General features: G+C 62.3%; 60 protein-coding genes, 1 tRNA gene and 1 pseudogene (1 of these 62 running past the window's edge). 35 read left to right on the top strand and 27 right to left on the bottom strand.

The window, feature by feature from the left end:
- Positions 1–948, bottom strand: partial view of an alpha,alpha-trehalase TreF gene (treF, locus tag OB916_RS13230; protein ID WP_315909768.1) — the 5' portion only. Its footprint begins 597 nt before the window's first position; only the first 948 of its 1,545 coding nucleotides appear in the window; the start codon lies at positions 946–948; its stop codon lies off the left edge, out of view.
- A gap of 268 nt (positions 949–1,216) precedes the next feature.
- Here treF and OB916_RS13225 point away from each other — a divergent pair, with 268 nt between their 5' ends.
- Positions 1,217–1,969 carry a 4-phosphopantoate--beta-alanine ligase gene (locus tag OB916_RS13225; RefSeq protein ID WP_315909767.1) on the top strand — a complete coding sequence of 251 codons (753 nt, stop codon included), beginning with the start codon at positions 1,217–1,219 and terminating at the stop codon, positions 1,967–1,969.
- Between the two features lie 74 nt (positions 1,970–2,043).
- Here OB916_RS13225 and OB916_RS13220 read toward each other — a convergent pair whose 3' ends face one another.
- Positions 2,044–2,376 (bottom strand): hypothetical protein, encoded by a 333-nt coding sequence (locus tag OB916_RS13220; protein WP_315909766.1) that lies wholly within the window; start codon positions 2,374–2,376, stop codon positions 2,044–2,046.
- Between the two features lie 164 nt (positions 2,377–2,540).
- Between OB916_RS13220 and OB916_RS13215 the strand changes: the two genes are divergently transcribed.
- The 3 genes from OB916_RS13215 to OB916_RS13205 all read left to right on the top strand — a co-directional run bounded on the left by OB916_RS13215 (position 2,541) and on the right by OB916_RS13205 (position 6,730).
- Positions 2,541–3,929 (top strand): hemolysin family protein, encoded by a 1,389-nt coding sequence (locus tag OB916_RS13215; protein WP_315909765.1) that lies wholly within the window; start codon positions 2,541–2,543, stop codon positions 3,927–3,929.
- A gap of 119 nt (positions 3,930–4,048) precedes the next feature.
- Positions 4,049–6,538 carry a heavy metal translocating P-type ATPase gene (locus OB916_RS13210; protein WP_315909764.1) on the top strand — a complete coding sequence of 830 codons (2,490 nt, stop codon included), beginning with the start codon at positions 4,049–4,051 and terminating at the stop codon, positions 6,536–6,538.
- Between the two features lie 118 nt (positions 6,539–6,656).
- Positions 6,657–6,730, top strand: a tRNA-Lys gene (locus OB916_RS13205).
- 157 nt (positions 6,731–6,887) lie between these two features.
- Here the strand turns inward: OB916_RS13205 and OB916_RS13200 are convergent.
- The 4 genes from OB916_RS13200 to OB916_RS13185 all read right to left on the bottom strand — a co-directional run bounded on the left by OB916_RS13200 (position 6,888) and on the right by OB916_RS13185 (position 12,414).
- Positions 6,888–8,177, bottom strand: a complete 1,290-nt coding sequence (locus tag OB916_RS13200; RefSeq protein WP_315909763.1) for a DUF5305 family protein — start codon at positions 8,175–8,177, stop codon at positions 6,888–6,890.
- 71 nt (positions 8,178–8,248) lie between these two features.
- Positions 8,249–9,394: a signal peptidase I gene (locus OB916_RS13195; protein ID WP_315909762.1), complete on the bottom strand. Its 1,146-nt coding sequence runs from the start codon at positions 9,392–9,394 to the stop codon at positions 8,249–8,251.
- A 104-nt stretch (positions 9,395–9,498) separates the two neighbouring features.
- A complete protein-coding gene (locus tag OB916_RS13190) occupies positions 9,499–10,392 on the bottom strand; it encodes a hypothetical protein (protein WP_315909761.1) in 894 nt (297 codons plus the stop codon).
- 99 nt (positions 10,393–10,491) lie between these two features.
- Positions 10,492–12,414 (bottom strand): PKD domain-containing protein, encoded by a 1,923-nt coding sequence (locus OB916_RS13185; protein WP_315909760.1) that lies wholly within the window; start codon positions 12,412–12,414, stop codon positions 10,492–10,494.
- 237 nt (positions 12,415–12,651) lie between these two features.
- Here OB916_RS13185 and OB916_RS13180 point away from each other — a divergent pair, with 237 nt between their 5' ends.
- A complete protein-coding gene (locus OB916_RS13180; protein ID WP_315909759.1) occupies positions 12,652–12,801 on the top strand; it encodes a hypothetical protein in 150 nt (49 codons plus the stop codon).
- A 136-nt stretch (positions 12,802–12,937) separates the two neighbouring features.
- Here OB916_RS13180 and OB916_RS13175 read toward each other — a convergent pair whose 3' ends face one another.
- From OB916_RS13175 to OB916_RS13165, 3 genes are all read right to left on the bottom strand, one after another.
- Positions 12,938–14,113 carry a LamG domain-containing protein gene (locus OB916_RS13175; protein ID WP_315909758.1) on the bottom strand — a complete coding sequence of 392 codons (1,176 nt, stop codon included), beginning with the start codon at positions 14,111–14,113 and terminating at the stop codon, positions 12,938–12,940.
- A gap of 167 nt (positions 14,114–14,280) precedes the next feature.
- Entirely contained in the window at positions 14,281–14,661 is a 381-nt protein-coding gene (locus OB916_RS13170) for a hypothetical protein (protein ID WP_315909757.1), read from the bottom strand.
- A 213-nt stretch (positions 14,662–14,874) separates the two neighbouring features.
- Positions 14,875–15,567, bottom strand: coding sequence for a hypothetical protein (locus OB916_RS13165; RefSeq protein ID WP_315909756.1), 693 nt, complete (start codon positions 15,565–15,567; stop codon positions 14,875–14,877).
- Between the two features lie 441 nt (positions 15,568–16,008).
- Here OB916_RS13165 and OB916_RS13160 point away from each other — a divergent pair, with 441 nt between their 5' ends.
- Together OB916_RS13160 and OB916_RS13155 are read left to right on the top strand one after the other, a co-directional pair.
- Positions 16,009–16,632, top strand: a complete 624-nt coding sequence (locus OB916_RS13160; RefSeq protein WP_315909755.1) for a DUF7344 domain-containing protein — start codon at positions 16,009–16,011, stop codon at positions 16,630–16,632.
- A gap of 1 nt (position 16,633) precedes the next feature.
- Positions 16,634–17,278 (top strand): hypothetical protein, encoded by a 645-nt coding sequence (locus OB916_RS13155; RefSeq protein WP_315909754.1) that lies wholly within the window; start codon positions 16,634–16,636, stop codon positions 17,276–17,278.
- On the opposite strand, the gene OB916_RS13150 is transcribed toward OB916_RS13155, so the two are convergent.
- Positions 17,279–17,614 carry a 2Fe-2S iron-sulfur cluster-binding protein gene (locus OB916_RS13150; RefSeq protein ID WP_315909753.1) on the bottom strand — a complete coding sequence of 112 codons (336 nt, stop codon included), beginning with the start codon at positions 17,612–17,614 and terminating at the stop codon, positions 17,279–17,281.
- A 135-nt stretch (positions 17,615–17,749) separates the two neighbouring features.
- Between OB916_RS13150 and OB916_RS13145 the strand changes: the two genes are divergently transcribed.
- Positions 17,750–19,120, top strand: coding sequence for a geranylgeranyl reductase family protein (locus tag OB916_RS13145; protein ID WP_315909752.1), 1,371 nt, complete (start codon positions 17,750–17,752; stop codon positions 19,118–19,120).
- A 21-nt stretch (positions 19,121–19,141) separates the two neighbouring features.
- Here OB916_RS13145 and OB916_RS13140 read toward each other — a convergent pair whose 3' ends face one another.
- Positions 19,142–19,780: an IS6 family transposase gene (locus tag OB916_RS13140; RefSeq protein WP_315909751.1), complete on the bottom strand. Its 639-nt coding sequence runs from the start codon at positions 19,778–19,780 to the stop codon at positions 19,142–19,144.
- Positions 19,781–19,975: 195 nt separating this feature from the next.
- Between OB916_RS13140 and OB916_RS13135 the strand changes: the two genes are divergently transcribed.
- A complete protein-coding gene (locus OB916_RS13135; RefSeq protein ID WP_315909750.1) occupies positions 19,976–20,443 on the top strand; it encodes a type IV pilin N-terminal domain-containing protein in 468 nt (155 codons plus the stop codon).
- Between the two features lie 38 nt (positions 20,444–20,481).
- On the opposite strand, the gene hemG is transcribed toward OB916_RS13135, so the two are convergent.
- The 5 genes from hemG to OB916_RS13110 form a co-directional block, all read right to left on the bottom strand.
- A complete protein-coding gene (gene hemG / locus OB916_RS13130) occupies positions 20,482–21,747 on the bottom strand; it encodes a protoporphyrinogen oxidase (RefSeq protein WP_315909749.1) in 1,266 nt (421 codons plus the stop codon).
- A gap of 76 nt (positions 21,748–21,823) precedes the next feature.
- Positions 21,824–22,024: a hypothetical protein gene (locus OB916_RS13125; protein WP_315909748.1), complete on the bottom strand. Its 201-nt coding sequence runs from the start codon at positions 22,022–22,024 to the stop codon at positions 21,824–21,826.
- A gap of 41 nt (positions 22,025–22,065) precedes the next feature.
- The gene (locus tag OB916_RS13120; protein ID WP_315909747.1) at positions 22,066–22,803 is read right to left on the bottom strand and encodes a uroporphyrinogen-III synthase; all 738 of its coding nucleotides are present in this window, start codon (positions 22,801–22,803) and stop codon (positions 22,066–22,068) included.
- Complete coding sequence (gene hemC, locus OB916_RS13115; protein WP_315909746.1) at positions 22,800–23,903, bottom strand: hydroxymethylbilane synthase; 1,104 nt, start codon at positions 23,901–23,903, stop codon at positions 22,800–22,802. Before hemC ends, OB916_RS13120 begins: the two co-directional genes overlap by 4 nt.
- 111 nt (positions 23,904–24,014) lie before the next feature.
- Complete coding sequence (locus tag OB916_RS13110) at positions 24,015–24,560, bottom strand: CDP-2,3-bis-(O-geranylgeranyl)-sn-glycerol synthase (protein WP_315909745.1); 546 nt, start codon at positions 24,558–24,560, stop codon at positions 24,015–24,017.
- 147 nt (positions 24,561–24,707) lie between these two features.
- On the opposite strand from OB916_RS13110, the gene OB916_RS13105 reads away from it, so the two are divergent.
- The gene (locus OB916_RS13105; RefSeq protein ID WP_315909744.1) at positions 24,708–25,388 is read left to right on the top strand and encodes a hypothetical protein; all 681 of its coding nucleotides are present in this window, start codon (positions 24,708–24,710) and stop codon (positions 25,386–25,388) included.
- Positions 25,388–25,801: a hypothetical protein gene (locus OB916_RS13100; protein ID WP_315909743.1), complete on the top strand. Its 414-nt coding sequence runs from the start codon at positions 25,388–25,390 to the stop codon at positions 25,799–25,801. Before OB916_RS13105 ends, OB916_RS13100 begins: the two co-directional genes overlap by 1 nt.
- 24 nt (positions 25,802–25,825) lie before the next feature.
- Here OB916_RS13100 and OB916_RS13095 read toward each other — a convergent pair whose 3' ends face one another.
- Complete coding sequence (locus OB916_RS13095) at positions 25,826–26,035, bottom strand: ribbon-helix-helix domain-containing protein (protein ID WP_315909742.1); 210 nt, start codon at positions 26,033–26,035, stop codon at positions 25,826–25,828.
- Between the two features lie 109 nt (positions 26,036–26,144).
- Complete coding sequence (locus OB916_RS13090; protein WP_315909741.1) at positions 26,145–27,029, bottom strand: alpha/beta fold hydrolase; 885 nt, start codon at positions 27,027–27,029, stop codon at positions 26,145–26,147.
- 60 nt (positions 27,030–27,089) lie between these two features.
- Between OB916_RS13090 and OB916_RS13085 the strand changes: the two are divergent.
- The 4 genes and pseudogenes from OB916_RS13085 to OB916_RS13070 all read left to right on the top strand — a co-directional run.
- Positions 27,090–27,215, top strand: a pseudogene (locus OB916_RS13085) (4-demethylwyosine synthase TYW1); the annotation flags it as partial.
- Positions 27,216–27,266: 51 nt separating this feature from the next.
- The gene (locus OB916_RS13080) at positions 27,267–28,562 is read left to right on the top strand and encodes a site-specific integrase (RefSeq protein ID WP_315909740.1); all 1,296 of its coding nucleotides are present in this window, start codon (positions 27,267–27,269) and stop codon (positions 28,560–28,562) included.
- A gap of 257 nt (positions 28,563–28,819) precedes the next feature.
- A complete protein-coding gene (locus OB916_RS13075; RefSeq protein WP_315909739.1) occupies positions 28,820–29,419 on the top strand; it encodes a site-specific integrase in 600 nt (199 codons plus the stop codon).
- 51 nt (positions 29,420–29,470) lie between these two features.
- Entirely contained in the window at positions 29,471–32,884 is a 3,414-nt protein-coding gene (locus OB916_RS13070) for a hypothetical protein (protein WP_315909738.1), read from the top strand.
- Positions 32,885–33,692: 808 nt separating this feature from the next.
- Here the strand turns inward: OB916_RS13070 and OB916_RS13065 are convergent.
- From OB916_RS13065 to OB916_RS13055, 3 genes are all read right to left on the bottom strand, one after another.
- The gene (locus OB916_RS13065) at positions 33,693–34,076 is read right to left on the bottom strand and encodes a hypothetical protein (protein ID WP_315909737.1); all 384 of its coding nucleotides are present in this window, start codon (positions 34,074–34,076) and stop codon (positions 33,693–33,695) included.
- Positions 34,077–34,126: 50 nt separating this feature from the next.
- Complete coding sequence (locus OB916_RS13060) at positions 34,127–34,357, bottom strand: hypothetical protein (protein WP_315909736.1); 231 nt, start codon at positions 34,355–34,357, stop codon at positions 34,127–34,129.
- 435 nt (positions 34,358–34,792) lie between these two features.
- On the bottom strand, positions 34,793–35,317 hold the full coding sequence (locus OB916_RS13055) for a hypothetical protein (RefSeq protein WP_315909735.1): 525 nt from the start codon (positions 35,315–35,317) through the stop codon (positions 34,793–34,795).
- A gap of 215 nt (positions 35,318–35,532) precedes the next feature.
- Here OB916_RS13055 and OB916_RS13050 point away from each other — a divergent pair, with 215 nt between their 5' ends.
- From OB916_RS13050 to ribB, 9 genes are all read left to right on the top strand, one after another.
- Positions 35,533–35,733 carry a hypothetical protein gene (locus tag OB916_RS13050; RefSeq protein WP_315909734.1) on the top strand — a complete coding sequence of 67 codons (201 nt, stop codon included), beginning with the start codon at positions 35,533–35,535 and terminating at the stop codon, positions 35,731–35,733.
- Positions 35,733–35,969, top strand: coding sequence for a hypothetical protein (locus OB916_RS13045; RefSeq protein ID WP_315909733.1), 237 nt, complete (start codon positions 35,733–35,735; stop codon positions 35,967–35,969). The genes OB916_RS13050 and OB916_RS13045 overlap by 1 nt, the downstream gene beginning before the upstream one ends.
- On the top strand, positions 35,959–36,174 hold the full coding sequence (locus tag OB916_RS17045) for a hypothetical protein (RefSeq protein ID WP_390884086.1): 216 nt from the start codon (positions 35,959–35,961) through the stop codon (positions 36,172–36,174). Before OB916_RS13045 ends, OB916_RS17045 begins: the two co-directional genes overlap by 11 nt.
- A 305-nt stretch (positions 36,175–36,479) precedes the next feature.
- Positions 36,480–37,475 (top strand): hypothetical protein, encoded by a 996-nt coding sequence (locus OB916_RS13040; RefSeq protein ID WP_315909732.1) that lies wholly within the window; start codon positions 36,480–36,482, stop codon positions 37,473–37,475.
- A complete protein-coding gene (locus OB916_RS13035; RefSeq protein ID WP_315909731.1) occupies positions 37,472–39,121 on the top strand; it encodes an ATP-dependent helicase in 1,650 nt (549 codons plus the stop codon). Before OB916_RS13040 ends, OB916_RS13035 begins: the two co-directional genes overlap by 4 nt.
- Positions 39,118–40,200, top strand: coding sequence for a hypothetical protein (locus OB916_RS13030; protein ID WP_315909730.1), 1,083 nt, complete (start codon positions 39,118–39,120; stop codon positions 40,198–40,200). The genes OB916_RS13035 and OB916_RS13030 overlap by 4 nt, the downstream gene beginning before the upstream one ends.
- 161 nt (positions 40,201–40,361) lie before the next feature.
- Positions 40,362–41,345: a 4-demethylwyosine synthase TYW1 gene (twy1, locus tag OB916_RS13025; RefSeq protein ID WP_315909729.1), complete on the top strand. Its 984-nt coding sequence runs from the start codon at positions 40,362–40,364 to the stop codon at positions 41,343–41,345.
- Positions 41,346–41,481: 136 nt separating this feature from the next.
- Positions 41,482–42,177 carry a DUF120 domain-containing protein gene (locus tag OB916_RS13020; protein WP_315909728.1) on the top strand — a complete coding sequence of 232 codons (696 nt, stop codon included), beginning with the start codon at positions 41,482–41,484 and terminating at the stop codon, positions 42,175–42,177.
- Entirely contained in the window at positions 42,164–42,838 is a 675-nt protein-coding gene (gene ribB, locus OB916_RS13015; RefSeq protein ID WP_315909727.1) for a 3,4-dihydroxy-2-butanone-4-phosphate synthase, read from the top strand. Before OB916_RS13020 ends, ribB begins: the two co-directional genes overlap by 14 nt.
- A gap of 40 nt (positions 42,839–42,878) precedes the next feature.
- Here ribB and OB916_RS13010 read toward each other — a convergent pair whose 3' ends face one another.
- Positions 42,879–43,049: a DUF7837 family putative zinc-binding protein gene (locus OB916_RS13010; protein WP_315909726.1), complete on the bottom strand. Its 171-nt coding sequence runs from the start codon at positions 43,047–43,049 to the stop codon at positions 42,879–42,881.
- A 170-nt stretch (positions 43,050–43,219) separates the two neighbouring features.
- Here OB916_RS13010 and OB916_RS13005 point away from each other — a divergent pair, with 170 nt between their 5' ends.
- A complete protein-coding gene (locus OB916_RS13005) occupies positions 43,220–44,107 on the top strand; it encodes an NAD-dependent epimerase/dehydratase family protein (RefSeq protein ID WP_315909725.1) in 888 nt (295 codons plus the stop codon).
- Positions 44,108–44,228: 121 nt separating this feature from the next.
- The gene (locus OB916_RS13000; protein ID WP_315909724.1) at positions 44,229–45,161 is read left to right on the top strand and encodes a branched-chain amino acid transaminase; all 933 of its coding nucleotides are present in this window, start codon (positions 44,229–44,231) and stop codon (positions 45,159–45,161) included.
- Between the two features lie 80 nt (positions 45,162–45,241).
- Here OB916_RS13000 and OB916_RS12995 read toward each other — a convergent pair whose 3' ends face one another.
- Positions 45,242–45,853, bottom strand: coding sequence for a DUF502 domain-containing protein (locus OB916_RS12995; RefSeq protein WP_315909723.1), 612 nt, complete (start codon positions 45,851–45,853; stop codon positions 45,242–45,244).
- Positions 45,854–46,006: 153 nt separating this feature from the next.
- Between OB916_RS12995 and OB916_RS12990 the strand changes: the two genes are divergently transcribed.
- The 6 genes from OB916_RS12990 to OB916_RS12965 all read left to right on the top strand — a co-directional run bounded on the left by OB916_RS12990 (position 46,007) and on the right by OB916_RS12965 (position 49,576).
- Entirely contained in the window at positions 46,007–46,555 is a 549-nt protein-coding gene (locus tag OB916_RS12990; RefSeq protein WP_315909722.1) for a mechanosensitive ion channel family protein, read from the top strand.
- A 70-nt stretch (positions 46,556–46,625) separates the two neighbouring features.
- Complete coding sequence (locus tag OB916_RS12985) at positions 46,626–47,858, top strand: translation initiation factor IF-2 subunit gamma (RefSeq protein WP_315909721.1); 1,233 nt, start codon at positions 46,626–46,628, stop codon at positions 47,856–47,858.
- Entirely contained in the window at positions 47,855–48,232 is a 378-nt protein-coding gene (locus tag OB916_RS12980; RefSeq protein WP_315909720.1) for a PIN domain-containing protein, read from the top strand. Before OB916_RS12985 ends, OB916_RS12980 begins: the two co-directional genes overlap by 4 nt.
- Before the next feature lie 3 nt (positions 48,233–48,235).
- The gene (locus tag OB916_RS12975) at positions 48,236–48,808 is read left to right on the top strand and encodes a DNA-directed RNA polymerase (protein ID WP_315909719.1); all 573 of its coding nucleotides are present in this window, start codon (positions 48,236–48,238) and stop codon (positions 48,806–48,808) included.
- Positions 48,805–49,011, top strand: a complete 207-nt coding sequence (gene spt4, locus OB916_RS12970) for a transcription elongation factor subunit Spt4 (protein ID WP_390884087.1) — start codon at positions 48,805–48,807, stop codon at positions 49,009–49,011. The genes OB916_RS12975 and spt4 overlap by 4 nt, the downstream gene beginning before the upstream one ends.
- A 1-nt stretch (position 49,012) precedes the next feature.
- Complete coding sequence (locus OB916_RS12965) at positions 49,013–49,576, top strand: GTP-dependent dephospho-CoA kinase family protein (RefSeq protein WP_315909717.1); 564 nt, start codon at positions 49,013–49,015, stop codon at positions 49,574–49,576.
- Positions 49,577–49,592: 16 nt separating this feature from the next.
- On the opposite strand, the gene OB916_RS12960 is transcribed toward OB916_RS12965, so the two are convergent.
- Positions 49,593–50,627 carry a methyltransferase domain-containing protein gene (locus tag OB916_RS12960; protein ID WP_315909716.1) on the bottom strand — a complete coding sequence of 345 codons (1,035 nt, stop codon included), beginning with the start codon at positions 50,625–50,627 and terminating at the stop codon, positions 49,593–49,595.
- Between the two features lie 135 nt (positions 50,628–50,762).
- On the opposite strand from OB916_RS12960, the gene OB916_RS12955 reads away from it, so the two are divergent.
- The 3 genes from OB916_RS12955 to OB916_RS12945 all read left to right on the top strand — a co-directional run bounded on the left by OB916_RS12955 (position 50,763) and on the right by OB916_RS12945 (position 52,802).
- Positions 50,763–51,323, top strand: coding sequence for a TATA-box-binding protein (locus tag OB916_RS12955; protein WP_315909715.1), 561 nt, complete (start codon positions 50,763–50,765; stop codon positions 51,321–51,323).
- A 24-nt stretch (positions 51,324–51,347) separates the two neighbouring features.
- Positions 51,348–51,785: a DUF7473 family protein gene (locus OB916_RS12950; protein WP_315909714.1), complete on the top strand. Its 438-nt coding sequence runs from the start codon at positions 51,348–51,350 to the stop codon at positions 51,783–51,785.
- A gap of 84 nt (positions 51,786–51,869) precedes the next feature.
- Positions 51,870–52,802 (top strand): sulfide-dependent adenosine diphosphate thiazole synthase, encoded by a 933-nt coding sequence (locus tag OB916_RS12945; protein ID WP_315909713.1) that lies wholly within the window; start codon positions 51,870–51,872, stop codon positions 52,800–52,802.
- Positions 52,803–52,847: 45 nt separating this feature from the next.
- On the opposite strand, the gene OB916_RS12940 is transcribed toward OB916_RS12945, so the two are convergent.
- From OB916_RS12940 to dcd, 3 genes are all read right to left on the bottom strand, one after another.
- Entirely contained in the window at positions 52,848–53,510 is a 663-nt protein-coding gene (locus OB916_RS12940; protein ID WP_315909712.1) for a class I SAM-dependent methyltransferase, read from the bottom strand.
- Position 53,511: 1 nt separating this feature from the next.
- Positions 53,512–54,408: a thiamine-phosphate synthase family protein gene (locus tag OB916_RS12935; RefSeq protein WP_315909711.1), complete on the bottom strand. Its 897-nt coding sequence runs from the start codon at positions 54,406–54,408 to the stop codon at positions 53,512–53,514.
- Positions 54,409–54,517: 109 nt separating this feature from the next.
- A complete protein-coding gene (gene dcd / locus OB916_RS12930) occupies positions 54,518–55,105 on the bottom strand; it encodes a dCTP deaminase (RefSeq protein ID WP_315909710.1) in 588 nt (195 codons plus the stop codon).
- Positions 55,106–55,358: the final 253 nt, after the last annotated feature.

The raw sequence follows: 55,358 nt of genomic DNA, 5'->3' as shown, positions 1-55,358 counted from the left end.
CCCGTAGAGAAACGCGTTGAGATCGACGGGCAGGAGCTCGGTCGTCCGAACCGTCTCCAGCCGGTCCGGATCGCGCAACCACCGACTGCTGAAGTCCCACCCTGACTCACAGGCCGCACGGAGGTTTCGATAGACCGCGTTCTCGTCGTCCGTCGGTGCCTTCTCGGCGAGGGTTACGTCTTCGTGATACGCTTCCGGCCGAGGGATCGCATGCTCGTCCCAGTACCGGTTGAGTACCTGCCCGTCACCGACCTGCACGACGCGTCGGGACGACGGAGTGTCCGACGAGAGGTCGTCCTCGCCGCGCATCCAGAAATCGTGCTCGGTATCGAGAGCGGGAATGTACGCGAGTACCGATTCGATGCCCGATTCGCGCGCGATGAGTTGAACGAGCAGAGAGAAGACCGGTGGCTGCGACCGGCCCAGGAAGTAGAGACGGTTTCCGTTGGGAACGTATCCGTATCGATCGACCAGTTCGGTGAAGTTGTTCGCCATATTCACGACGGTGTCGAACCGACCGGTCCTGGCGAGTCCGATGGAGGTGAAATAGGTATCCCAGTAGTAGATCTCCCGGAACCGTCCGCCCGGTTGTACGTACGGATAGGGGAGCGAGAGCAGCGTCGACCGCGGATGGATCGAATCGCTCGGGTCGATCGTCAGGTGATCCCACAGCGCCTGGAGGTGCTCGGCCATGGTTCGATCCGCCGGGAGATCGACGTCCGATCCAGGTTCGTCGGGCAACTCGAAGTGCTCCGTGACGAACTCCCGATGATCGAAATCCGGCTCGTCCCGGACATTCCGAAACCGGTCCAGAATCGTCTCCGGATCGGCTCGTGGGATGCAATCCACGAACGTCTTCGAATCAGCAAACACCCGGTTCAACTGCACCGCCTCGAAGAGCTCCCCCTGTACCTGGATGTACTCCCCGAGTTCCGCGGTGGTTTTCATATGCTAGATCGTTCGCACCGTTGTCACTTAGTAGGTCCGGCACTGCCGGTTCGATCCCTGTCGCCGCAGTCGGGCGATTCCCAACTGTCTGAGGGTCAGAGTCTCTCCGTTCCCGGTCACTGCTGCTGTTGCTGCGGCACGAGAACACGGCGGGACGTTTGCAACTGCGGAGAAACACGTCCGGAAAGCGGACGTCCAGTCGGCACTCGGTGTTGCGGAATACGAGCGGTAACGAAAGCGGTTTTTCGATGCTCCTCCGAGTACGCGTATGGCCGAGGAACTCGACGTCCCCGAGAGCCACCCCCGCTACGAGTCGCTTTTCACGCGCCACCGGATTGAGGAGGGGGTCGAGAAGGGAATCACGAGCAAACAGGGACTGATCGCCGAAGGACGCGGCGAGGCCTTCGACTACCTGCTGGGCGAGCGGACCATCGAGAGCGCCGACGAGGCCGAACGCGTCGCCGCCGCACACCTGCTGTTGGCCGACAATCCCGTGCTCTCGGTCAACGGCAACGTCGCCGCACTCGTCCCCGGGGAGATCGTCGAACTCGCTGCCGCGACCGGTGCCGACATCGAGGTGAACCTCTTCAACCGGACAGACGAGCGGATGGAAGCGATCGACGACCACCTTCGCGAGCACGGCGCACGGAACGTCAAAGGGCTGGCTGGCGACGGGCGAATCCCCGGACTGGACCACGAACGCGCGAAAGTCGACGCCGACGGAATCGGGAGTGCCGACGTCGTACTCGTCCCGCTCGAAGACGGCGACCGGGCCGAGGCGCTCGGCGAGATGGGCAAGACCGAGATCGTGATCGACCTGAACCCGCTGTCGCGATCCGCGCAGGTCGCGGCCGTGCCGATCGTCGACAACGTCCTGCGTGCCGTCCCGAACATCACTGTTCACGCCCGCGAACTGGCCGACGAGTCGGACGCGACGCTCGAAGCGATCGTCGACGGGTTCGACCCCGATGCGGCGCTACAGGCGGCAGAACAGGCGATCCGTAGCGGCAGTCCCCAGTAACAGGACGACAATTGTACGCTCGCTCGGCGAAAAGCAGGGGGCAGCGCTGTCGGTGCGATCGGGGCGCGAAGACCCTAGCCGGACGCTTCGACGCGCTCGGCGACGGTTACCAGATCGTCCATCGTGAGCGCCGTCGGCTCGTCGCTTTCGGACGCGCCCGGCTCGAACGCCAGTTCGTACTCGTGCCAGTCGCCGATCCGCGCCGTCCCGTCGAGGATCTCTTCCTCGCTGAAGCCCGCGTCCGCCTCGGAGACGACCAGCTTGCTCGGCGACGTCGCCGTCTCGCGGCGCGGCTCCAGCTCCAGATCGTAGATGTGCCAGTCGCCGAACCGCGCAGTCACGTCCAGTACCTCTCCCTCCGGGAAACCCGCTACTGATTCGGTCAGTCGATATGCCTCTCGTCCCATGCAGATGAACATATTAACTCGAAACTGAAAAAACTTTTGAGACGCGTACGGCCGGTACCGAAGCACCACCCTGGTGCCAGACCGAACGATCTTTTTGTGGGCTCGCTGAGAGACGCCAGTATGGACACATACGAGCCCTGCGGGCGCTGGCCCGGTGAGCGTCGATGGTAGACATCATTGTGTCGTCGCTACAGCTGGTGCTCGCGCTCGTGCTGGTGGTGTTGAACGGCTTCTTCGTCGCCTCGGAGTTCGCCTTCGTCAGGGTGCGCGCGACGTCGGTCGAGCAACTCGCCGCGGAAGGACGGACCGGCTCGGCGACGCTGCAGGACGTGATGGCGAACCTCGACGACTATCTGGCAGCGACACAGCTCGGCATCACGATCGCCTCACTCGGTCTGGGGTGGGTCGGCGAACCGGCGGTCGCAGCACTCGTCGAACCGCTCATCGGCGAGTTCCTCCCGTCCGGGCTCGTCCATCTCGTCGCGTTCGCGATCGGGTTCAGCATTATCACGTTCCTGCACGTCGTCTTCGGGGAGCTCGCGCCGAAGACGATCGCCATCTCGCAGGCCGAGCGCCTCGCGCTCTTTCTTGCACCCCCGATGAAGATCGCCTACTACCTGTTTTCTCCCGGAATTGTCGTGTTCAACGGCACTGCGAACGCGTTCACGACGCTGCTCGGTGTTCCGCCGGCCTCCGAAAGCGACGAGACGCTCGAAGAACGTGAGATCCGCCGCGTTTTGGCCCGCTCCGGCGAAGCCGGCCACGTCGAACAGGCCGAGGTCGAGATGATCGAGAGCGTCTTCGATCTGGACGATACCATCGTCAGAGAAGTGATGGTCCCGCGTCCGGACGTAGTGAGCGTCGCTGCCGACCAGCGGCTCTCCGACATCCGAGAAATCGTCCTCGAGGTCGGACACACCCGGTATCCCGTCGTCGCGGCCGACGAACCGGATCAGGTGATCGGTTATCTCGACGTGAAAGACGTGCTCGGTGCTGCCCACGCCGGTGACGAAGATGCGACTGCGGCGGAGCTTGCCCGCGAGATCGTCGTCGTCCCGGAAACGACCACGCTACGGGAGTTGCTGTTGCAGTTCCGCGACGAGCAACGGCAGATGGCTGTCGTCGTCGATGAGTGGGGCGCACTCGAGGGGATCGCAACGATCGAAGACGCCGTCGAGGCCGTCGTCGGCGACCTCCGCGACGAGTTCGACGCCGAGAGCCGCGATCCCGCGATCCGTCAGGACGGACGGAACGCCTACGACGCCGACGGTGCCGTCCCGATCTCGACCGTCAACGACGCACTCGGCACCGACTTCGAGGCCGCAGGCTACGAAACGATCGCCGGACTCGTGCTGGACGAACTCGGACGCGCTCCCGAGGTCGGCGACAGCGTCGAGATCGGTGCGTTCACCGTCGAGGTGACGGCCATCGACGGGCCGCGAATCGAATCGGTCCGACTGACTCGCGACGAGACGGACACCGAGGGCCACGAAACGAACTCCGACGAAGACACCGGGAGCCACGAGACAGACACCGACGAACCGTCCGAGTGATCGGTGGCTGTTCGTCGCACGAGTTACTAGAATAATGCCGAAATATTGTTAATGATGGCCATAAATGACCGGATAAGCAACAGCCAGGTTAATATAATGACGTGGGCTAGTTCGAGGCGATGACCGATCGAGAGCATGGAGGGCGGGACGCCACGTCGTTCGAGGTCCCGGAGATGGACTGTCCCTCGTGTGCTGGCAAGATCGAGACCAGCGTCGAGCAGCTCGATGGGATCGACGCCGTCGATCCCCAGGTAGCGAGCGGTCGGGTCACGGTCACGTTCGAGGGGGACGTCACGACGCCCGAAGAGATCGCCCGGCAGGTCGAGACCGCCGGTTACACCGTCGAAAACAGCGACGAGACGACGACCTTCGACGTGCCGGAGATGGACTGTCCCTCGTGTGCTGGCAAGGTCGGGAGTGCACTCGAGGGCGTCGACGGCGTCACTGACTGCGAGACGCGTCCGACTGCCGGCACGGTCGTCGTCACGTACGACCCGGGCGCGGCCGATCCGGCGACGATCGCCGACGCTATCGAGGCTGCCGGATACGAGGTCGTCGGCCACGCGTCCGACGAGGCCGAATCCGATCGGGAGAGCATCTGGACCAGCTCACGGGCCGTCAAAACCTGGATCAGCGGCGTCTTCGTCGCACTCGGGTTGGCTCTCGAGTTCCCGCTCGCTGGCCAGAACGCTACTGTCGGGACGGTCCTCGACAACGCGTTTTCCCTCGCAGACGTCGCTTTCCTGCTCGCGGTCGCGGTCGGCGGACAGGCGATCCTCCGGAACGGTTACTACTCGGCTCGCAACCGGAACCTCGATATCGACTTCCTGATGTCCATCGCCATCCTCGGCGCGCTGCTGGCGAGTCTCGGGTTCGGCGAGCCGCTGTATCTGGAGGCCGCGACGCTGGCGTTCCTGTTCAGCGTCGCCGAACTCCTCGAACGCTACTCGATGGACCGGGCCCGCGATTCGCTGCGCGAACTGATGGACCTCTCGCCGACGGAGGCGATCGTCCGTCGGGACGGCGAGACCCGGACCGTGCCCGTCGAGGCGGTCGAACCAGGGGACGTCGTAATCGTCAAGCCGGGTGAGAAGATCCCGGTCGACGGCGAGGTGATCGAGGGCACCAGCGCGGTCAATCAGGCGCCGATCACCGGCGAGAGCGTCCCCGTCGACAAGACCGTCGGCGAGGGGGTGTTCGCCGGTACGATCAACGAAGAGGGATATCTGGAGATCCGGGCGACAGCGGCCGCCGGCGACGACACTCTCTCGCGAATCATCGAACTCGTCGAGGACGCACAGTCGAACAAGACCGAACGCGAGCAGTTCGTCGAGCGGTTCGCGTCGTACTACACGCCCGTCGTCGTCGCGTTCGCGATCACGGTCACGCTCGCGAGCCCGTTCGTGCTCGGCCGGAGCTGGTCGACGGCGGTCGTCTACGGACTCACGCTGCTCGTGCTGGCCTGTCCGTGTGCGTTCGTCATCTCGACGCCGGTCTCTGTCGTCTCGGGGATCACCAGTGCCGCGAAGAACGGCGTCCTGATCAAGGGCGGGAACCACCTCGAGGCGATGGGCGCGGTCGAGGCAGTCGCGTTCGACAAGACCGGCACGCTCACGAAGGGCGAACTCACTGTCACCGACGTCATCCCGCTCAACGGTAACACCGAGGAAGACGTCCTGCGGTGCGCTCGCGGGCTCGAATCTCGAAGCGAACATCCGATCGGCGAGGCGATCGTCGAGGAGGCCAGCGGTGCCGGCATCGAGGGCCGCACCGTCGAGGATTTCGAGACGTTGACCGGTAGGGGCGTGCGTGCAGAACTCGACGGGACGCCACACTACGCGGGCAAGCCCGGCCTGTTCGAGGACCTCGGCTTCGACCTGTCGCACGTCCACGCGACGACCGATGGCGGGGTGGTCACGCGCACGGCCCAGCAGCTCTGCGATCGGCACAACTGTCTGGATCTGCTCGAGGAGACCGTTCCGGCCCTGCAGTCGGAGGGCAAGACGGTCGTGCTGGTCGGCACCACGGACGAGATCGAGGGCGTGGTCGCGGTCGCCGACGAGATCCGGCCCGACGCCGCCCGGACCGTCGAGCGCCTGCGGGAACTGGGCGTCGAGCGGACGGTCATGTTGACAGGCGACAACGAGCGCACCGCCCGGGCGATCGCACGGGAGGTCGGCGTCGACGACTTCGAGGCCGAGCTACTGCCCGAGCAGAAGGTCGAGGCGATCGAAGATCTCGTCGCGGAGTTCGACAGCGGCGTCGCGATGGTCGGCGACGGCATCAACGACGCCCCGGCGCTGGCGACCGCGACAGTCGGCGTCGCGATGGGTGCTGCCGGCACGGACACGGCCCTGGAGACGGCGGATATCGCGCTGTTGAGCGACGACCTCTCGAAACTGCCGTACCTGTACGACCTCGCGAACGACGCCAACGGCGTCATCAGGCAGAACATCTGGTCGAGTCTGGCGGTCAAGGCCGGTCTCGCGCTTGCGGTCCCGTTCGGGTACGTCCCGATCTGGTTGGCTGTCCTGGCCGGCGACGCCGGCATGACGACCGCCGTCACCGGCAACGCCATGCGACTCTCGCGGGTCTCTCCCGAGGAGTGATCGGATCGCGGAGCCCGTCGAACCACGGAGCTGTCGATCTCTCGGATCGCGTCGCCGTCCCTCGTACAGTCGCGAAAGGAAACCTATTTTACTGCCCTGCCGTTACCCTGCAGTGCAAGGGCCGGTAGCTCAGTCCGGCAGAGCGTCTGACTCTTAATCAGACGGTCGCGTGTTCAAATCGCGCCCGGCCCGTACTTTTACCGCGAGCAAACTCGCGAGCGGTTGCTGTACGTTGCCGAAGCGATTTGAATGAGAGAAGTCGCGCGCAGCGAAGCGAGCACGTCTGGACGTGGTTCAAATCGCGCCCGGTCCGCACTTTTACCGCGAGCAAACTCGCGAGCGGCTGCTTTCACTTCTTGGTATCCTGTGTTCCGTCATCGTCGGTCTCTTGCGTTCCGTCATCGGCGTCTGACTCCATCCCCTGCCCGTTCGTCTCCGACGCTCCGGGACCCACATCCGAGCTGTCATGTTCGTCGTCGGCACTATCGCCGAGTCGCCCGAGCAAGCCCGACTGATCGACATGCCCGTCCCCGATAGGGCCATCTGTTTCCTCGAGGGGGTCGCCACCGTCCCGCGGTAGCTGTGGTGGTTCGTACCTGTAGACGACATCGTTCTCGAAGACCAGGTACCGCTCGTCGGGCGTTTCGAGCACCCGCCGGTCGGTGTCGATGGCCAGGTCGACGAGTCCGGCCAGCGACGCCGTTTCGATCCGGGCGTCGGCGTCGGCGAGTCGGTCAGCCGGTCGTTTGACTTCCGTGATCCACTCGTCGAACTCGCGGCGGTCCGAACGGTAGGCGAGGTACTCCCGTTCCCGCTCGCCGACGTCGAACCAGTCCTGTCGGCGACCGACTGCGAGCCCGACCAGGCCACCGAGACCGAGAACGGCCACCAGTGGGCCCCCGTACGAACGGACCGGGCCGACTGTTATCGGCACCGTCCGTTCCTCGCGGATCGTCCGCTCGCCCTCGTTCACGACGGGGCCGGTGTCGTTGACGCGGTAGAGACCGTCCTCGATAGTAAACGGGAGCCGATAGGAGCGAGTCGTCTCGACGGGTTCGCCGTTCCGGGTCCCGTCGAGCCGCAACCGCGCCTCGAAGACCGTCTCCGCGGTGCCGGCGGTCGTGCCGAGCTCCGACCGGATCTCCTGGAGCTCGGTTTCGACCGCGGTGACGTTCTGCTCGAACGACAGCCGGAGCGGATCGCCGGGCGCGAGCGTCCGGTTCGTCCGGTCGAGCGTCTCCGAGACCCGCCACTGTTCGGTTCCGTCCTCGGTGACCGAGCGCATGACCAGTGTCATCGACGCGTTCGCCGTGATCGATCCGTTCGAGGCCGCGTAGTCGTAGACGAACGCCCCTTCGAGCGTCGGAGCGATCCGCTGGAAGTACTGGGTGCGGTTCGCGAGCGTCTCACCCGCGTCGAAGACCCTGGTGTCCTCGACGACCGTCGCCTCGTGGCTGAACTGTCCGGTCGAGTTCCAGGTCGTTACCCTCTCGGTCGTCGTCTCGGCTCGCTCGTCCGGTCCGGCGTGTGCGCCGTACGCGACTCCCCCACCGACGACGACCAGCAACGCGAGCACCAGCGCGACGACGCCGAAGTACCGTTCGATGACGGCTCGGACGCGGAGTCCCCGTGGTCCCATCACCTTGGGCATTCAACGGTCGGATAATAATACTGTCGCCGGTCGACCTCGCAGTCGGCCCGCTGACGTCGCTACCGCAACCTGGCGAGCACGCGATCGATCGTCGACGACCCCTTTCTGTCTCGCCGTCGGACCCGTCCTGTGCCGACGAGTACGATCCCGACCACGTAGAAGGGGACGCCGATGAGGGCGTCGATGACGACGATCGGCAGCCAGGGATGTACCTCGTAGAGCGATCGGACGTGCGATTCCGGGAGCAAGGCGAGATATCGGTGCTCGGTGAGGAACAGTCGATAGGCACCAGTCTCGGGCGGGGCCGTGAGCGTTAGCGTTCCGTTCTGGACGTCGTTTCCCCCCAGTCGGAACGATTCCGGTTGTATGTCGACGTTCTGGCTTCCTTCCTGGAAGAAGACGTATACGGGTACCTGGCCTCCATTGCCGACGGTGTACTGGAGAGTCTGGTTCGTCCCCTGCTGGATCACGTCCGAGCGCTCGGATTCGAACTCGGAGCTCACGATTTCGAACGACTGGGGTCCTGCGGGCCCGACCATCGCCGCTGTCGCGGCCAACACCAGCGACGCTGCCATCACCCCGATGAGCAGATGAGCGCTGAGGCCGCTGTCCCGCTGCCTGCTTCGGTCACGACGGCGATCGTCACTGAGCCAGACGTCAACCGCGTACAGGACGACCGTCAGTCCGAAGATGAGATACGCGAGTCCCTGCGTGCCCAGCAACGAGCGCGTCCCCAGCAGGCCGGCGAGACGGAACTGAAGTGCTTCGACGAACCCCTGGACGCTCTCGGCGACCGTGCCCAGGTGTGGAATCACGACCGGCTCACCTCCGACCTGCCAGGCCACGGCGACGATCTGCTCGCGTCTGACCGGTGGCTCGCCACTGTCCTGATCGGTAAAGGGGTTGGCGTCCCCCCGCGTGACGAATCCACGATCTGTCTCCTCGACAACGCGGTGTGTCGTGAGTCCGCCCCCCTGTATCTCCTCGGCTTCGAAGACGACGACGTCTCCCTCCTCGATCGGCCCTGCGACCGCCGTCGGAACTGCGACGAAGCCGTCGCCAGCGTCGATCGTCGGCTCCATGCTCCCGGTCGTGACGTAACTCAACAGGACTGGCTGGCCGAGCAACTGCCCGACGACAAGCGCGACGAGCGCGAGGGCCATCACCGCTCCGATGGCCTTCGTAGCCGTCCCCCGCCAGTTCATTACTATTCCTTTACGCCGGTCGTGATAAATGTCTGATGGGTGGGGTCATAGTGACTCGGTGGAAACGCTGCTGGGCCAGAGAGGAATGGGACGCAAGAGACCGATCAGCTTTCCGTGCGACCGAGCACGTAATAGAGATACGACGAGATGAACCCCAGTCCGTACCCGACCGCGTGGACGTAGAGGTTGACCACGCGGGTTCCAGAGACCGGGTCGGCCGGAAACGTCGCGAACGGAACTGTGAGAAACAGGATCAACGTCCCGATCGCGAACTCGAACGCGCCGCTCTGTCCGACAGCGTGGCGGAGTTGTTGTCCGATCGGTTCACCGTCAGTGATCGAAAGTGCGTACAGCGCCACCACCAGCGATAGCACCACCAGCAACTCCGCGAGCGTCGCCACGAGTACCCACGTGACAGAGGCGGGGGAGCCGTCGACAGCGACTGTCACAGGGTGATCCAGGACTGCCCGAAGCGTCTGGATCGTCACGAGCAACAGCCCGACGAAGAAAAGCAGGGGGGCGAGGGTTCTGAACTGGCCGATCCGCAGCCGCGAGTCAAGGTACTCCGCGATCGACAGCGGCAGATACCCGTAGAAAGCCATCAGAACGCCCGAGAACCCGTACGTGACGCCCAGGCGGACGATTGTCAGGTTCAGATATGACAGCACGGGAGGACCAGCGAGGAGCAGCGACACAAACACGACCCGAAACTCGCCGCGGCGGCCGCTAACTCTGCTCAGAACGTAGATCGCCCCGACGATCAGCCCGTACGCTGTGAGATTGAACAGCAGATGTGACGCGTCGAGGTGGACGAACGGGGCAGCGAACGCGGTCGGGAGAGCCGGATCCGCATATCTGAACACCAGCGCCTCTCGCGTGCCAGCCGGCAAGGTGTACACGCTGACCAGGACGACAGGGACGACCGCCAGCAACAGGACATCAGCGATGCTCGGTCCCTTTCGGATCCATCGCCGTGGAGACGGCACGGACGAGTTCATCCGGTCTCGTTTGCACGGTCGCCTCCCACTCCCGTATCACTGGCGGTCTCTCGATCGGCCACCGAACCCGCGGTCTCGTCGGCGTTCGGCTGGGTCCGATCACTCCTCCTCGCCACGACGTCGCCGGTATACGGCAATGAAAAACAGCAACAGCGCCAGGGGCAACAGTCCCCCGAGCAGCGTCGTCACTTCGAAACCACCGATCTCCGCCACGTTTCCGCCGCCATCACCGTCGCCGGCATCCGCTGTGTCGACCTCGACGGTGTCGTTCTGATCGAGGGCACCGTCGTTACCGGCGGCATCTGTGGCCGCGTGTAGCGTCGCCGTATAGGTGCCGTCGCTGCTGCCGTCGTACGTGGCGGCGTAGGTGCCGTTGGCAGGGTCGTACACGAAGTCGTCTTCGGTGAGCGTGTCGTTCTCCGGGCCGCGGAGCGTGACGTTGACGACCGCCAGCGGCTCGGTGCTGTTGAAGCTAACTGAGACGTCCTGTCCCTCCGGATTCGTCGCGGCAAACGAATCGATCGTCGGCGCGGTCGTGTCGACAGTGACTGTGTCCAGCTGACCAGTTGCCCCGTCGTTGCCGGCCCCGTCTTTCGCGCTCGTCAGGGTTGCGCTGTACGTGCCGTCGCGGCTCCCGACGTACGCCGTAGCGTAGGTGCCGTTCGCCGGGTCGTACACGAAGTCGTCTTCGGTGAGCGTGGCGTTCTCCGGACCGCGAAGCGTGACAGTGATGCTCGACAGTTCCTCGTCGCTGTCGAAGCTCACCGAGACGTTCTGGCCCTCCGGGTTCGTCGCGGTGAACGAGTCGTCCGGAATCGTCGGTGCAGTCGTGTCGACAGTGAACGCCACCGTTTCCGACCCGACGTTGCCCGCGTTGTCTTCGGCGTAGGCGGTCACGCTGTGCCGGCCCTCTGAGAGATCAGTCAGCGTCGTGTTCGGACTGAACGACTGACTGGCGGCGCCGTCAACGCTGTAACTCCAGTTACTGATCGGCTCGTCGGCGCTGACGGCGAGCGACACGTCGCTATTGTTGTAGTCTTCCCCGGCAGTCGGCTCGGAAATTGTCACCGTCGGCCCGGCCGTATCGACAGTCACCTGGTCGGACTGTCCGGTTGCACCGTCGTTACCGGCGGCGTCCGCAGCCACGTGCAACGTCGCGGTATAGATCCCGTCGCTGCTGCTGTCGTACGTGGCGGCATAGGTGTCGTTCGCCGAGTCGTACGTGAAGTCGCCTTCGGTGAGCGTGGCATTCTCCGGGCCGCGAAGCGTGACGTTGATGCTCGACAGTTCCTCATCGCTGTCGAAGCTAACCGAGACGTTCTGGCCCTCCGGGTTCGCTGCGTCGAAAGCAGAGACGGACGGCGGGATCGTATCGCCGCCGGTCCCGTCATTACCGTCGCTTTCCCCGGCAGTTCCATTGTCTCCGCTCTCCCCGTCAGTGCCGTCATTCTCACCGACTCCATGAGTCCCGTCACTGCCGTCTCCTTCCCCGTCAGTGCCGTCACCGTCTGTTGGCGTTGGGGTGGAAGTCGGCGTGCCCTGTTCGGCGTGGACGGTGAACTGCGAGACGTCCTCAACGTCGTGGTCGCCGCGGGTGTCGACGAGTAAGCCGATGTGTATCGTCTCGCCCGGCCCGAGTTCGAGTTCATTGTCGGGGCCTTCGAGGCCGTTTTCGGGATCGTCGTCTCGGTAGAAGCGGACGTCATCGGCGTCGTCTTCGATCCAGACGCGTGCGGTTTCGGTACCGTTGTTCGTGATCGTGAAGACGCGATGGATCGGCGTGCGGCTGTCCCCGGGGATCCCGTTGCCGTCGAGGTCGGGGTTGTCATCGCTCAGGAGGAGTTCGATCTCCCCGTTCTGGTTAATGACGGCATACTTTCCGTTCGGGCCGTCGGCCGGCGACATTTCGATGTCGACGTCGTCGATACTGTCGGTGCCGTCCGAGAACGGGACTGCCCCGGTCGAGACGAGCAGGGCTGTCGAGGCGACGAGCACGGCGACGAGGAGCGACGTTCGGGTCACGGATAGACTGCCGACGGTGCTGTCGGTGCGAGTGACTTACCGGTCGAACGTCCCTTGTATTGATCCGCGAGAAGGGGTTCAAGCATCGTCTGAAGAAGGTCGTTCGGCTGCTGGCTACGGATCGGCGACGCCATTTTCGTGTTTCCTGTTATCATGCCCGGTACTGTGAGTAGAGACTGCCTGAGGACGCACACACACGACATTACAAAAGGGATAGAGGTCTAAGCTCTTACTGGGATGCCCATCGAAAAACGGACCGACAGTGCAGACCTCTCTTCGCTCCAGCGCCATCTGTCCGAGGCGCTGGAGAACGCAGAGAGCGAGACCACGAAGTATCATCTCCGGGAGGCGTATCAGAAGGTCGTGTTCATGGAGATCGATGAGTGAGGCCGGCGCTAGTGAGTTCTGCTTCTTCAAGGGATGACTCGTCAGCGGTATCGAGCAGCCCTTGCACAATAGAGTAGGGCACTGCAGGTCTCGTTAGTCGCCTGACTCGCGTCTGTCTACCACTGGGACGGCAGTATCAGTTCGTGGCATTATAGAGGTCGCTCACTTCCGAAGCCGAGAGCGCGCGGTCGTAGACCCGGACATCGTCAACGAGACCATGCCATGAATTTCCGCCACCATCTTTCGACCCAATAACAAAGTCTGAGGAAGTGCTGTTGAACGGTCCTGTCGTCGAATCAACCTCCGAATTGTCCACGTAGAACTTCCCGGTTGTCCCATCATACGTGAGCACGCAGTGATACCACGTATTTGTTGATGGCTGCGGGCCAAACAGCGTGTCCTTGTTCCCGTCGGGTTCCCGGTTGAATTGAGCGTACAATTGTCCGTTCTGGTGGGCCCCAATGAGATAATCACGATTCTGCGCCTTCTGCCATTCCGAAACTGCGAGGGGATAATCAGTGTGATCGAATCCGTAGCCGTTCACCCACGTGGCCACGGTGAACGAGGTGGAGACGAGCTGGTTCTGACCTACCGGAATGTACTTGTCACTGGTGTCGAACAGCGCAGCATTCCCAACTTGGCCGTCGGCGGTCGATATACTGCTCCCGACATCTTGTGGCGTCCCGTCGTTCCCCCCGACAATGTCCTCGGCCGTTCCGTCTTCAATGCTGTCCAGAGGCCAATAATCGATCAGGCCGTCAGTCGGTCCGAGAATCTGCGGCACCGGGTCGGAGACGCTGGATACACAGCCACCGCCGGCATCGGCATGGATGGTCAAGTTTGCGTTCTCGAAGAGGTCTCTGCCGGAACTGAACCCGAAGGCTCGGACCTCAAGGCCGAAGCACTGACACTCGCCTACATCGAGCGCGACCGCGCCAGGTCGGCCGGTGTCGAGCTGGTCGACGGTGACCGGAGTGTTTCTGTCGCCGCCGCGGTAGAAGACGATTGCCGGGTCGCCCGCACCGAAGTCGTATTGGGTAGGTACCTCCGCCTCTGAAGGAATGTCTGGAACGTCGACCGCGAAATCCGCACAGACGGGTTGCGTTCCTTGATTGCAGATCTCGAAGACGTTGTGGAACACCGAACGTGCTTCGGGGTTGACCCCGCTGCCGGCAACGCCACTGTCACCATCCGCGAGATCGATTGCCATCGCACCGTTTGCGGCGTTCGCGACGTATTTGCCGTTCGGAGATCCATCACAGGGAGCGATTCGAAGGAAGGCATCAGCGTCGCCAGCGACAGCAACAGTCACCGACCGGTCTGCACTGACGCTGGTGAACGCACCCGATCCCACTGTGAAGGCCCCACCAGCACTGAGCGTCCCGAGTGTGGCCAGTACGTTGCGTCGTTTCATACGTTACCCCACCTACGGGGAAACCCACCAGCGGAATCGAACCGCCGTGAACACCAGTGAGTGGGTTATTGGTCTGATGCGACAGCGTTGATTATCAGAGCGACCTGGTAAGCGTCATCTTTCACATCGACTCCATACGTGTCGACCTGGATTCCGAGTGCAATTGCTTTGCCGACATCAAGTGACCTGTATGGGTCACTTTCGGTAAGGATATCGCCAGTTTCGATGTCGAATATATCAACATCTGGAAGATTATTCGTGTTTTCCTGAGTACTGTAGACATCAACTGGCTGTGTCCCTTGATTTTGAATGATGAATAGTCCCTCACTCCCGTTAACGTCACTTGAGAACCGGTAGACTGAGTCGGTTCCGAGTCCCTGCGGCTTCTGTGGATTTGGATCATCAAGTTCTCTTTCTGCGAGACTTGGAAACTCGAACTCAATCATATCTGCATCCCGACTCCGTTCGGCAACCCCGTTTGCGTCTAGCTTCAGGAGTGAGTCATTGTCATCGGCTGTTCGGACTGCGACACCACGGTCAGCTCTGACACTCGTGAACGCACCCGATCCGGCGGCAAAGATACTACCGACTGTGAGACCACCAAGACTGGCAAGGAGGGTGCGTCGGTTCATAGTTGAGAGGGTGGGCTATCCGCTTCTTTACTCTCCTTGCCCGGGGTATTCATCCGGCACAAGGTCGGCAACCGCGTTGATTGTCATATTGATATCAAGAGAGTCCTTTACATCTCCACCATTGATATAAAGTCCGAAGTTGAACGATTCTCCGGGTTCCAGAACCAGACTCCCCTTACTGTACTGGTTCTCTTCGGGGAAGTCGTTATATTCCGCGTAGAGACCAGTCATACTGATCTCGTCTCGAATCTGGGACGGGTTGTTGTACGGAGTGTCCGAACCGGTCGGGTCATTATCAGTCCCGTTCGGACGGTCAGACGCTTGTGGATCAAGTGTGAGGCCAGACCCACCGAAGGTCTGGTACTCTTCGGGCACACTTGATGGTTCAACGTACACCTTTACAGCCTGAGTCCCCTGGTTCCTAATCTCGAACAGATCGAAAATTCGGGTGATCGCGTCCGGGTTAACGCCAGTAGCATCTTCCTCGTAGCCATTACTATCTGTGAGAGCGATATTGACGACGCCATCATCAATTTGAACGTAGTCTGCATTTTCGGCGTCAGCAGTATCGAATGCTAACATAGCGTCAGCATCAGTAGCGGTACTGACCGATACTGACCGCTCTGCCCTCACACTACTGAATGCGCCACTACCAATTGCAGCTGCCCCACCGGCAGCGAGCGATCCCATTCCGAGCAGGAACTTGCGTCGTTTTGTCATAGTTGGTCTACCTCTTGTCCGCACGCCCCCGAACCCCACCTACTTCGACACCGACACCGCGTTCGGCGTCACCGACCGATCCGGTTCCGGGACGCGCTTGCCTGTTACGTGTGGCCCTTCCCACCTTGTATTGACCCGCTTGACCGATCCGCTATCACCGTCTGAAACCTCGGATTACTCTCTTTGAAACGCTGACACGCCGCTCAAACAGCACCTGAAATCACCTTCTCTCACCGGTAAATCAATCAGTCTTGGATCATTTCGAGCCCAGGGGGTAAACATCAACAAATACATCGGAAAAATAACCGCAAGCAGCTATTTGCGACCGTTCAACGACTGAGAGTTTTGTATTGGCCAACACCTTTTTGTTGGATTAGGTAGATGTGTCTGACGCTTAGGTGGGTCCTAATGGGAAGCAAAACAGGGGCAGTTACGGCCTCAATGGAGCAGTCAGCCGCCGGCACGGGGCCGGACGGCGGGACACAGGGAAAGGACGAACGTGGCGCGCCGGCGGGACCGGACGCGCCGGCGCTCTCCCGGGACGACGCGTTCGAGATACTCAGCAACCGTCGGCGTCGATTCGCGTTGCACCACCTCCAGCACAACGGCGAGCGCGCGGAGCTGGGCGAACTCTCCGAGCACGTCGCCGCCTGGGAGAACGACACCGGGGTCCAGGAGATCTCCGCGACTGAGCGCAAGCGCGTCTACACCTCGCTCCAGCAGTTCCACCTGCCGAAGATGGACGACAAGGGGGTCGTCGAGTTCGACGACCGCGAGGGCGTCGTCGAGCTCACCCCCGCTGCCGAGCAGATGGACGTCTACCTCGAAGTCGTCGAGGGCAACGACGTCCCCTGGAGCCAGTATTACCTCGCGCTCGCGGCGGTGAACCTCGGGCTGTTCGTCGCAGCCCTGGCCGGGACCTATCCGCTCCGACTGGTTCCGGACGCCGGCTGGGGACTGTTCGTCGTGACTACCTTTCTCGTTTCCGCGCTCGTCCACACGTACTACAGCCGCACCGAGATGCGACTCGGCGATTCCGAGACTCCTCCCGAAGTGAGGGGATAGTATGAACCGCCGCTGGGCGTACGGCGCGCTGCTCGCACTCGCCGTCCTGTTGCTACTCGGGACGGGCGGGTTCAGTGCGATCTCGGCCGACCGCGGCGTCTCCGTCACCGTGGCCGGCGACGACGAGGCGTACGTCGGCTACAATGCCACGTGTCACGGCCAGACACTCGAAATAACGATCACGAATCAGTTCGATAGCGACATCACGGGGACGGTGACCGTCGGCGATACCGGGGCAGAGTTCGACACCCTCGCATCCGGGGAAGCCGTGACGACCGAATTCATCAACGTCGAGTCCGAAGATCCGGTCACGGTTACTGCCGAAGGAGACGGGGTCTCCGCCGAACTCGATCGATCTGTGCCGACAGAGTGTACGATGCCGAATGATAGGGTCGTCACGTTCCCAGGTGACAGTGGCGGGGCACTAGTCGACGTTGCAGATGCAAGCGGGACCTACTGGACGCCAGGCGGTCAGCAGGACTTCACGGCTGACTCTGTGAACGGCAACCAGCTCAAAGACTCGGATGGACCGATTACCGCCGTGTACGTCGACTCGACTAATACGACATATAAAAAGTGCGATAACGGGGACGGACCTGCGACGGCAAGCGGAAGCGTCAATCCTGACGAGATCGAGTGTTCGTAATCAGTCGTCCGCGGCCGCGGTTTCGTCCGCTGTTCTCTCGGTTTCTTCAGCTTCGATGCTCGGCGGGTACTCCCCGCGACGAAGCTTCAGATCCGACTGGGGGCGTGCCATGCAGGTCAGGGCGTACTCCTCGCGTTCTTGTTCGGTGAGCCCGCGCGCGGCGGGCTGGGTCACCTCGCCCTCGATGATCTTCGCCGAACAGGCCAGACACATGCCGACGCGACAGGAGTACTCCTGGGCGATTCCCTCCTCGATACACCGATCGAGGATCGTCTCCTTCTCGGAGACGGTGACCGTCTCGTCGGTGCCCACGAACTCCACGGTGTGTTCGCTCATAGGCGTACGTTGGCCCAAGCCCTACAAAACGCTTTACGTCCGGTGGGCCACCGGCTACTCCACCGCGACTCGGGACCGGTGGCGCAGTCGCACCGGTAGGTAAAGCGTTTTGTTCGTCGGGTGTTCAGGACATCTATGCCCACTCACGAGTACGATGTCGTCGTTGCGGGTGCCGGGACAGCCGGCTGCTATGCGGCTGCCACGGTGGCCAACGAGGGGCTCGACGTCGTCGTCGTCGAGCGAAAGGACGAGGAAGAAGCGGGTCACATCGCCTGCGGCGACGCGCTGAAAGGGGCCAGCGCGTTCCCGAAGTCGATCCCGAAGTCCCAGATCGAACCCGCGTTCACGAACACGGACGTCGACCACGGTCGCTTCGAGTTACCGAGCCAGAACACGGCGGTCGACATTCCCGTACCGGGGGAACTGGCCGTCATCGACCGCTGGGAGTACGGTCGCCGGATCATCGACGGGGCCAAACGCGCCGGAGCGGACTTCCACTACGAGACGGTTATCAACGACGTTCGCCAGGACGAGGCGGGTCGAGTGAGCGGTCTGGAGGCGAAACGCAACGGCAGCCAGGTGACCTACGAGAGCGAGGTCGTTGTCGACGCCGCGGGCGCGCTCTCGCTGCTGCAAGACAAGGCCGACTTCTCGGACGCGACTTTCGATACGAACGTCCGGTACTCGCAGTTCTGTTCGGCGTATCGAGAGATCATCCACGTAGACGAACCCGTCGAGTACGACGACGCGCTGGTGTTCAAGCCGACCGAGCGGGCCGCTGGCTACCTGTGGTATTTCCCGCGGACGCCGACGGAGATCAACGTCGGCCTGGGCTTTCAGATGAACGAAGAGCCGATGAAGCTGGTCGAGTCACTCCGCAACGACATCCACAACCGACCGGAGTTCGAGAACGCGACCGTCGAGGACAAACTCGGCGCGGCACTGCCGACCCGGCGACCCTACGACTCGGCCGTGGCACCTGGATACGTCGCTGTCGGCGACGCGGCAGGGCACGTCAACCCGACGACCGGCGGCGGCATCGCTGGAGCAGCCTACGCCGGCAAGTACGCCGCCGACCAGGCTATCGAAGCGATCAGTGCCGGCGACGTTTCCGAATCGGAACTCTGGGAGTACAACGAACGCGTGATGGACCATTTCGGCGCCCGGTACGCCGCGCTCGACGTCTACAACATCTTCACGACGGCCTACGACGTCGACGACCTCACGGCCCTGCTCGCGTCCGTTCCCATGGAGAAACTCTCGGAGGCGCTGTACTCCGGCTCGACCGATGTCGGCCTCTGGCTGAAGATCAAGACCCTGCTGAAGAGTGCCGGCCACTGGGGCACGATACTCGATCTCTATCGGACGAAACGGCTCGCCGACGACGTGCTCGACCATTACGAGTCCTATCCTTCGAGTCCGGACGGGTTCGAAGCCTGGCAGCGCGAGCGCGATACGCTTCTCGATCGCGTCTACGAGACGACGGGTGCCGAGCCGAAATATTAAGCCGGACACCAATAGGTCGCGTTAACTTTGGCGTGAGTTGTGGTAGACGGCGAAGGCTTCGAGCCAGTTTTGAGCAGTCTCTAGCTCGACATGGCTGAAACTATTTGAAAACGATGATGTTCGTCGTTCTACCTCACGAAAGACACGTTCGATGGCATTCCGATTTCCGTGCGCGAGTATCTGAAATCGGTAGCCATCTTCGGCCAAGACTGGACTCAAGTAATCGGCGTCATCAACGAGAAACAGCACGTCGTTGAGCTGATAGCGTCGATGGAGCTCGTCCAGAAACCATCGCGTTGTCTGTTTCGTCGCCGTTGGAAACAGACTGACGTGGAGGATTTCGTTTGTTTGCGGATCGACAGCACCGTACAGCCAGAACTCCTGGCCGTGCAGGCGGATCATTTTCTCGTCAACCGCAAGCTGATCCGCAGTAACCGTCGAGATCGGCTGTAACTCTGCCTTGTGAACCCATTTGTGGATCGCCACGTGACTCCGTTGGACTCCCAACTCATCGAGAAACTGACTGGCATCCCGTAATGACATACCCGCCAAGTGACATCGGATGCCCACTTGAATCGCCCACTCGGGAGTCCGCCGACGCTCCACAAACGACAAATCTATCCACGTGATACTCTCGCTGAGGCGTTCGATCTCGGGCATGGACACTCAGAGAACGAACGCCTCATCCTCTAACTTAACGCGACCCACCAATATTCAGCTAGATTTAAGTATCGCTATCGGGAACTTTCTTGTAGGCACGCGCCAGGTGGGGTTCGCACGGCGACGGGATCGGTGGGGCGACCCCGTCGCGATCGTGCGACACCAGGTTCGTGCAACCTCACAGGGGGATCAACAATGCACGCACTGCGGACAGACGACACGGCGGTATCGGAAGTCGTTGGTGTCGTTCTGATGGTCGCAATCACGGTGTTGCTCGCGTCGACAGCAGCCGTGTTCTTCCTCGAATTCGGGAACGAATCGGGTCCGACGACACCGCCGACTGCTGCCTTCGAGACGGACTACTCCTCGGGGCCTTCCGACGTGGTCACGTTTTCCCACCAGTCGGGTGATAACCTCGAAGCGTCCGAGCTAACGCTCGTCATCGAGGACGCGAACGTATCGGCAGCCAACGGACGACACGACGTACAACCCATCGTGACACAGCCAGAGCTGAGTGCCGGCAGTTCGATCAAGGTGTCGAATAGTTCGCTGGCGCCCGGCTCGAACGTCGATCTCAGCGGGGCGACGATCACCCTCGTCTGGGAGGCACCGGGCTCGACCAAGACCACGACGCTGGCGGAGTGGTCCGGTCCGGACGCCTGATCGCCACGCTGTCTTTTTCGCCCCAGAAAGCCACGCTGTTAACTGTCGAGGACAGCTTCTGCCGTCCGTTTCGCGTCCCGAAGCCGTCCGGGGATACCGGCTCGCTCGGTGTAGGTCGCACAGACGTGAATCCCATCGGGGAACGAGACGGTATCGAGCGCGTTCCAGCTCGCGTCATAGGCGGGCATCCCCGGCCGCCAGCGGGTGACGTGCAACGGTCGTGCCGAGAAGCCAGTGATCGACTCGAACTCCTCGGCTGCCAGCTCGCCGAGCCGGTCGTCGCTCTCTTCGACCAGTTCGGGCGAGCGCGATCCGCCGAGATAGGACGTAAATACGCCCTCGCGGTCGAGCATGCTCGCGTTCCAGGTCAGCCCCAGCGTCTCGTACCCTTCACTATCGAGGATCTGACAGCCGTGTCCCACCCGGCCGTAGTTGGATTCCAGGTGGACGACTGCGAGTGGATTGTACGTCAACCCGCCGAGGACGTCCGTAAGCTCCTCGTCGAGCGGTTCGAGCAGGTCGGCCGTGATCGGTGCCGGCGTCGTCACGACAATCTGGTCGACGGCCGTCGTCCCGTCGGCGGTCACGATCTCGAAGCCATCGCCGTCTTCGCGGACAGCTTCGACGGCCGTCTCGAAGTGGATCGAATCGGCGTAGCGGTCGGCGATCGCCTTCGGGAGCGCCTGTAACCCTTCCTCCAGCGAGACGATGGGCGGGATGTCGACACCTTCGAGTAGCTTCCGGGCGACCGCCAGCAGGATCGAGCGGTCGATCCCGCGCTTTTCGAGGGCCTTGCCGACCGAGTGACGGACGAGCATCTCGTCGGCGTGCGCGCCGTACAGCCCCGTGTACAGCGGCGAGAACAGCGTCCGTTCGGCCTCTCTGCCGAACTTCCGTGCGAAGAACGCCGCGACGGTCTCGTCCGGCTGTGGCGGACCGGTCAGCGGCTCGGCCAGAATCCGGGCTTTCCCCCGCCAGGAGATGAGATCGGTCGTGATCGACTCGCGGATAGAGAGCGGTGCGACCCGCAGCCGACCGTCGCGAAGGACGAACAGCGGTTGATCGTCGTGGCCCTCGAAGCGCTGCTCGCGGAGGTCGAACTCGTCAATCCAGTCTTCGATCAGCTTCGAGCCGCGCAGCCGCTGCGGGCCGAGATCGAGGACGTGCCCGTCGACCCGACGCGACCGGACGATCCCGCCCGGTTCGTCGCTCGCCTCGAAGGTGTCGACGGTCGCGCCGCGCTCGCGGAGTTCGTGTGTCGTTGCCAGTCCGGAGATCCCTGCGCCGATTACACCGACATGCATAGTTAGCTGCGACCGTGGTCGGTCGCGGTGTTCGTGCTGGTACTGCGGGACCGACGTATATCGGTGTGTCGAGATCCTACTGTCGCGCATACCAGTCGTATGCGACCATCAGGAGGACGAACACGGCGATTCCGGTGGTGAAAAGTGCCTCGCGCGGGGGGAAGCCGATCTGACTGACCAGGACGGCTGCCAGCGCTCCCAGCAGGACGACCCCCGCGACTCCCAGTGCAACCGGCGAGTCGGCGAGTCGATCGCGTATCGCTTTCGCGCGTTCCATACCCGATCTGGGACCGCTCCAGGCAAAAACACACCACCCATCTAGTTCGACTGCAGTTGCTCGACGACCGCACGGGCCAGCCGCTCGAAGTCGGCCGTCTCGGGGACGACGTCGACGTCGATCCCGTTCGATTCGGCCGTCTCCTTGGTCGGTGGACCGATCGTACCGACGACCGCCTCGTTCAGCCCGTCGATCGCCGCCTCGCGGACGCCGCGCTCAGTTGCCGCTTCCAGGAAGTGCTCGACGGTCAGCGACGAGGTGAACAGCGCGGCGTCGAGCTCGCCTGCGGCCGCCATCTCGGCCGACTCGCCGGCACCGTCGGGACGGACCAGCCGGTAGAGCACGGTCTCGTGGACGTACCCGCCGGCCTCGAACAGTCCGTCGACGAGTACCGGGCTCCCGTGGTCGCTGCGAGCGAGTTCGACGCGCGCGCTCTCGACCTCGCTTTCGAGTGCCTCGACCAGCCCCCCGGACGTGTAGGTCTCGGGGACCACATCGACCTCGAATCCCGTGTCTCGGAGGGCCTGGGCGGTCGTCTCGCCGATCGCACATATCGTCGCGTCGTCCGGCGTCCACTCGGTGTTCGCGACGAGATCGACGCCGGTCGTGCTCGTGAAGACGACGACATCGGCGTCCGAGCGCGGCGTCGATCCGGCGGGTTCGACCGCGAGCATCGGGTCGGCGATCGCTTCCATGTCCAGCGATTCGAGCAGTTCGACGGCCCTCGCGAGTCGATCGTCGTCGGGCCGGAAGACCGCCACGCGAGGCACCGTCGTCATTCGTCTTCTGCCTCCGCGACGGCCTGTTCGATCAGTTCGGCCGCGCCCTGTTCGCGGAGTTCCTCGGCGAACTCGCGCGCAGCGTCCGGATGGCGGTGGATAGGCAGATCTCGCGTGGCCGTGACCTCGTCACTTCCATCGCGGCTCGAGACGCGGGCCGTGGTCCGGACCGTGCTGCCCTGGACCGTCGCGTGGACGCCGATCGGCGCGATACAGCCGCCACCCAGCGTCGCCAGGACGGTGCGTTCGACTGTCGTCGCGACGCGCGTCGGCGGCTGGTCGATCGCGTCGTTGATCGTCTCGGCAATCTCGCCGTCGGGCGCGGTGACAGCGATAGCTCCCTGTCCGGGGGCAGGAACGAACCGGTCGGGGTCCAGTTCGACGGTCGAGACGTGATGATCCAGACCGAGTCGCTTCAGGCCCGCGGCCGCCAGCACGATCGCGTCGTATTCGATTTCGGCGTCACGTTCGAGTGCGCGACGTTCGACCTCGGCGAGGCCGTTGAACCACTCCTCGACCGTCCGGTCGTAGGGGTGTTCGTAGTCTTCGTCGTCGGCGTGCTCTTTGCGCTCGCTTTCGGCGTCGCTGCGGTCAGCGTGCTCACGCTGGAGTGTCGGGGCCAGCAGCTTCTCGATCCGGGTGTCGACGTTCCCGCGGAGCGGTTCGACGTTCAGATCTGGACTCTCGGCCCGCAACTGGGCCTCGCGTCGGAGACTGGACGTGCCGATAGTTGCGCCTTCCGGGAGTTCCTCGAGTGTCTTTCCGTCGGGTGTTACCAGCACGTCGCTTGCGGGGCCTCGACCGGGGACGCCCGCGACGACCATGCTGTCGCCGCCCTCGGTCGGCACGTCTTTCAGCGAGTGGACGGCAGCGTCGGCGTCGCCGTCGAGTACCCGTTCGTCGAGTGCGCGGACGAACGCGCCGGTCTTGCCCAGTCGGTGGATCAGTTCGTCGCGGATCTGGTCGCCGGTCGTTTCGACTTCGATCAACTCGACCGACCGTCGCCGACCTTCGAGCGCCTCCTTGACCGTGGCCGCCTGTCGAAGCGCGAGATCGGAGCCACGTGTCGCGAGCCGGAGCGTGCTGTCGCGAGAGCTCATTGTTCGTATCTCGGCGGCCGGGAGTGAAAAGCCCACCAGTTCGGGTCGATGGCGCTCGTCCATGTCCACGTTCGCACAGCGGACGGATCGGCGGTGCGCTCGACGGGCGCGCTACCAGGGCTCGTCTTTCAGCCCGAGATAGTACGCGACGACGTTCGTCCCGACGTGCAACAGCGGCGTGAGAACGAGGACGACCGCGAGCACCGGGGCAGTGAACGTCTCCCCGAACCAGCCCGGCGCGAGGATCGCGGTCGGGACGAGCGCGCCGACGACGAAATCTAGCTGGTCGAGGCCCGGGAACGCCGCGCCGCGATCGCGTCCGCTTCGGCGTTTGATAAACGAGGCAGTGATATCTCCCGCCATCGCCCCGGCCGCGAGCGTGACGGCGGCGACGATCGGGAACTCGGGGACGGGAACGGCGAGCACGTCCGTTGCTGCCGGCTGGACGGCGTTCAACGCGAGCGCCAGCGCGAGTCCGGTTGCGGTTCCGCCGACAGTCCCGCGCCAGGTCTTGCCGTCGCCGAGCAGGCGTCGGTCTCCCCAGGTCCGTCCGCCGTCGATCGGTCGACCGCCGCCGAACAGGACGGCCGCGTTGTTCGGCACGTAGGCGGGCAACATCGCCCAGAACGCGACGACGACTGTCTCGATGACGTCCATTAGCGGCGGCGTCGTAGCGCCCGGACTTAACGGGTGGGGATCTTTCGTCGTCGGCCGTGTGGATCGATCCGGGAACCGCGAGGAGAGGGGGCCGCAAACGACTCCGACAGCCGACAGTATATACCCGTGGGAGCCGTTGGCTCGTTTATGCCTCTGAAAGGGTCGGGACCGGCTCGGATGCGCGAGATCGATCGCTACGACGGTGGCGTCGGCTGGATCGCCCACCCGGACGAGCAGATGCAACGCGCCAGCCACGCTGTCGTCGGCGAAAACGGTGGCGTCTGGGTTCTCGATCCGGTTGACACTGACGGCGTGGACGACCTCCTGGCGGAGTACGGTGAGGTCGAAGGCGTCGCCGTCCTGCTGGATCGGCACAAGCGCGACGCGGCCACGGTCGCGCGCCGGCACGACGTGCCGGTGTACGTCCCCGAGTGGATGAGCGGCGTCGCGTCGGAACTCGACGCACTGGTCGAGCGCGTCCACGTCGACCTCGGCGACTCCGGGTTCGGCGTCCACGAACTCATCGACACGCCGCTCTGGCAGGAGGCGGTCCTCTACGGCGAACACGACGAGACGCTGGTCGTCCCCGAGGCGCTCGGGACGGCCGAGTACTTCCTGACGGGCGAGGAAACGCTGGGCGTCCATCCCGCGCTGCGCCTGAAGCCGCCCCGGTCGCTCCGACGGTTCGCTCCCGAGCGCGTGCTCGTCGGTCACGGTGAGGGCGTCCTCGGGGACGCAGCAGGAGCGATCGCGGACGCGCTCAGGGGCGCTCGTCGGCGCGCACCCCGACTGTACGCCGAGACCGTTCGCTCGATGCTCTTCGGATGATGGAAACCCGATACATCACTGAGGGGCTACTCGAATACCTACTGGAGTACGCGGGCGACCGCGATCCGCAGTCGGTGACGGTCTCGCTCGATTCGACGCCGGCCGGGGAACTCGGCGTCGACGACGTCGATCCGGAGACGCCGGTGTTCACCCACGTCTACCTGCCCCAGGCCGGCTCGTCGGTCAACGCCGTCTTCGGGATGGATCTGGGAACGCCGGTCGGCCAGACGGACGGACGGTTCGTCTCGCATCCGACCGGTGAACTGAGCGTCTCCGAGACCGACGACCTCCACGCGGTCGTGTTCGTCGCCGTCCCGCCGTGGGATCGCGAATCGCTCGCGGCGTTCGACCGCAGCGGTCGCCGCCTGCCGGTCGAGGTGCTCGCGGTCGAACCGCCCGAAGGCGTGCTGTGACTGTCTCCGAAATTCGTGTCGCTGCTACTCTAAATACCCTAGATCCTGCAGCTGCTCTGCGATCTCGGCGAACTGCGCTTCCGTGAGCTGCCCCTCTCGCTGGTGTTCGATGACGATACTCCGCAGGAGGAATCGGACGAGATCGCTCGTGCTGGAAAAGCTCGTTCCCTCGATCGTCTCCTCGACGCGGTCAGCCAGGTCCTTCGGGATCGAGACGGTGGTATAATCGGTCATAGACGACTCTGAGGGCAGCGCGGGGGATAGGCGTTGTGTCGCGACTCCGGGTCGTGTTCACCCATCCTGGTTCCGTCGTGTTCGCCCGTCGCCGTGCTTAGTGTCGCGATTACGCCCGTTGTTCGTCCAGCCACGCGAGCAATTCGTCGGCGACGACCTGGGGCTGTTCGACGTGGACGAGATGGCCGCTCTCGACGGCGCGGTGCTCTCCCCGCGGTAGCTGTTCGGCCAGCTGCCGGCCGGCTTCAGGATCGACGATCGCGTCCTCGACGCCGTGGAAAACGAGTGCTGGCGTCGTCACCTCGTAGAGGTCGGTCAGGTCGGCCTCGCGCATGGCGGCCAGCTGTCCGTCCCAGCCCGCCGGTCCGGCGTCGTCCGCCCCTCGCCACTCGACGATACGGCTGATCTCGTCCGGATGCGACTCGACGGTGCCGGGCGCGAACGCGACCGAAAGCGACCGTTCGAGCGCGTCTGGGTCGTCGCGAGGTGCGCGCAGCCGATCGAGCGCGTCGAAATCCACGTCCGACGGAGACGTGGGGGTCCCCACCAAGCCGATCGACTCGACCCGACCGGCCCGGCGGGCGTACTCGACGGCGACGACCCCGCCGAGACCAGCCCCGAGCAGATGGACCGAGCGGGCGCCGTGCTCGGACAGGACGGCGTCGAGATCGGCCGTGAGGTCCGCGACAGTGTAGGGGCCGTCGGGAGCGTCCGACTCTCCGGTCCCGCGGTAGTCGAAGACGACGACCTCGTACTCGCGTGCGAGCGGCGTGACGAGATAGCTCCATTGCCAGGCCCCGAGGCCGGCACTGCCACAGCAGACGACGGTCGGTCCGTTGCCGTGGACAGCGTACTCGATCGCGACGGATCCGTTATGCGCGGTCGGCATGTGCTGTCGTTCGTCGCCGGCATTCGTGTGGGTTTCGACCGACGAGCGAAACGATTCGGCTCCGACCGGAACGTGCCGATCCGGTTCCGTGTCGGTCGTGGGCACCGGGACACGTGACGATCCGGTTCCGTGTCGGTTATGGACGCAGAGACGGTATCCGTCAGTATGAGCGACGAGGGTAGTCCCCGGCAGGTCGGCGATCCCGACTACCACAGCGTCAATCACACCGCCGTCCAGACCTGTGGGTGGACCGACAACGCCCTCCAGGGTGAGGGCAAGTGTTACAAATACGCGTTGTAACTATCCCCAATCGGTATAACAAACGCGATTGAATAGGGGAGTATGGGGACGGACGATCCAGAGCACCGTGCAGAGATAGCCCGTGACCGAATCCTCGAAGCGGACATTTTCGAGGCAGACAAAGAGCCAATGGTCGAGTTCCTTGACGCGATTCATCCGGACGTGCCGACTGAGGTATTCGTGAACGGGAACGGGGACCGCGAACAGAAAAGCCACGGCACAGTAGCTGCATACGGCCAGGGATTGAAGCGATTCGGAGAGTTCGCAGAGCAACCACTAGTTGAGATGGACGTAACGGACGTGAACACGCTATTCCAGTCCTTAGAGTCCGGTGAGCACCCGGATGTGAAAGACAGTGGGTACCAGAAATCAACCCTCTCACAGTGGCAGTCTGCCGTGACGAAATTCTTTGAGTATCATTCAGAGCTAGGCGTTGATCCGGCGGAAGTGGTTGTGAGAGCACAGGAAAAAACGTCGGTTGACGACCGGGATATGTACACCCGCGAGGAAGTGGAACAGTTACGTGACGCGGTGAGCAACGCACGGGATCGGTGTATCCTCGAATTGCTGTTGAACACGGGCCAGCGAATCCGAGCCATTCAGACACTCCGAATCAAGGATGTCAAGCCGGATGAAGGGATTTACTACCTCAATACGGACGTGAACGGACTCAAAGGTGCCGAGAAGACCGGGCGAAAACGTCCGTTGCTTGGTGCACAGCGGGCGGTGTACGACTGGCTGCAGAACCACCCGACTGGCGACCGTGACGACTACCTGATTACCGTCTTGCCGAGTGCGAACCGTGGCACGCCCGGCGGAATGCTGTCACAAGACGCGATCCGAACCCGATTGAAGATTCTCGCGGATCGGGCGGACATTGAGAAGCCACCGAACCCCCACAACTTCCGCCACTATTTCGTCACGACGTGCAAGCGAGATTACGACATGGACGAATCCACAATCAAGTATCTCATTGGGCACGGGCCAGGCTCGAAGGTGATGGAAACTACCTATCAGCACTTGAGCGACGAAGACCACATCAAAGAGGCAGAGATAGCCACCGGCAGGCGCGAGGAAGAGGATACCTCACCGTTGACGCCACAAGTCTGTCCGACCTGTAAGGAACAGTTGAAACCGAACGCGAAAGCCTGTCCGTCGTGTGGAACGGTCTTCGCACCGGACGCGAAACAGGCACAAGAACAGATAGAAGACTCTGTGCAGGACGCGAAAGACGACGCCGACAGTCTGCAGGAGCACAAGGACTTGGACAGAGTAGAGCGACTAATCCGCGAGAACCCCGAGTTGGTTGACGTGCTCGAAAGCATGGTTGACGATTAGGCCAGTCGTGGCTACACCCACGCCAGACCCGGCTATTTCTCGGCAGTGGTGAAGGGGATTCATCGTCTTGGGCAAGAAATCGAATCTGAGGCAAATGCGCGCCTCTGAGAGGAATCGGGTGTTTCGACCTATTGGAACCTAGTCTATTGCCGACTTATTACACAAGTCGTGACTGAATCCACCACATCACCCTGATACTGGCCTATATCCACCCTGGCCATTCGGGTATTAGTGCTATCTTCTCTAAACAAACTACTATGCGAATCGAAGCAACGAACGGCACCGAACACAAGGTGTGGCTCACCGACAGTGAGTTAGAACAGCTCCGGCGACACGCTGGCAACCCACGGAACGATCTACTCATTCAGTTGGGTGGCTATGTCGGACTCCGGGCCTTCGAGATACCACAGATACAGCCCAAGCACATCAAGCGGACAGACGACGGCGAACACTACCGCCTCCGTGTGCCGGAAGGGAAGGATACGACAGGCAACGGTGGCAAGCCACGGGACGCTTACTTGTTAGAGTCAACCGAACGGGATCTACACCAATACCGACAGGCGAATGATCTACGCCCGAGTGACCCATTCATAGACCTGTCTGAGAGTGGCGTGAGAGCCGTCGTGAAACGTGTGGCAGAACGCACAGCGGAAGCGACCGGCGAAGAGGATTACCAGTATGTCTCAAGCCACGACCTACGCAGGCGGTATGCACAGCGGTTGCTGGTTGATGAGAGCATGAACCCGCGTGTTGTCATGGCAGTGGGTGGGTGGGACAGTTGGCAGGCGATTGAACCGTATCTTAACGCACCCTCTGAGCAAGTGATAAACGACGCCTTCGAGGGTGTGAGTTTCTGAAATCGCCCCTGGCCCTGTCGGTTTTTACTAGCGAATGACGAATATACGCATATGGCTGATGAACAAACCGTCTTATCTGACGGAACGCGGGTGAGTGACGCCTTCGGCGGTGCTGAAACGTATATCGAGAACCAGCAAGAAGAGCAAGACGACTCTGAGAAGCAAGACGAACGGGAAAACACCCAAGACAACGGCCCTGAAACCCCACAGGGAACGCCGCCAGATCCGGAGAATGGCCCCGATCCAAGCCCGGACTCTGCCGGGCTAGGGACGCCCGACTTTGTGGACCGGCTTACAGACAGTCCGCTTGATACAGTGCGTAATGCGATTGGTGAGGGGATTGATCGGGCGCGTGAACTAGCCGAAGAACAACGAGATCAACAACAGTCAGATTCAAGCGGGCGAACGCCACGCGACCCGTCCGAAGGAATCCCGAGCGGTAGTGAGACAATCCAAGACGGGCAACCAGAGGAATCCGCGAGCGAACCCACACAACCCGTTGATCAACAGCAACCAGAAGACGCGCTTCAAGGCGTCAACCTCAACGAACTGTCGCCAGAGCGGGCGCGTGAGTTGATCGGTGAAGGCGAAGGCTTTGGGAAACAGCAATACCAAGGTGCGAGCACGGACATCCCGCTTGATGAGCAGCGGCGTGCGACTGGCTCACCGGTGCGCCCGTCCGATCCAGCCTTTGACGCACAGGCAAGCCTACAGCAGCTTGCCTACGCCGTGAATAACCCCACCATTGACCCGTCCGTTGAAGCCCAAGCCCGGCTTGCCCAACGGTCCCCGCTTGAGTTGCGAGCCTTGGGTCTTTCTGGCGGTGAAATCCGTAGCATTAGCCCGGCAATCGAGAACGCTGACGACCTCGCTAAACCAGACTTGTTTGACGAGACGTTTGGTGCAGAGACGGCCAGGGGGTACAGTGAACGCAAAGAAGAGCAGTTACGGCAGGCGAACCGTGGGGCACCCCGGCGACGGCAAGACGAACCCGAACAAGTCCAAGAGCAACTTGCAGAGATCCGGCAGGGGGCGGCAGAGCGGTTTGATGAAGAGTTCAGTACGGTGGATATCGGTACGGGGGCGGTGCAGTTGGAGCGTGACGACGGCGAAGTGACCCCAACACTTCGCCCTGGTATCCGGCGGCAAATCCAGAGTGAACGGTTACAGAGCCTTCAAGAAGAGACAGCCCAACAGATAGCCGATCAGACAGGGGCGGACCTTACTGCCGAAGATATCCAACTAGACTACCGTGGCGGCTTTGAGACAGAGGTAACAGAATCCGGGCAACGGCAAGCAATCGCGTCCCAACTGAGCGGGGAACTGCCGATTGACCTACAGTCGAGTGATGTGCGACTCACTGAGGGTGGCCGTGGGTACGGACTCACCGAAGGCGCGCAGGCAGACCTACAGCAGACACGGCGTGAGCAGATTGCGACAGAGTTGAACCCACAGATACCGAAGATCGACGTAGGAGCCGATGATGTGACGCTTGACGACGGACAGGCGCGACTCACAGACGACGTGCAGAACCAGATTGCACAGCGGCAGGACGCCGCGCTTGACCTTGCCGGTGGCTTTGCTGAGGCAAGCAGTCAACAGGTGGCAGACGCGCTTGAGACGATTGGGAGTAACATCGACGCCCTTGTTGGCGACGGGGACGCTACTCAGCCGGTTGATGAACAGACGGACGGCCAGCCACCGGCACCGGACCTTGGCGCAATCGGTGTTGATCCCGAAGGCAGTGTTGACGATCCAGCAGACATAGAGGCAGAGGGGGATGTGTTCGAGGGTGATATCTACCGCCCGGATCAATCCAGATTTACCCAATCGACCGTGCAGACGCCAGAAAGAGGGGCAACCGGGATCGGTGGCTTGGTGGGTGCCTTCGGGCCGAACGCGATTGCAGACGCGAGCGCGAGAACGACAGCACAAGTCAATCAGGCGATTCCGTATGTGGGTGAATCTGTCGGTGAAGGAATCAATATCGGCGTGGATATCCTCGGCGCACCGATTGATCTTGCACAGGGTGACGATCCCGACATTAGCGGTGAAGGGCAGTTAGGTGAGACAGCCGGGGAGTTGACGACTGGCTTGGGCCGTGGCGGTAGTATGCTACTCTTTGGCCTGCCAGCCGCCGGACGGACAGCCGTGAATGTCGGGACAGACGCCGCCGAGTTCACCTATGAGAATCCGACAGACGCGCCGGGTGCCGCCCTTGATGTTGGGCAGACAGTGGCACAGCAGCAAGCCGAGTATGCCCAAGAGAACCCGGCCAGATTCACGGGAGAGTTATTGACCGGGGCTGCCGCTGGATACGGTGTGAGTGCAGCAGCGACACGCGCCGGACTCTTGAGCGGGCGCGCCGGGGAGTTCCTTCGCCGGGTTGATCTTCCCACGCGGACAGCACGCCGCTTGCGTGCCGAGAGCCGTGGACTTCGAGGAGCCGATACATCGGACCTCTCCCGTGACTCCTACATTCGGCAGTTCCGCCAGGGTGACAGTGACGTTGATCCCACATCAACACCAATCCCTGGCAGTGACACACTCCGGCAGTTCACAACCGACAATCGCGGACAGTTACAGATTGGACGGCAGCGGAGTCAGACGCCAGATGTGGACGGTGACGATATGCCAGATATCGCCGGGACGCGCCCGGACGTTGACCGGCGTGATCCCGTGACTGGTAGTCCTGGCTCACGCGGTGGCCGAAGTGGACGCGGTGGCAGTGGTCGATCTACAAGCGGACGCACAGGCACACGCGGGACAGGCAGCCGAACCGGGCGAAGCCGTAGCGGTGACTTCGAGACGACGGCAGCGGATATCAGCACGCCCGGACTCTCGCCACTGTTCGGTGCTGAAATCGGTAGTGCAGTTACTCGGCTAGAGCAAGCCCAACAGCCAGCGGCGACGGAAGAGGCAACGACACCGCCCGGAACCCGCGAAGACACCACACCGTTTGATCCGGTGACAGAGACGACCGAACGGACGGCACAGGCACAGGAATCCACACTGGATATTGCCGCCGGGTTCCGTGACAGGGCCGACCAACTGCCGGATGTGTTCGAGGGGCTTGACGGGCGGACAGATATCCGTGCAGACGTAGGCACAACGCCGACGCTGGATATCGACACTAGCCAGCAGTTGCGGACCTTTGAGACGCCAACGACCACAACGACGACCACGACAGACACGCCGACAACGACCACAGACACACCCACAACTGGCGGGCCGGGTGACCCAACAGGTGGCGGTGGCACCGGACGCCCGCCGTTTGATCCACCGACTGGACGCCCGCGAACGCCGGGACTGCCGGATCTAGACCTCGGTGGCGACAGTGACGACGACGGCAGGGCGCGCTTTGAGCAGTTCGGGGAAGGCTATGAAGTCGAGTTCCTTGACCCACTCCAAGGCAACGGTGACAGTGATACCGACAGCCTGCCAGGATTCGGGAATCTGCTGTAAGGGAGTGGAATCGGACACTCTCACCCCTACACTTGAGACGGGGAGAACCACCACTTAGCGAATATCCGAAAAAGACACTCTGAAAGTACGGAAAACACAACGCACAAGGCTTGTACCACATCATGACGACGGAACTACCACGACACCTTGACCGCGAAACGATGGAACAGCTCGCCAGAGAGTGCGACACGATGTTTGAATTTACCCAAGAGGCTCGAATCGGACGGGGTGACGCCCGACACTTCCTGCACCAACTGGGGATCGACGCCGAGTTTGACAAACCAGCCGATACGCTGGTACAGGAAAATCTGTAGTACGCATAGGACGGTAGGCCCGTGTGTATGTGTGTGTCCCCATCCCTTCGAGCCACATAGTACGACCGTCCACCGACAGACGACAGACACCGCTTCGCACGTTCTTACCCTAACTGTAGTCCCCGATACCGTGTATGTATCAGCGACAGCGTTAGGAATCCAGAGCAGTCTTGCCTTTCGCGTGTTGTCCGTTATAGGGTTGCTTATCCGATTCACTCACAGCCGCCTAATCGCCGGACAGTAGCCGATTCACTGGCCGTAGATGTGACCCTGCCGCCAGTCCCACCCTGCACCCACTACAACTTGGGTACCATTCTGCTCTATACGTTATATTGATACATTGTATGCCGCTTGCTTGTGGTAGTGGTTCGTTCTGAATTTCTGTTCTGTGAAGTCTGTGCCGCCCGTATTACCCTGTCCTGGTAGAATGTCCTCTATCCATACATCGGGGAGTGGTGTCTGATACGTGATAGTCAAAAGTGCCGAAACAGACACTACCAAGAGTCGTTGATCGGATTGGTACCCGACACGTCCACTTCGGTAGCGACGTTTCCAGTCGGTTTGTCGTCTGCCTCGAAGGTGTAGCGAATGGTATCACGGAAGATTGGGAACTGTGCTTGCTCCCTGTTTTCGACGCCTACGTAGTCCCATACGTCGAATGGTTCCCCACATTCGGTGCAGTACCACTTTCCATCTGGTAGTTCGACAGTATCACCGTTGTCTGTCTCAAACCAGTCGTGTAGGTCGTCGTTGCCACACTCAGGACACTCTTTGACGTTTTCCTGAATCACCGTAAACCAGCGTAGCAGCAGCCGTAGCGCCTTTGGGAACCCGCCGGTCACTTCGGCACCGTTCAACCGTTCGGCCAGTTGGTACACCCTGTCTCTCTCTTCACGACTGATTCGCGGGCGAAAGGTGCGATCTCGACTCATTGGTATCCACTCCAGATTGAATACGCCACAACGCCGAGAATAGCCAGCACAGGCATTAGGACGCCTAAAATCAGATACCACCCTTCGACGGTACCAGTCCGGTCTATGCCCGATAACTCCCCCAACACACTGTTCGCAATCCAGCCGGTGACGGCAACGATCCCGCCGAAGGTGAGCAACGCTAGGGCTAGGTCCGCGCGCCCGGTGCCGCCGTGGGTTCCACTCATTGTCTCAATCCTCCCGCCACCCGCCAAGCGGGTTTCTGCCGGTGTAGGCTTCCGCGAGTTCCCGCGCTACGTCAGCCCGTGATAGGTCGTCTGTATCAACCCCAAGCGACTCTGCCACCGCTTGCTCTGCCTCTTGCCACACCTGTTGATCGGTTTCACGCCGGAGTTGGACATTCAACAGTCCGGTGCGTTGTCTCTGGCTCATGCTTCGATCTCCCTGAATGGTTTCTCTTCCCCGAGATATTCAGCACAGATTTTAGCGAGCACTTCTCCTTCGCGGGCGCTTCTCCCCATGTCTTGCCTAACTTTCGCTTCCGCACGTTCCCACAAGTCACGTTCCGTATCCGAGTATAGGGCAATACCCTTCTCCGGTCGGTGTTGACTCATTACAATTGGTAGAAGGGACTAAAATCAGTTATAATAGGACGGCCAGGGTCAGTCCTCTTCCGGCAAGGCGTCAGTCACTGATTCAGTCCGTTGTATCTGCACGTCGAATGCTCCAATATCCCGATCCATCTCAAGGGCTGTTTTGAAAGCTGCTTCATCAAGCGCCCGTTGGATCAAATTCTCAAAGGTGCCAATCCCGTAACTAGTGGCGTACAAAATCAGCAAGTCCACAATGCCTTCGTGCATTAATCCACCAATGTGCTCGTCGCCTTCGGAGAGATTAACGTCCGATAGGTCTTTTAGAAGATCCTGGTCTTTCTCAGACAACCAGTCCGCTACCCCCTCAAATTGATAGTATGATGAGAGCGGTTTCGTAGCAAGTAGGCGGTCTTTTTCAGACAGATTCCAAATGAGTTGAAAATCCATCAGCGCGCTTTGGATGTTTTTCCTGATTTGAAACCTCAACTGTCGTTCCCTATCGTCATCAAACTCTTTTCCAAATAGGTACTCTCTCTGCGATTTTGTGAGGAAGCTCCGGCCCGGCACTTGGGGGATCTCGCTATCGTCAACCATTGCGTTATGAATATAGGAACGCCCCATTATATACTTTACCCTAGCCATAATATGTCTGAGATAGAACGACGCCGTGGCTGTTCGACGGTAGAAAGTTGGACGGAAAACAGCCCGCCCACGTCCTACACACGTGGATCAACGGGCTGTTTTGGCATAAATGCGCCGTTTAGCAGAGTAGGCCGGTCGCGGCGACGTTCGCACCCTGGTATCCAATCATGGCGACGAACGAACACCGCTCCCGGCCTAGCGGGAGTACGAACGCGGAGGACAGTAAAGACACCGAAGAAGCGAGCAACTGGCCCAAGCGTGGCGTGGCCCACTGGCTGTTTCGAGCACCGCCAGAGGCTAGTTTCGCGGAGGTTATCGAAGCCTACCATACGCACGACAGTCCGGCGGACGTGTGGGGTGAGCGGTGATGGCTGCCTCTCAATTTACAGACGACGGTTTTCGTCCGGGCAACGACGGCCAGAGTCCACCAAACCACGACACTATCACTCACGGCAGCGCTAGGTTCCTTCTCTGGATTGGGCAACGCCGGGAACGCGAGGAGGGGTTTAATCCTGACCTTGACGACCTACCGGAACTGTTCGAGGAATGGCAGGGCAAGCCGGGCGAACAGACGACGCTTATGGGGTGGCAAAATGATGAATGAGCGGGCGGACTTCTCTTGTCCGTCGTGCAACAGTAGCGACGTGTTCCGTGACAGTGGGAGTATCTTTGAGTGTCGGAATTGTGGCGAACGAATCCACGAGGCAGTGGGAGAGAACGCGGACGCGCTTGAGCGACTGTCTGACCGACACGACGACGCCGGGGCAATCGCCCGAACACTGCTTGAAACTGGGGGCGTGAGCGAATGATCCGGGACCGCCAGCTACGCCGCGAGTCGAGTCCGTCCACAGGGTGGCGAGAAGTCCGGCATATCATGGAAGTCACACAAGGTGGTCGCCATGAGTGACGTTGCCATAGGTGGTCAGGGGGTCGCCTGTCAATGCGCGCTCGCGCGAGGACAGGGGGAGGGTACCCCCAATTTACCCACCCCCCCTATGGTCGAAAACCCCCTGACCACCCTGACCACCCTGACCACTGGTCTGCGGCAAAACACAGTCTGTCTAAATCGACTGACAGTCTTGGCTACGTGCGTGCACCAAAGGAGGCGGTCGGCATGACCGAAGCGAGCTATGAAGAGTCATTCGCTGGCGGTGCCGTAACAATCCGCCTCGAAGTGGTGGCAACGAACACGTTTGATATCACCGTCCGGCACGACGGCACCGATCTTGACATACGGCGCTATCAGCGAGTCTTTGATTCGGGCCAGTATCCACGCCAACAGCGGGCGACTGTGGCGAACTGGATTCGGGACGAATTGTCAAAGGAGGCAGAGACGCTAAACCCGGACGCTATCCGCGAAGATGTGCACGACTGGCTGCAGGAACTCAAGAAGCAACTTGACGACGTGCACTTGGTCGGTCCGGACGCGAAAGAGATTATCGAGGGGACGCATACGCCGGTTGAAATCCGCCCGGCACCGGACGAAAACACAACGCTGCACGTCACGCTGGATTTTCGTGGTCAGACGGGCGATCTACAGTTTGACGTGGGTGTGTTGGTCAATGACGCCGCTGGCGAGTTGATGAACAAGATTGCCCACAATTTCTACGGCGAACGGGCGGAAGTCACAAGCGACGACTGGGAAGCGATAGCCGATTACTGGGCCGACCACAAAGAAGTCACTGCGGAAGTCGAACAGTCGGGGCAAGACGTGATTGCCGAGCGGTTCTTGGACTTCTTGGCTGATTCAATCCAGCCAACGCCGAACAGAGACGACATTGAGAACTCCCCACGAACAGCGTGGGTTGACAGCGACGGCGAAGGGGCAACCGGCACCCGCCTGGATATAGAGCCTGGTATGCCTGTCGTGTGGGTCACAGACGATTTCTTCCTCGATCAAATGGAAGCGGTGAGTCTGACGCTGGCAGACAAGTCAGAGTTGGTCAAGAAACTCAAGTCGTCGGGTGTGCTGCACGGTCAGATTCGGCCACGGTCATGGACAGACAACGGACGCCTTCGCGTGTGGGCTTTCAAGCCTGCAGCGGTGGGGATTGATCCGGACGATAGCCACCCTGGAAGTGAAGCAGCCACGTCAGAGGTGAAACCATGACTGAAGTGCTGAAGATTGACGGCTCACCCGGTGCAGGGAAGACGACGACTCTCAAGCGGAAACTCCGGGAAGAGAAGCGAAAGGGTGTCGGTCCAACAGGGTTCTGGTGGCTGAATTTCACGACATCCGGCAGAGCGGACGTGAAGCCAGAGTTAGTTGATGTGTTTCCGGAAGACGACGATGTGAAAAAGCGCGCGAAGACGGTGCACGGACTGGCGTTGTCGCTCTGCCTTCGCCACGACGTGATAGATGGCGATATTGACGATGTGGTGATTCAACAGGGTGGGTTCAAGGACGATGAAACCGATCCGTTCCAAGAGTTTTGCGACCGGCACGCTATGGGGTACGATCCGGACACCGCGAATCCTCGAAAGTTGCTTTCCGGTGAGAAACAGACCGAACAGACCGGAAACAAACTGTTCGCTATCAATGACTACCTGCGGCAGACATTCAAGCCGCCAGAACAGTGGCGGACAGCTCCGGTTGATATCCGAATCCCGGGCGACCGTGTTGAAACACTGCTGGAAGAGTGGGACAGTTTCAAGCGAACCGCCTTCGATGATCGGCTATTCGAGCACGGTGACTATCTGCAGGAAGCGATAGAGCGGAACTTAGTGCCGAATGTGGATGTGCTGTTGATCGACGAGTTCCAAGACTTGGCTCCGATTGAGTACAAACTGTTCAAGCAGTGGCGTGGTTCGGGCCAGATGAAGCGAATCTACATTAGCGGTGATCCGAACCAGTCTATCTATTCGTTTCGTGGCGGGACACCGCTGTACTTTGAAGAGACGGACGTAGCAGAGACAGAGACGTTGAAAGAGTCCTATCGGTGTCCGGAAGAGGTAGCACAGATAGCCCGGCAGATATTGGACAGCCACCCACAGACGGACGGCAGAGGCTTCAGTGGCAAAGACGACGGTGGCACGGTTGAATGGCTGGATGTACGGGATCGGTTCGGCCTTCGAGACGCCGTGATAGAGACAGCAAGCCAGTACGACCGGACGCCTTCAGTCATGTTGCTCACCCGGACGAACTACCACCTTCGCCGGGTGATGAATGTGCTGCAGGGGACTGGCGTACCGTTTGAAACTCTCGGCAAGCGTCAGGGGCTATGGGACGATGAAATGGGCCAATATCTCGCCTTCCTCGAATCTTGGCGAAACGACCGCCAGCAGTTTGCGAAGTCAAACGTCCGGCAAGTGCTCAAGGCCCTACCGGACGGCCAGGAACGAACGAAACAGTTGGGCAACGGTATGGGTGGGTTGATCGGTGCTGAAGCGGTCAGACCGGCCTTTGAGGACTTGACGCCACTGGAAACAGCACAACGGCTTGATATCCCACAGTGGAAGCTCACGGCCTTGGTGAATGCCCTCGAAGCGCCCGCGAGTCTGACGCCAGAGGAAGTCCGTGTTGGGACATTCCACACGGCGAAAGGGCTTGAGGCACCGGCAGTCTACCTATTCGCCAGTACGAGCACGCGAAGTGTGCAGCGGTATCACCGGAACGACGACCACGCGGCAGAGGAACACCGGACCTACTACGTCGGGGCAACGCGAGCCAGCGAAGAACTGCACATCATTGAGACATTCTTTGACGGGCCGATTGCCCCACCGATTGAATACATCAAACGTCGGGTGATAGCATGACTCTGAAAATAGTCGAGGGTGCCTATCCGTTCGTTCTCACCGGCTTTGAGTCGTGGGTGACGTGGGAGTACATTGATGGACGGAAGCAACCCTTCAGCCCGTGGTCTGACGCCGAGAATGAGTACAGTTGGTCCGATCCGGAGAACTTCACCGACTATGAGACGGCAAAGAAGTGGGGAGATATGCACCCGGAACTGGAAGGCGTTGGCTTTGTCGTGCAGCGACAGGGTGACGCCTATCAAGAGCCAGCCGATCCGGTTTTCTTGGTGGATCTAGACGACGTGGTTGATACAGAGACGGGTGAAGTCCACCCATTCGCGCTAATGCTGGTTGACCGGATGGACAGCTACGCCGATCTCTCTGTGTCCGGTAGTGGTATCCACATCTATGGCGTTGGGGAACTGCCGGACGGCGTGAAGACGATTCAAGACGACCTGCCAGCACATCCAGACTTCCCGAACGCCGAGATAGAAGTGTACGACGGCAAGCGATTTACGGCAGTCACCGGCACATGGCTGAATCGTAGCAATCGGGAAGTCACAGAGTGCGACTACTGGATTCGCCGTCTTTCACGCCGGTTTACCACGACAACACCCACGAACAACACACCCATAGAGACGCCGGATATTGACAACAGCGAATTTGACGATGTTGAGACGACAGACGATATTGACGAACTCTCGAAGGCAATCCAGAGTGTGGGTGAATCGGATCTTAGGCTGAAATCGACTGAAACGCGCGAGCGGGACAGCGGCGTTATTGACTATGATCCGGCGTATCGGAAGAGCGAATCAGGGACCGGACTAGCGTGGCTACCGGATAATGAAATCTGGATGGATCGGGACGGCGAGCACTACATGGACGCTCTGGCGCTTGTGGCAGTTGAAGAGCGGATAATTACCAGTCCGTCAGACTACCCCAGTGGAGAAGACTACTGGAAAGCGGTGCAGCGCCTTCGAGAACGCGGCGCGAGTATCCCACGGTATGAAGAAAAGCCTGCAGACCTGCACGGTCTGTATGCTAAGGCAGAGAGCGACGACGAAGAACGCGAGCAATTCCTGAAGGCGCTGCAGGTATAGCCACGCGGCAGTCTGCTTTCTCCGGACGAATCTCGAAGGAATTATACACCCCGACTGTGCATTTGCCGGTGCCACCCTCGCGTGGCTATCCCCCACGAACCGATCCTTTCCCCCGTTCCCCTACCAGATTGCTTTTGCGTATCCACGTTGTTGACTGGCCTATGAGCGATTCGGACGGGCCGAAACAGGTTGACGATCCAGAGTACCACAGCGTCAACCATACTGCGGTGCAGACGTGTGGGTGGACGGATAATGCACTTGTATCGAATGATCGTTGCTATAAATACGCGTTTTACGGCATCGAGAGCCACCGCTGCATGCAGATGACGCCGGTTGTCAAGTGCAACGAGCGCTGCGTGTTCTGCTGGCGCGATCACGCCGGCCACGCATACGAACTCGGTGACGTCGAGTGGGACGATCCCGCGGCGGTCGCCGACGCCACGATCGAACTCCAGCGGAAGCTCCTGTCGGGCTACGGCGGCCACGACGACGTCCCGCGGGAAGTCTTCGAGCAGGCGATGGAGCCGCGTCACGTCGCCATATCGCTCGATGGCGAACCCACCCTCTACCCGCACCTGCCGGAACTCATCGAGGAGTTTCACGACCGGGATATCACGACGTTCCTGGTCTCGAACGGCACGAAACCGGAGATGCTCGAACGGTGTGACCCCACCCAACTGTACGTCTCTGTCGATGCGCCCGACCGCAAGACCTTCGAGGAGACTGTCAAGCCCGCCGAGGACGATCTCTGGGAGCGGCTGATCGAGACGCTGGACGTGCTCGCCGGGAAAGACGACACCCGGACGGTGATCCGGACGACCCTCGTGGGCGGCGAGAACGACTCCCGTCCCGCGTGGTACGCCGCGATGGTCGACCGCGCCGACGCCGACTTTCTCGAACTGAAAGCCTACATGCACGTCGGCCATTCCCGGAGTCGTCTCGATCGCTCGTCGATGCTCGATCACGACGATGTCGTCGCGTTCGCACGCGAGGTCCGCGGGTTCCTGCCCGAACACGACCACCTCGTGGACGTGCCTGACTCCCGGGTTGCCATGCTCGCGACCGACTCGGACACCTGGGTCCCGAAACTGCAGAAGGACAGCGACTTCTGGGCGGGCGATCCGCTCGCCGAATCCTCACAGTGACGCTCGCCTCTCGGGGATCCAGTGTCCACCCGATGATCCGGTGCTCGCCCGGCGTATCTTCACGGTTCTCCATTCCAATTTTGGGACGCGTACAATAGTCGGTATGCTTATCAGCCAGGATATCCCAGTTTCGGGTATGGAACTGTCGGGACGGGTGATCGGGTACGACGAACTCCGGACGCTGAAAGTGCTGGCTCTGGCCGGCGCACTCGACGGCGAGGCGAAAGTCTCCTGTGCGGGCCTGTCCGGCAAGCTCGACGTGTCGAATCAGACGGCTTCACGACGTCTCCAGAGCCTCGAAGACGCCGGCATGCTCGAGCGCGAGATCGTCAGCGACGGACAGTGGGTGTCGGTGACTCGCGAGGGCGAGGCCCTCCTCCAGCGGGAGTACGCTCACTACCAGCGGATCTTCGAGTCACAGGTCGGTGTGACGCTGACGGGGCGGCTGACCAGCGGGATGCACGAGGGCGGCCACTACATCACGCTGCCGGGATACATGCGCCAGTTCGAACAGAAGCTCGGTTACGAGCCGTACGCGGGGACACTGAACGTCGACCTCGACGTCGAGAGCGTTCGCGCACGGGCGCGGATGGATGCACTCGATCCGATCGAGATCGAGGGCTGGGAAGACGACGAACGCACCTACGGACCGGCCTACTGCTACCCGGCGACCATCGAGTTCGAGGCGGGAACGTACGACGGTGCCCACGTCATCGCGCCCGAGCGAACGCATCACGGCGACGACCAGCTCGAACTGATCGCACCGGAGAAACTGCGCGACCGGTTCGACGCCGACGACGGCGACCACCTCACGATCCATGTCCACGAGTAACGATACCACCGGCGGAGCGACCAGTATCGACCAGGCGATCGCAGCGTTCCGCGAGGGCGAACCGGTACTCGTCCACGACGCTGCCGACAGGGAAGGTGAGACCGACATGGTCTATCCCGCCGGTGCGGTTGATTCCGATGCCGTCGCTCGGATGCGAAACGACGCCGGCGGGCTGATCTGCGTCGCCCTCTCGGATGGGGTCGCCGAGGCGTTCGACCTGCCGTTCTCGCAGGACCTCATCGACCACCCGACCGCCGCGGATCACGAGCTGGGCTACGACGAGCGGTCGTCGTTCTCGCTGACGGTCAACCACCGGGACACCTACACCGGGATCACCGACGAGGACCGCGCGCTGACGATCACCGAACTGGCCGAGGCCGCCGCCGACCCCGGACGCTTCGACTTCGCCGAGAACTTCCGATCGCCGGGGCACGTCCACCTGCTGCGGGCCGCGCCCGAACTGCTCGATGACCGCAAGGGCCACACCGAACTCGGACTCGCACTCGCCGAGGCCGCCGATCTCCCGCCGGCGGTCGTCGTCTGCGAGATGCTCGACGACGAGACCGGCCGCGCTCTCTCGCCAGCGGACGCCCGGGCCTACGCCACCGGGCACGACCTCGTCTACGTCGAAGGTCGTGATCTGATCGAACGGCTTGGATAACGCCGCGTCACTGCGGCTACAGCGCGGAAGCCATCTAGTATCACTCCGGCGAGACCGCCGTCTCACACTCCGAACACTCGGCGAGAATGCGCGGCCAGCCCTCCCGCGGGACGTACCGAATCAGCAGGTTCTCCCGCGGAACTGTCGCCTGACAGTCCGGACACTCTCCGAGCGGGAGGTCGTTATTCCCGCGGTCACCGGTCCTATCCATGCCACGCAGTAGTTTCTTCGTGTGTATTGTTATCGACTTCTTACCGACGTCGAGACCGATGGGACGATCCGCTTGTCGTCGGTCGGAATGATGTAAAATATGTTCTTTCTGAACAGTCTCCGGGAACAGTCGGCCGGCAGTCTCTTTCCGCCGGCGCTCGTGGGTCGGGCATGTCCGTCGAGACGATTGTCGTCACTGGCGGCAGCGGCACGATCGGCCGGGCCGCGCTGGCGGCACTGAACGAGCACGGCTACCACACGGTCAACTGCAACCGCGGGGAGCCCGAGGGCAGCCCCGAGGCCGACTACCGACGGGTGAACCTCACTGATTTCGACGCGGTCTCGGCGGCGCTTTCGACGGTCGACCCCGACGCGGTCGTTCACCTCGGGATGATCCCGACGCCCGACCACGAGCCGGGACACGCCGTCTTCGAGAGCAACGCGATGAGCACCTACCACGTCCTCGATACGGCCCAGGAACTGGGCGTCGAGACGGTCGTGCTGGCGTCGAGTCTGAGCGCGATGGGCGCGGGCTTCGAACCCGACCTGATCTCGCCTCCGTATCTGCCGATCGACGAATCAGTCCCGCTCGAACCGTCCAATGCCTACGGAATGGGCAAGCAGGCCCTGGAACTGGTCGCCGACGGGTTCGGCCGACGCGACGGCTCGCCGAGGACGATCACCTCGCTGCGCTTCCCGTGGGTGACTGACCGCGAGACGCAACGAGAGACCTTCCTCGAGGCCGACCGTCGCCTGCCGGGGATCGAGGCGGCGGGTCGGATGCACGCCGATCACAACACTCTCTTTTCGTATCTCGACATCGACGACGCCGTCCGCGCGATCCGGCTGGCCGTCGAGGCCGACTTCACGGGCCACGAATCGGTCTTCCTGTCGGCCCCTGACACGAGTTGCGAGACGCCGACCGCCGAAGTCGTCGCCGAGCGCTATCCAGATGTCGACCTGCGGGCGGAGTTTGCGGGCCACGAGTCGCTGATCGAGACGGACAAGGCGGCCGAATTGCTGGACTGGGTGCCCCGCCACTCCTGGCGCGACCTGTAGGCCGTGACGCCCGATGTACTTCGGAGAGTTCCTCTCGGACGGAGACCGTGAACGTTCTTAACGGTCCCCCTCTTTGGGGGACGTATGCACGCCGATAGCACGACGGATGGAGGGTCGACCGATGAGTGACCGACCGGAGATGTTCGAGGGGGTCGAGGAGATCTGGCTCGACGGCGAGTTCGTGGACTTCGAGGACGCGCAGATCCACGTCCTGACCCACGCGCTGCACTACGGGACGGGCGTCTTCGAGGGCGTCCGCTGTTACGACACCGATCAGGGGCCGGCGATCTTCCGCTGGGAGGAACACCTCGATCGCCTGTACAACTCTGCGAAGGTCTACGACATCGACATCCCCTACACGAAAGCCGAACTCGACGAGGCCACGCGCGAACTCATCGACCGTGAGGATCTGCAGTCGGGTTACATCCGGCCGATCGCCTTCTACGGGTACGGACCGCTGGGACTGAACCCCCAGGCGTCGCCCGTGCAGGTCGCGCTCGCCGTCTGGCCATGGGGCGCGTACCTGGGCGAGGAGGCCCTCGAAGAGGGCGTCGACGTGGCGGTCTCCTCGTGGCGGAAGTACTCCTCGAGTCAGATCCCGACCAACGCCAAGACCACGGGAACGTACGTCAACAGCGTGCTGGCCAGCCTCGAGGCCAAGGGCAACGGTTACGAGGAGGCGATCGTCCTCAACAAGGAGGGCAACGTCGCCGAGGGCCCCGGCGAGAACCTCTTTCTGGTCCGGGACGGCGAGATCTACACGACGGGTCTCGCCGAGTCGATCCTCGACGGGATCACTCGCCGGACCGTGATCGAACTCGCGGAGGAGCTTGGCTATACCGTCCACGACGACGCGACGATCTCTCGGGGCGAGCTGTACACCGCCGACGAACTGTTCTTCTCCGGGACGGCGGCGGAGATCACGCCGATCCGGACGGTCGACGACAACGAGATCGGTGCCGGGACGAAAGGCCCGGTCACCGACGAGATCCAGACGCGCTTCTTCGAGGTCGTCGAGGACGGGCAGCCTGAAGGCTGGTTCACGTTCGTCTGACGAATCGCTGATCAACTGCCACACGCTCGTCTCGACTGATTGACTGGCTGGCACGCTGTGAGTGCCGGATTGCTCACCGCCTACTCCGATTGCTTGTCGTTCACTCTCTCGACGGGGATGTCCAGCGAGACTTCGTTGTCGCTGGACTCGCCGAACCCGGCACTGAGAACCCGCGTCAGCGCGTCTTCGACGCTCTCGTCGAGTTCCTCGTACTCGTCGGGTTCGACCTCGATGACGAATCCGGTCGTGATGTTCGGTGCGGTCGGCAGAAAGAGAAGCTCGCGCCCGTCGGACGCGAGCTGGCCCGTCTTGAACGCAGTCATCCGCATCCCGTTCCAGGTTTCGACCTTGACCGGAGCTTGTAATTCGTCTGTTCCTCCCACGGCCGTTTCGACGGCCATCTTCGAGGCGTTGTAGATGACGCGCAGCCCCGGCAGATGGTTCATCAGGTCGTCCAGTCCGGCTTCGAGAAGCGATCCGACGGCCGTCCGCATGAGGTAACCGATCGCGAACACCAGCAGTATGAACACGACGATCGTCAGCAGAACCTGCAGTGGTTCCGACTCGACCACCCCCTGGAGCGGGACCTGCTTGATCCGGTTGTATAGCCAGGTGAGTACGAATATCGTCACCAGCAACGGAAAGAGGACGATCAGGCCGCTGGCGAAATCGCGTTTCCACGTTGCCGACATTGTGCTAACCCATGGGCGTGTGCGTAATGATACTGTCGCCTGTCGTTCGCGCTCCACGGTCGATCGACGTCGATCCAGACGTGAGGCGCGCCTTGGGAACTGACTGCTCTGCGCCGGCACTACGCATATCCGGCTGGCGGGTGATGTACTGGCATGTTCGGCGTACCGATCGCGGCTATCACTGTCGAATCGATCCTCGAATCGTTTCGAGCCGACCTGGCTGGCGCGATCCCGCGAGTAATTTCGGGACTGCTCTTTCTCGTGATCGCTTACCTCGGTATCAAGATCGCGACGGCCGTCCTGCGGTCGGTGATCGGCCAGGTCTACGGCGGACAGGCGCTGATCGCCGATCTGTTCGTGCTGATCGTCGTGGTGTTCCTGTGGTTCGGGGCCGGACTGACGTTTTTGAGTATCCTCGGGCTTGGCGCGATTGCCGCCAGCCTCGGTACCGCGGCCGGGTTCATCGCGCTGGGCGTCTCGTATGCGCTGTCGAACATGATCGCCGACACGGTCGCTGGCGTGTACCTGCTGCGGGATCCAGACTTCAACCCCGGCGACACGGTTACGACTGAATCCGTGACCGGGACAGTCGAATCTATCGGGCTACGCAAGAGTCGGCTCCGACTGGACAGCGGCGAACTGGTCGTGCTCGCGAACCGCAACGTCGAGTCGCGGTGGACCTGGCAGTCCTCGCCGGAGTGAGACTGCTGGCGGCGAGAACAGTAGGTTTATCAGGCGCACGGAGCCAAGTTCCAGCAAGATTACTTTCGAGATGACATCGAACAATCAACCGGAGGTGAACATCGGACTCGTCGGCCACGTCGACCACGGGAAGACGACCCTGGTCGAGGCCCTCTCAGGAGAGTGGACGGACCAGCACTCCGAGGAGATGAAACGCGGTATCTCTATCCGTCTGGGCTACGCCGACGCGACGTTCCGGCAGTGCCCCGAGTGCGACGATCAGTCGGCATACACGGTCGAAAAGGAGTGTGACGAACACGGCGTCGAGACCGAGCACTTGCGGACGGTCTCCTTTGTCGACGCCCCGGGACACGAGACGCTGATGGCGACGATGCTGTCGGGTGCGGCGATCATGGACGGCGCGGTCCTGGTCATCTCGGCAACCGAGGACGTTCCCCAGGCCCAGACCGAAGAGCACCTGATGGCGCTCGACATCATCGGGATCGAGAACATCGTCATCGCCCAGAACAAGATCGACCTCGTCGACGCCGAGCGTGCCCGCGAGAACTACGAACAGATCCAGGAGTTCGTCGAGGGCACGGTCGCGGAGGGTGCGCCGATCGTCCCGATCAGCGCTCAGGCCGGCGCGAACGTCGACCTGCTGATCGAGACCGTCGAGGAACACATCCCGACGCCGGAACGTGATCCCGACGCCGATCCCGAGATGCTGGTCGCCCGGAGTTTCGACATCAATCGGCCGGGGACGACCTGGGAATCGCTTCTTGGCGGCGTGCTCGGCGGCAGTCTTGCCCAGGGACGGCTCGAACCGGGCGACGAGATCGAACTCCGGCCCGGCCGTGAGGTCGAGGAAGGCGGCCAGAGCGAGTGGGAACCGGTCACGGCGACGATCCGTTCGTTGCAGGCCGGCGGCCAGAGCGTCGAAGAAGCGACGCCAGGCGGCTTGCTGGGTGTCGGGACCGGCCTCGACCCGTCGTTGACGAAGGGCGACGGACTCGCCGGACAGATCGCCGGTCCACCCGGAACGCTACCGCCGGTCCACCAGCAGTTCACGATGGACGTTCAGCTGCTCGATCGGATCGTCGGCGACGAGGCCGACGAGGTCGAACCCATCTCGACCAACGAGCCACTCATGTTGACCGTCGGAACCGCTACGACTGTCGGCACGGTCACCAGTGCTCGCGACGAGGAAGCCGAAGTCGCGCTCAAGCGCCCGGTGTGTGCTCGCGAGGGCGCCAAGATCGCGATCAACCGACGCGTCGGCACTCGCTGGCGGCTGATCGGCATCGGAACCCTGCGGGAATGACAGTCGTCCTCGACACCAACGCGCTGATGATGCCCGTCGAATGTGATGTCCGCGTGTTCGAGGAACTGCAGCGGCTGCTCGGATCCGTCGATCCGATCGTCCCCGCGCAGGTGCTCGCGGAGCTTGAGTCGCTGTCCGGCGGCGCGAGCGAGGAGGCGACGGCCGCAAGCGTCGGCCTCGACCTGGCCGATCGCTGCCGGATGGTCGAGGCAGCGCCGGACTACGCCGACGACGCCGTGCTGGCGGTCGCACAGCGCGAGGGTGTCGAGTACGCCCTGACGAACGACAGACCGTTGCAGGAACGTCTGCTCGCTGCTGGCGTTCCGGTAATTAGTTTACGCGGCGAGCACAAACTCGCTATCACTCACCCATAACATATGTACAAACGTGCACGACTCCGCGACACGGTCGAGGTTCCCCCCGAACACCTCGCAGACGTGTCTCCAGAACTGATCAAGAAACTATTGCAAGACAAACTCGAAGGTCGCATGGACGAAGACGTCGGCTCGGTCGTCTCGGTGATCGAGGTCCACGACATCGGCGAAGGGTCGGTACTGCCCAACCAGCCCGGCGTCTACTACGAGGCCGAGTTCGACGCGCTGACCTTCGATCCCCAGATGCAGGAGATCGTCGACGGCGAGGTCGTCGAGGTCGTCAACTTCGGCGCGTTCGTCGGGATCGGTCCCGTCGACGGACTCTTGCACGTCAGCCAGATCTCCGACGAGTACCTTGCCTACGACGAGGAAGGGCAGATGCTGGCCTCTCGCGACTCCAACCGGACGCTCGGTGTCGGCGACGCCGTCCGCGCCCGGATCGTCACCAAGTCCATCGACGAGCGCAACCCTCGCGACAGCAAGATCGGGCTCACCGCAAAGCAGGTCGGACTGGGCAAGCACGGCTGGCTCGAAGAGGAACGGAAGGCACGCGAGGCCCAGGCGGGTGAGAACTGATGGCGACTCGGCTGGTCTGTCGAGAGTGTCATCGCGTTCAGGACTCGGATATTTCCGAGGAAGACGCCTGCCAGGCCTGCGGATCGACCTCGCTGACGGAAGACTGGGCCGGCTACGTCGTCATCGCACATCCCGAGGAATCCGAAATCGCCGGCGAGATGCAGATCACCGAGCCCGGCAGGTACGCACTGAAGGTTCGTTAACGTGCCCGGGGACGTCGTGCTCGAACTCCCGGTGGACCTTCGGAGCGAACTGAAAACGCCGCTGGGACCGGTCTATACCGACGCTGAACGTCTGTTAGCCGATGCGACGACCCCGATCGTCGCGGTCGGCGATATCGTCACGTATCACCTCCTCGAGGCCGGCCACACGCCAGCCGTTGCGCTCGTCGACGAGCGGACCGAACGCGAAACCGTCGAACAGGACGTCAAAGCGGCAGTCGTCGGCGATAACGGCCCGACTGCGTTCGACAGTCGGCATACTGCGACCAATCCCGCAGGGACGCTGACCGCGGATCTCCTGTCGACGCTCCGGCGGGCGATCGATGCCGACGAATCGACGCTCGTGGTCGTCGACGGTGAGGAGGATCTGGCGACGCTGCCGGCGATCCTGGCCGTCCCCGACGGCGCGAGCGTCGTCTACGGCCAGCCCGGCGAAGGGATGGTGCTCGTCACCGCCGGTCCGGAGACCCGAGATCACGCCCGATCGCTGCTGGAACGGATGCACGGCGAGTACGGTCGTGCCCGCGACGCGCTCGCTCTTCGGTGACTCGGCGACCGATTCATCACCGCAGAACCGAAATGTACCTGACCAGCGACCGGTGAACCCGTCGCTCGAACGTCGCCTCGACCGTCCAGCCGACGCGCTCGGCGGCCCCAGCCCAGGAGCGATCGCCGACAACGACACCACGAGTGGCGACCCGGCGTGCCTCGGCCAGCGCGTCGGCGACGAGGTCGTCGAGGTCGCCCTCGATCTTCGACTGACGACCGTACGGCGCGTCGAAGACCACGCCGTCGATGCTGTCGTCGGCCAGCGGGACGCGCCCCGCGTCTCCCCGGTAAAGGTGCCACGGACCCGCGAGCAGCGCGCGGAGGTTCTCTCGGGTTCCGCGGACCATCTTCGCCTGGACGTCGCCGCCGATCGGCGTCGCATCGACCCGACCCGCCTCCAGCAGGAGCCCGCCGGTCCCGCACATCGGGTCGAGGATCGTCGTGTCCGGGCCCGCGCCGACGAGGTTGACGATCGCGCGCGCCAGCGCCGGCTCCATGCTCCCGGGCTGGAAGAACGGCCGATCTGTCGGCTGGCGGTCGGCGAAATCGCGGTCGGTCTCGGCGACGAGCCAGCCCAGCGCGCAGACGCCGTCGTCCGGGTCGATTACGTCCTGCCCGCCAGTCGGCGACGCGCCGCCGGATTCGACCGCACTCGCCCCGTCGCGTCCGGCGAACAGCGCTTGCAAGACGTGATCGGGATCGTCCAGGTCGACCGTGAAGCCGCGCTCGACCAGCACGTCGCCGAGTGCACGCTCGGCGGCCTGCGTGTCGATCCCGGTCGTCGAGCGGACGTCTCGCGCGCGCACTGCGACTGTCCCCGTCCTGTCGATACCCGCCGCGGTGAGCAGCGCGACCGCACTCTCGATAGTGACGCCGGTCAGGCCGATCAACTCGGCCGCCCGATGGGTGAACGCGAGCGTTTCGAAGCCCGCCTCGAGCCCGCGCGCCGTCGCCAGTCCCGCGGCGATCGGCGTCACGTCACTCGCAGCTGTGGCTGCCTCGGCGACGGCGAACCCGTCGTCCTGTCCGGCGAGTTCGAGGACGTACACATCGGGACAACTGCCCGAGACGAGTATAAACGACCCGATCGCGGCCGCGTCTCGTCCGTGAGGATCGACTACCCTCGCTTATAAACATTAAATACCAACCTTTATAAGCCTTAAATACGACTGTTAGCCCGAGACATGGTTGACCCCAAGGAAACCATCAACATCGAAAACGTCGTTGCCTCGACGGGTATTGGCCAGGAACTCGACCTCCAGAGCGTGGCCATGGATCTCGAGGGGGCGGATTACGATCCCGAGCAGTTCCCGGGGCTCGTTTACCGGACCCAGGAACCCAAATCCGCGGCGCTGATCTTCCGGTCGGGCAAGATCGTCTGTACGGGGGCGAAAAGTACCGACGACGTCCACGAGAGCCTGCGGATCGTCTTCGACAAACTGCGTGACCTGGAGATTCAGGTCGACGAGGACCCCGAGATCGTCGTCCAGAACATCGTCACGTCCGCGGACCTCGGTCGCAACCTCAACCTCAACGCGATTGCGATCGGGCTGGGACTGGAGAACATCGAGTACGAGCCCGAGCAGTTCCCCGGCCTCGTCTACCGTCTCGAGGAACCTGACGTCGTCGCGCTTCTTTTCGGGTCCGGGAAACTCGTCATCACTGGCGGCAAGGAACCCAAAGACGCCGAGAAAGCAGTCGACAAGATCGTCTCTCGACTCGAAGAGCTCGGTCTGCTCGAATAGCGTTCGGTCACGACACGTGAAGCCATGTGGGTCTCTGTGACGAACGCGGTCGCTCCGTCCGCGCTGTCGGGATCGCACGCTCTTCAGGCGGCCCCGATCGGTCGCGGTCTCTTTGCACTTCTCGTGGCGTTCGTAGTTGCGACGCTGTTCTACGCCGTCACGCTGCATCTCGCAGCGACCTTTTTCATCGGGACAGTGCCGACACAGAAGGCTGCCGCTGTCGCTCCCGCTCCGGCGCTCGTCTCAGTGCTGCTCGGCCGGTACGGACTCGAGAGTGTGGGGTTCGTCTCTCGCGGACTCGGTGTGCTGATCGTCGTCGCCGCGACGCTTTCGGCCGACGCGCTGGCGATAAGTCGCGTCTACGACCTCGACGTCGTCCCGACAGCGGTCCTGACACTGTTGCACTTCGCGTTCGCCGCTGTCCTGGGAATCGCACTGGCGAACCTGTTCGGCCTCTTGTAGCGCCGGCCCGTCGCCCGTTTCGGTTTTCCGACCTTCACGGGTTCCACAAACCCTATTAACCACGCGGTAATATAACTGAGTTGTATGGCCGAATTCGACCAGTTCAGCGACGTCGGTGAGGCGGAAGTGACGCGCGCGATCGGCCAGGAGTGGACCGAGGAGTTCATGGATTTCTCAGACAGTGACGTGATCGTCGTCGGCGGTGGGCCGTCGGGGCTGATGGCCGCGAAGGAACTCGCAGAGCGGGGCGTCCAGACGATGGTCGTCGAGAAGAACAACTACCTCGGCGGCGGGTTCTGGCTCGGCGGGTTCCTGATGAACAAGGTCACCGTCCGGGATCCGGCCCAGCAGGTGCTGGACGAACTGGCGGTCGACTACAAGCGGTCCAAAGACACCGAGGGACTGTACGTCGCAAACGGACCGGAAGCCTGTTCGGGGCTGATCAAGGCCTCGTGTGACGCCGGCGCGAAGATGCAGAACATGACCGAGTTCACGGACATCGTCATCCGCGAGGATCACAGGGTCGGGGGAATCGTCATGAACTGGACGCCCGTGCACTCGCTGCCCCGGGAGATCACCTGCGTCGATCCGATCGCCGTCGAGGCGGATCTGGTCATCGACGCGACCGGTCACGACGCCATGGCGGTCAAGAAACTCGACGAGCGCGGCGTCCTCGACGCGCCGGGCATCCAGGACGCCCAGTCGAACGCTACGGGCATGGATCAGACCGACGAGGACAGCTACGGCGCGCCCGGGCACGACTCGCCCGGGCACGACTCGATGTGGGTCGGCCAGAGCGAGGACGCGGTCGTCGAACACACCGGACTGGCCCACGACGGCCTGATCGTGACCGGGATGGCGACCGCGACGACCTACGGCCTCCCGCGGATGGGGCCGACCTTCGGCGCGATGCTCGTCTCGGGCAAGCGCGCAGCCCAAGTCGCGCTCGACGAACTCGGTGTCGACGCCCGGCCGGTCGATCTGACCAGCCAGGACGTCGCGCCCGCCGACGACTAGAACCTCAAGTTGAACTCCGCACCGACCACACCGCGCGGTACCGAGTCACTCCAGTCGCCCGGACGTGACCGAGACGAGTCCGAGCGCGGCGGTTCGATATCGCCGCTCGACCGTCCGCGCGGCGATCACCTCCTGTGCGGTGGTGATCTTCCGGTCGAGTTCCCGGGCGGGCGAACGCCCTCGCTGCCAGCCACCCGGCGAGGAGAACCGCAGAAACAGTCGAAACGCGAGGTTCAGCGGCGCTGCGACCGTGCGCTCGCTCCGGCCAGCCTCCAGGATCGCGATGCGACCGTCCGGACGGAGCACGTCGAGCCAGCGGTCGACGGTCGTCGCGGGGTCGTCGAACAGCCCGACGACGAACGATCCGAGTACGGCGTCGGCCTCCGTGACCGGCGGCCGCGCCGCGTCGCCGCGACAGACCGAGACGTTCGCCCAGCCGGCCCGCTCGATCCGCGTTCTGGCCCGATCGAGCATCCCCGGGGTGAGGTCGATCCCAACGACCCGTCCCTCGCTGCCGACGCGCTCGCGCAGGTACGGCAGGTTCGCGCCCGTCCCACAGCCCATTTCGACGACCGTATCGCCGGCCGAGAGCGACAGTTCCTCCGCAGCCATCGCTCGCCAGCCACGAACCACAGGTGCAGTTGCGAGAGGATCGTACCAGCTGGCCAACCCCTCGTAGAAATCGGTGACGCGGCTCATGTCGCTCATGTCAGACGATCTCTCGGACGATCCCGGCGACAGTCGGCGCGTCCGGACCGAGGACGTACACGACCGGCTCGACGCCGAATCCGCCGGTCTGGTAGAGCACGTCCGCGTCGGGTTCGTCGGATAGCGCCTCGCTGATCGCCGTCTCGGCCTCGCGCTCGGCGTCGAACTGCGCGGTCGTCAGTCCCTGTGCTTCGAGTTGTTCGACCGTCTCGGGCGTGTACCCGACGTTCAGCGCCGCGCGGGCGTCGCTTCCGGCCGCTCGGGCGGCAAGCAACACGCCCGCGACGTGCTCGCTGACGCCGAACTCCGGCTTGCCCGGGACGTGTGCCCGCCCTTTCAGGTCGAGGATCCGGCCCGGTACGGCGGCCACGTCGTCGATTCCGTTCGCGTCCGGGAGACACTCCACGAGGTTCGACCCCACTGCCGGGATCAACCTCGCGAATCCGCTCGTGTTTTCGAGGACGCGCAACCCGCGCCGCAACGACGAGCGGACCTGTTCGGTCTGCCGGAGCTGACTCTCGGGGTCGTGGATGTCGAACTCGTCCTCGTACTCGGCCAGCGGCGGAAACGCCTCCTCGTGCAGCTTCGATAGCAGGTCCCCGCGCTCGAGTCGCCGGACGAACACTTCCGCCTCGACCAGCGCCTGGACGGGTGTCATCTCGCCGGCGGCCAGCCCGTCGGCCAGCTGCTCGACGAGCTCCGCCAGACGGTCGTCCGCGAGCAGCCGCTCGTTGCGCTCGACCTCGCCGTGGACGTACTTCGAGACGGCGCTCTGGCTGATCCCCAGCAGGTCTGCGACCTCGCTCTGGGTCAACCCACGCTCGCGTAGCGCCTCCGCCAGCAGCGATCTGAACGTCGGGAGGAACTCCTCGACGACGACTTCTTCGATGAAGCGCACTACTGGCTCCCTCCGTTGATCGATCGCTCGCAGTGCTCGCGCCCGTTCATTGGTCGCCTCCGAACTCCACGTCGCTTCTCGACGACAGACTCGCGAGACGAGACTCGCCTCATTGGTCGCCTCCGAACTCCCGATCCCCCTGTATCTTCGACGCCTGCGGCCCCTTCTGGTCCTGGTACTTCGATCCCCGCTCCTCGCCGTATGGCCGCTCGGCCGGCGTCTTCAGCTCGGTGAACGTCAGCTGCGAGATCCGCATCCCGGGCGAGAGTGCTACCGGAGCAGTCCCGAGATTCGACAGTTCGAGGGTGATCTTGCCCTCGAATCCGGGATCGCACAGGCCGGCTGTGGCATGCACCACGATCGCCAGCCGGCCCAGCGACGATCGCCCCTCGACGTGCGCGATCAGATCCGGCGGGATCTCGACGCGCTCGTATGTCGTTCCGAGCACGAAATCACCCGGGTGGAGGATGAACTCCTTGCCCTCCTCGACGACAGTCTCCTCGACGTATTCTTCGACTTCCTGTTCGCTGTTGGGGTGAATGCTGGGGATGTTCGTTCGCTGGAACTCCAGGAACTCCCGCCCCAGGCGGAGATCGACGCTGGCGGGCTGGATCTGAATGTCCGGATCATCCAGCGGTTCGATCACCAGATCGCCGTCTTCCAGACGTCGCAGAATGTCCGCATCCGAGAGGATCATACGCGTATTCCGAGCCCCGGCAGTCTAAAGGTTCCCGTTCTCGGGAACGCGGGGCGAGGATCCTGCTGTCACGTCGCTCGTATTGTCGGCCGTGTCACGCGAGCGCGAAAACGACACCCTGTCGGCTACTCTTCCTCGGGGAAGGCAGCCTCCTCGGATCCGGGTCCGGTGGGGAAGTAGAATTCGTGTTCGGATTCGGTTTCGAAGCGGTCGAGGACTTCTCGGAGGGGGCGGGCGTAGCGGGAGAGGTCTT

This window comes from Halapricum hydrolyticum, from assembly GCF_025517535.1.
GTDB classification, from domain to species: domain Archaea; phylum Halobacteriota; class Halobacteria; order Halobacteriales; family Haloarculaceae; genus Halapricum; species Halapricum hydrolyticum.
Note: the sequence above shows the minus strand (reverse complement) of the source record. Positions and strands in the feature narration are given on the sequence as shown.

Bases quoted from the DNA above. Each gene is read 5' to 3' on its own strand.
- OB916_RS12990 (WP_315909722.1), top strand. From the start codon at position 46,007: ATGTTCGGCGTACCGATCGCGGCTATCACTGTCGAATCGATCCTCGAA.
- OB916_RS13140 (WP_315909751.1), bottom strand. From the start codon at position 19,780: ATGCCCGAGATCGAACGCCTCAGCGAGAGTATCACGTGGATAGATTTG.
- OB916_RS13055 (WP_315909735.1), bottom strand. From the start codon at position 35,317: ATGGTTGACGATAGCGAGATCCCCCAAGTGCCGGGCCGGAGCTTCCTC.
- OB916_RS13030 (WP_315909730.1), top strand. From the start codon at position 39,118: ATGACTCTGAAAATAGTCGAGGGTGCCTATCCGTTCGTTCTCACCGGC.
- OB916_RS13160 (WP_315909755.1), top strand. From the start codon at position 16,009: ATGGAGCAGTCAGCCGCCGGCACGGGGCCGGACGGCGGGACACAGGGA.
- OB916_RS13075 (WP_315909739.1), top strand. From the start codon at position 28,820: ATGCGAATCGAAGCAACGAACGGCACCGAACACAAGGTGTGGCTCACC.
- OB916_RS12945 (WP_315909713.1), top strand. From the start codon at position 51,870: ATGGCCGAATTCGACCAGTTCAGCGACGTCGGTGAGGCGGAAGTGACG.
- OB916_RS13080 (WP_315909740.1), top strand. From the start codon at position 27,267: ATGGGGACGGACGATCCAGAGCACCGTGCAGAGATAGCCCGTGACCGA.
- OB916_RS17045 (WP_390884086.1), top strand. From the start codon at position 35,959: ATGATGAATGAGCGGGCGGACTTCTCTTGTCCGTCGTGCAACAGTAGC.
- OB916_RS13165 (WP_315909756.1), bottom strand. From the start codon at position 15,567: ATGACAAAACGACGCAAGTTCCTGCTCGGAATGGGATCGCTCGCTGCC.
- OB916_RS13040 (WP_315909732.1), top strand. From the start codon at position 36,480: ATGACCGAAGCGAGCTATGAAGAGTCATTCGCTGGCGGTGCCGTAACA.
- twy1 (WP_315909729.1), top strand. From the start codon at position 40,362: ATGAGCGATTCGGACGGGCCGAAACAGGTTGACGATCCAGAGTACCAC.
- hemG (WP_315909749.1), bottom strand. From the start codon at position 21,747: ATGCATGTCGGTGTAATCGGCGCAGGGATCTCCGGACTGGCAACGACA.
- OB916_RS13035 (WP_315909731.1), top strand. From the start codon at position 37,472: ATGACTGAAGTGCTGAAGATTGACGGCTCACCCGGTGCAGGGAAGACG.
- OB916_RS13220 (WP_315909766.1), bottom strand. From the start codon at position 2,376: ATGGGACGAGAGGCATATCGACTGACCGAATCAGTAGCGGGTTTCCCG.
- OB916_RS13135 (WP_315909750.1), top strand. From the start codon at position 19,976: ATGCACGCACTGCGGACAGACGACACGGCGGTATCGGAAGTCGTTGGT.
- OB916_RS13190 (WP_315909761.1), bottom strand. From the start codon at position 10,392: ATGAACTCGTCCGTGCCGTCTCCACGGCGATGGATCCGAAAGGGACCG.
- OB916_RS12995 (WP_315909723.1), bottom strand. From the start codon at position 45,853: ATGTCGGCAACGTGGAAACGCGATTTCGCCAGCGGCCTGATCGTCCTC.
- OB916_RS13225 (WP_315909767.1), top strand. From the start codon at position 1,217: ATGGCCGAGGAACTCGACGTCCCCGAGAGCCACCCCCGCTACGAGTCG.
- OB916_RS12940 (WP_315909712.1), bottom strand. From the start codon at position 53,510: ATGAGCGACATGAGCCGCGTCACCGATTTCTACGAGGGGTTGGCCAGC.
- OB916_RS13200 (WP_315909763.1), bottom strand. From the start codon at position 8,177: ATGGGACCACGGGGACTCCGCGTCCGAGCCGTCATCGAACGGTACTTC.
- dcd (WP_315909710.1), bottom strand. From the start codon at position 55,105: ATGATCCTCTCGGATGCGGACATTCTGCGACGTCTGGAAGACGGCGAT.
- OB916_RS13010 (WP_315909726.1), bottom strand. From the start codon at position 43,049: ATGGATAGGACCGGTGACCGCGGGAATAACGACCTCCCGCTCGGAGAG.
- OB916_RS13110 (WP_315909745.1), bottom strand. From the start codon at position 24,560: ATGGACGTCATCGAGACAGTCGTCGTCGCGTTCTGGGCGATGTTGCCC.
- ribB (WP_315909727.1), top strand. From the start codon at position 42,164: ATGTCCACGAGTAACGATACCACCGGCGGAGCGACCAGTATCGACCAG.
- OB916_RS13100 (WP_315909743.1), top strand. From the start codon at position 25,388: ATGGAAACCCGATACATCACTGAGGGGCTACTCGAATACCTACTGGAG.
- OB916_RS13050 (WP_315909734.1), top strand. From the start codon at position 35,533: ATGGCGACGAACGAACACCGCTCCCGGCCTAGCGGGAGTACGAACGCG.
- OB916_RS13000 (WP_315909724.1), top strand. From the start codon at position 44,229: ATGAGTGACCGACCGGAGATGTTCGAGGGGGTCGAGGAGATCTGGCTC.
- OB916_RS13120 (WP_315909747.1), bottom strand. From the start codon at position 22,803: ATGACGACGGTGCCTCGCGTGGCGGTCTTCCGGCCCGACGACGATCGA.
- OB916_RS12975 (WP_315909719.1), top strand. From the start codon at position 48,236: ATGTACAAACGTGCACGACTCCGCGACACGGTCGAGGTTCCCCCCGAA.
- OB916_RS12955 (WP_315909715.1), top strand. From the start codon at position 50,763: ATGGTTGACCCCAAGGAAACCATCAACATCGAAAACGTCGTTGCCTCG.
- OB916_RS13095 (WP_315909742.1), bottom strand. From the start codon at position 26,035: ATGACCGATTATACCACCGTCTCGATCCCGAAGGACCTGGCTGACCGC.
- OB916_RS13155 (WP_315909754.1), top strand. From the start codon at position 16,634: ATGAACCGCCGCTGGGCGTACGGCGCGCTGCTCGCACTCGCCGTCCTG.
- OB916_RS13070 (WP_315909738.1), top strand. From the start codon at position 29,471: ATGGCTGATGAACAAACCGTCTTATCTGACGGAACGCGGGTGAGTGAC.
- OB916_RS13195 (WP_315909762.1), bottom strand. From the start codon at position 9,394: ATGAACTGGCGGGGGACGGCTACGAAGGCCATCGGAGCGGTGATGGCC.
- OB916_RS13045 (WP_315909733.1), top strand. From the start codon at position 35,733: ATGGCTGCCTCTCAATTTACAGACGACGGTTTTCGTCCGGGCAACGAC.
- OB916_RS12985 (WP_315909721.1), top strand. From the start codon at position 46,626: ATGACATCGAACAATCAACCGGAGGTGAACATCGGACTCGTCGGCCAC.
- OB916_RS13170 (WP_315909757.1), bottom strand. From the start codon at position 14,661: ATGATTGAGTTCGAGTTTCCAAGTCTCGCAGAAAGAGAACTTGATGAT.
- OB916_RS13180 (WP_315909759.1), top strand. From the start codon at position 12,652: ATGCCCATCGAAAAACGGACCGACAGTGCAGACCTCTCTTCGCTCCAG.
- OB916_RS12980 (WP_315909720.1), top strand. From the start codon at position 47,855: ATGACAGTCGTCCTCGACACCAACGCGCTGATGATGCCCGTCGAATGT.
- OB916_RS13210 (WP_315909764.1), top strand. From the start codon at position 4,049: ATGACCGATCGAGAGCATGGAGGGCGGGACGCCACGTCGTTCGAGGTC.
- OB916_RS13020 (WP_315909728.1), top strand. From the start codon at position 41,482: ATGGAACTGTCGGGACGGGTGATCGGGTACGACGAACTCCGGACGCTG.
- hemC (WP_315909746.1), bottom strand. From the start codon at position 23,903: ATGAGCTCTCGCGACAGCACGCTCCGGCTCGCGACACGTGGCTCCGAT.
- OB916_RS13145 (WP_315909752.1), top strand. From the start codon at position 17,750: ATGCCCACTCACGAGTACGATGTCGTCGTTGCGGGTGCCGGGACAGCC.
- OB916_RS13150 (WP_315909753.1), bottom strand. From the start codon at position 17,614: ATGAGCGAACACACCGTGGAGTTCGTGGGCACCGACGAGACGGTCACC.
- OB916_RS12950 (WP_315909714.1), top strand. From the start codon at position 51,348: ATGTGGGTCTCTGTGACGAACGCGGTCGCTCCGTCCGCGCTGTCGGGA.
- OB916_RS13105 (WP_315909744.1), top strand. From the start codon at position 24,708: ATGCCTCTGAAAGGGTCGGGACCGGCTCGGATGCGCGAGATCGATCGC.
- OB916_RS13125 (WP_315909748.1), bottom strand. From the start codon at position 22,024: ATGGAACGCGCGAAAGCGATACGCGATCGACTCGCCGACTCGCCGGTT.
- OB916_RS13215 (WP_315909765.1), top strand. From the start codon at position 2,541: ATGGTAGACATCATTGTGTCGTCGCTACAGCTGGTGCTCGCGCTCGTG.
- OB916_RS13005 (WP_315909725.1), top strand. From the start codon at position 43,220: ATGTCCGTCGAGACGATTGTCGTCACTGGCGGCAGCGGCACGATCGGC.
- OB916_RS13060 (WP_315909736.1), bottom strand. From the start codon at position 34,357: ATGAGTGGAACCCACGGCGGCACCGGGCGCGCGGACCTAGCCCTAGCG.